Annotated in this window: 52 protein-coding genes and 2 tRNA genes (2 of these 54 cut by a window edge); 23 read left to right on the top strand and 31 right to left on the bottom strand. The window is 71.6% G+C overall.

The annotated features are described in order from the left end of the window. From ADK67_RS27355 to ADK67_RS27310, 11 genes are all read left to right on the top strand, one after another. Positions 1-1,410: the 3' portion of an MSCRAMM family protein gene (locus tag ADK67_RS27355; protein ID WP_053719376.1), read on the top strand. It extends 6 nt beyond the left edge of the window; only the last 1,410 of its 1,416 coding nucleotides appear in the window; its start codon lies beyond the left edge, outside the window; it ends in the stop codon at positions 1,408-1,410. After that, the gene (locus tag ADK67_RS27350) at positions 1,407-2,108 is read left to right on the top strand and encodes a class F sortase (protein WP_053719375.1); all 702 of its coding nucleotides are present in this window, start codon (positions 1,407-1,409) and stop codon (positions 2,106-2,108) included. Before ADK67_RS27355 ends, ADK67_RS27350 begins: the two co-directional genes overlap by 4 nt. Before the next feature lie 67 nt (positions 2,109-2,175). Then, on the top strand, positions 2,176-3,339 hold the full coding sequence (locus ADK67_RS27345; protein WP_053719374.1) for a polysaccharide deacetylase: 1,164 nt from the start codon (positions 2,176-2,178) through the stop codon (positions 3,337-3,339). A 78-nt stretch (positions 3,340-3,417) separates the two neighbouring features. Beyond that, positions 3,418-3,522 (top strand): pyrroloquinoline quinone precursor peptide PqqA, encoded by a 105-nt coding sequence (gene pqqA / locus ADK67_RS49390; protein WP_082403863.1) that lies wholly within the window; start codon positions 3,418-3,420, stop codon positions 3,520-3,522. Positions 3,523-3,594: 72 nt separating this feature from the next. After that, a complete protein-coding gene (pqqC, locus tag ADK67_RS27340; RefSeq protein ID WP_082403885.1) occupies positions 3,595-4,299 on the top strand; it encodes a pyrroloquinoline-quinone synthase PqqC in 705 nt (234 codons plus the stop codon). Continuing rightward, positions 4,296-4,565, top strand: a complete 270-nt coding sequence (gene pqqD / locus ADK67_RS27335) for a pyrroloquinoline quinone biosynthesis peptide chaperone PqqD (RefSeq protein WP_053719373.1) — start codon at positions 4,296-4,298, stop codon at positions 4,563-4,565. Before pqqC ends, pqqD begins: the two co-directional genes overlap by 4 nt. Then, entirely contained in the window at positions 4,558-5,643 is a 1,086-nt protein-coding gene (gene pqqE / locus ADK67_RS27330; RefSeq protein WP_053719372.1) for a pyrroloquinoline quinone biosynthesis protein PqqE, read from the top strand. Before pqqD ends, pqqE begins: the two co-directional genes overlap by 8 nt. Then, entirely contained in the window at positions 5,640-6,515 is an 876-nt protein-coding gene (gene pqqB / locus ADK67_RS27325) for a pyrroloquinoline quinone biosynthesis protein PqqB (protein WP_053719371.1), read from the top strand. The genes pqqE and pqqB overlap by 4 nt, the downstream gene beginning before the upstream one ends. Positions 6,516-6,573: 58 nt before the next feature. After that, positions 6,574-7,851, top strand: coding sequence for a sensor histidine kinase (locus ADK67_RS27320; RefSeq protein WP_053719370.1), 1,278 nt, complete (start codon positions 6,574-6,576; stop codon positions 7,849-7,851). Next, complete coding sequence (locus tag ADK67_RS27315; RefSeq protein ID WP_053719369.1) at positions 7,803-8,450, top strand: LuxR C-terminal-related transcriptional regulator; 648 nt, start codon at positions 7,803-7,805, stop codon at positions 8,448-8,450. Before ADK67_RS27320 ends, ADK67_RS27315 begins: the two co-directional genes overlap by 49 nt. A gap of 53 nt (positions 8,451-8,503) precedes the next feature. Continuing rightward, entirely contained in the window at positions 8,504-10,132 is a 1,629-nt protein-coding gene (locus ADK67_RS27310; RefSeq protein ID WP_053719368.1) for a DUF885 domain-containing protein, read from the top strand. Between the two features lie 170 nt (positions 10,133-10,302). On the opposite strand, the gene ADK67_RS27305 is transcribed toward ADK67_RS27310, so the two are convergent. The 10 genes from ADK67_RS27305 to ADK67_RS27265 form a co-directional block, all read right to left on the bottom strand. Further along, positions 10,303-10,376 (bottom strand) — tRNA-Leu (locus ADK67_RS27305). Positions 10,377-10,463: 87 nt separating this feature from the next. Continuing rightward, the gene (locus ADK67_RS27300) at positions 10,464-11,534 is read right to left on the bottom strand and encodes a SagB family peptide dehydrogenase (protein WP_053719367.1); all 1,071 of its coding nucleotides are present in this window, start codon (positions 11,532-11,534) and stop codon (positions 10,464-10,466) included. Next, entirely contained in the window at positions 11,515-12,633 is a 1,119-nt protein-coding gene (locus tag ADK67_RS27295; protein WP_053719366.1) for an ATP-grasp domain-containing protein, read from the bottom strand. The genes ADK67_RS27300 and ADK67_RS27295 overlap by 20 nt, the downstream gene beginning before the upstream one ends. A 3-nt stretch (positions 12,634-12,636) precedes the next feature. Further along, entirely contained in the window at positions 12,637-12,759 is a 123-nt protein-coding gene (locus ADK67_RS54775; RefSeq protein ID WP_267935188.1) for a hypothetical protein, read from the bottom strand. A 195-nt stretch (positions 12,760-12,954) separates the two neighbouring features. Beyond that, positions 12,955-14,280, bottom strand: a complete 1,326-nt coding sequence (locus ADK67_RS27290) for an NAD(P)/FAD-dependent oxidoreductase (RefSeq protein ID WP_053719365.1) — start codon at positions 14,278-14,280, stop codon at positions 12,955-12,957. A gap of 170 nt (positions 14,281-14,450) precedes the next feature. Further along, positions 14,451-14,957 carry a hypothetical protein gene (locus tag ADK67_RS27285; RefSeq protein ID WP_053719364.1) on the bottom strand — a complete coding sequence of 169 codons (507 nt, stop codon included), beginning with the start codon at positions 14,955-14,957 and terminating at the stop codon, positions 14,451-14,453. Positions 14,958-15,116: 159 nt separating this feature from the next. After that, entirely contained in the window at positions 15,117-16,517 is a 1,401-nt protein-coding gene (locus tag ADK67_RS27280) for a DUF58 domain-containing protein (protein WP_053719363.1), read from the bottom strand. Continuing rightward, positions 16,514-17,485: an AAA family ATPase gene (locus ADK67_RS27275; protein ID WP_053719362.1), complete on the bottom strand. Its 972-nt coding sequence runs from the start codon at positions 17,483-17,485 to the stop codon at positions 16,514-16,516. The genes ADK67_RS27280 and ADK67_RS27275 overlap by 4 nt, the downstream gene beginning before the upstream one ends. Beyond that, positions 17,482-17,949: a hypothetical protein gene (locus tag ADK67_RS27270; protein WP_053719361.1), complete on the bottom strand. Its 468-nt coding sequence runs from the start codon at positions 17,947-17,949 to the stop codon at positions 17,482-17,484. The genes ADK67_RS27275 and ADK67_RS27270 overlap by 4 nt, the downstream gene beginning before the upstream one ends. Then, complete coding sequence (locus ADK67_RS27265; RefSeq protein ID WP_053719360.1) at positions 17,946-18,608, bottom strand: DUF4129 domain-containing protein; 663 nt, start codon at positions 18,606-18,608, stop codon at positions 17,946-17,948. Before ADK67_RS27265 ends, ADK67_RS27270 begins: the two co-directional genes overlap by 4 nt. Positions 18,609-18,697: 89 nt before the next feature. Here ADK67_RS27265 and ADK67_RS27260 point away from each other — a divergent pair, with 89 nt between their 5' ends. Continuing rightward, positions 18,698-19,129: a hypothetical protein gene (locus ADK67_RS27260; protein ID WP_053719359.1), complete on the top strand. Its 432-nt coding sequence runs from the start codon at positions 18,698-18,700 to the stop codon at positions 19,127-19,129. A 102-nt stretch (positions 19,130-19,231) separates the two neighbouring features. On the opposite strand, the gene ADK67_RS27255 is transcribed toward ADK67_RS27260, so the two are convergent. The 3 genes from ADK67_RS27255 to ADK67_RS27245 are packed head-to-tail and all read right to left on the bottom strand — an operon-like array spanning position 19,232 to position 21,917. Then, positions 19,232-20,053: a GSU2403 family nucleotidyltransferase fold protein gene (locus ADK67_RS27255; RefSeq protein WP_053719358.1), complete on the bottom strand. Its 822-nt coding sequence runs from the start codon at positions 20,051-20,053 to the stop codon at positions 19,232-19,234. Then, on the bottom strand, positions 20,050-21,159 hold the full coding sequence (locus tag ADK67_RS27250; RefSeq protein ID WP_157620869.1) for a type IV toxin-antitoxin system AbiEi family antitoxin: 1,110 nt from the start codon (positions 21,157-21,159) through the stop codon (positions 20,050-20,052). The genes ADK67_RS27255 and ADK67_RS27250 overlap by 4 nt, the downstream gene beginning before the upstream one ends. Before the next feature lie 47 nt (positions 21,160-21,206). Then, positions 21,207-21,917, bottom strand: coding sequence for a uracil-DNA glycosylase (locus tag ADK67_RS27245; RefSeq protein WP_053719356.1), 711 nt, complete (start codon positions 21,915-21,917; stop codon positions 21,207-21,209). A 30-nt stretch (positions 21,918-21,947) separates the two neighbouring features. On the opposite strand from ADK67_RS27245, the gene ADK67_RS27240 reads away from it, so the two are divergent. After that, positions 21,948-23,432, top strand: coding sequence for a S10 family peptidase (locus ADK67_RS27240; protein WP_053719355.1), 1,485 nt, complete (start codon positions 21,948-21,950; stop codon positions 23,430-23,432). A gap of 54 nt (positions 23,433-23,486) precedes the next feature. Here the strand turns inward: ADK67_RS27240 and ADK67_RS27235 are convergent, their stop codons facing one another. From ADK67_RS27235 to eno, 11 genes are all read right to left on the bottom strand, one after another. Beyond that, positions 23,487-24,482 (bottom strand): ABC transporter ATP-binding protein, encoded by a 996-nt coding sequence (locus ADK67_RS27235; RefSeq protein ID WP_053719354.1) that lies wholly within the window; start codon positions 24,480-24,482, stop codon positions 23,487-23,489. After that, positions 24,475-25,449 (bottom strand): ABC transporter ATP-binding protein, encoded by a 975-nt coding sequence (locus tag ADK67_RS27230; protein WP_053719353.1) that lies wholly within the window; start codon positions 25,447-25,449, stop codon positions 24,475-24,477. Before ADK67_RS27230 ends, ADK67_RS27235 begins: the two co-directional genes overlap by 8 nt. A gap of 9 nt (positions 25,450-25,458) precedes the next feature. Continuing rightward, positions 25,459-26,364 carry an ABC transporter permease gene (locus ADK67_RS27225; protein ID WP_053719352.1) on the bottom strand — a complete coding sequence of 302 codons (906 nt, stop codon included), beginning with the start codon at positions 26,362-26,364 and terminating at the stop codon, positions 25,459-25,461. Next, positions 26,357-27,280 (bottom strand): ABC transporter permease, encoded by a 924-nt coding sequence (locus ADK67_RS27220; RefSeq protein ID WP_053719351.1) that lies wholly within the window; start codon positions 27,278-27,280, stop codon positions 26,357-26,359. The genes ADK67_RS27225 and ADK67_RS27220 overlap by 8 nt, the downstream gene beginning before the upstream one ends. Before the next feature lie 34 nt (positions 27,281-27,314). Then, on the bottom strand, positions 27,315-28,949 hold the full coding sequence (locus ADK67_RS27215; protein ID WP_053719350.1) for a peptide ABC transporter substrate-binding protein: 1,635 nt from the start codon (positions 28,947-28,949) through the stop codon (positions 27,315-27,317). Positions 28,950-29,128: 179 nt separating this feature from the next. Then, on the bottom strand, positions 29,129-30,079 hold the full coding sequence (locus ADK67_RS27210) for a Ppx/GppA phosphatase family protein (protein WP_053719349.1): 951 nt from the start codon (positions 30,077-30,079) through the stop codon (positions 29,129-29,131). Positions 30,080-30,768: 689 nt separating this feature from the next. Beyond that, positions 30,769-32,487 carry a cellulose-binding domain-containing protein gene (locus ADK67_RS27205; protein WP_231648370.1) on the bottom strand — a complete coding sequence of 573 codons (1,719 nt, stop codon included), beginning with the start codon at positions 32,485-32,487 and terminating at the stop codon, positions 30,769-30,771. A 402-nt stretch (positions 32,488-32,889) separates the two neighbouring features. Then, positions 32,890-34,221 (bottom strand): lytic transglycosylase domain-containing protein, encoded by a 1,332-nt coding sequence (locus ADK67_RS27195; protein ID WP_157620868.1) that lies wholly within the window; start codon positions 34,219-34,221, stop codon positions 32,890-32,892. Between the two features lie 166 nt (positions 34,222-34,387). After that, positions 34,388-34,879 (bottom strand): DUF501 domain-containing protein, encoded by a 492-nt coding sequence (locus tag ADK67_RS27190; RefSeq protein WP_053719428.1) that lies wholly within the window; start codon positions 34,877-34,879, stop codon positions 34,388-34,390. Beyond that, positions 34,876-35,493 carry an FtsB family cell division protein gene (locus ADK67_RS53910; RefSeq protein WP_231648369.1) on the bottom strand — a complete coding sequence of 206 codons (618 nt, stop codon included), beginning with the start codon at positions 35,491-35,493 and terminating at the stop codon, positions 34,876-34,878. The genes ADK67_RS27190 and ADK67_RS53910 overlap by 4 nt, the downstream gene beginning before the upstream one ends. Continuing rightward, positions 35,493-36,779, bottom strand: coding sequence for a phosphopyruvate hydratase (gene eno, locus ADK67_RS27180; protein ID WP_053719346.1), 1,287 nt, complete (start codon positions 36,777-36,779; stop codon positions 35,493-35,495). Before eno ends, ADK67_RS53910 begins: the two co-directional genes overlap by 1 nt. A 109-nt stretch (positions 36,780-36,888) precedes the next feature. On the opposite strand from eno, the gene ADK67_RS27175 reads away from it, so the two are divergent. The 3 genes from ADK67_RS27175 (at position 36,889) to ADK67_RS27165 (ending at position 38,392) form a co-directional block, all read left to right on the top strand. Beyond that, positions 36,889-37,602 (top strand): alpha/beta fold hydrolase, encoded by a 714-nt coding sequence (locus ADK67_RS27175; RefSeq protein ID WP_053719345.1) that lies wholly within the window; start codon positions 36,889-36,891, stop codon positions 37,600-37,602. Positions 37,603-37,670: 68 nt separating this feature from the next. Then, the gene (locus ADK67_RS27170; RefSeq protein WP_053719344.1) at positions 37,671-38,048 is read left to right on the top strand and encodes a tetratricopeptide repeat protein; all 378 of its coding nucleotides are present in this window, start codon (positions 37,671-37,673) and stop codon (positions 38,046-38,048) included. Beyond that, positions 38,045-38,392 (top strand): DUF6968 family protein, encoded by a 348-nt coding sequence (locus ADK67_RS27165; RefSeq protein WP_053719343.1) that lies wholly within the window; start codon positions 38,045-38,047, stop codon positions 38,390-38,392. Before ADK67_RS27170 ends, ADK67_RS27165 begins: the two co-directional genes overlap by 4 nt. A gap of 18 nt (positions 38,393-38,410) precedes the next feature. On the opposite strand, the gene ADK67_RS27160 is transcribed toward ADK67_RS27165, so the two are convergent. The 5 genes from ADK67_RS27160 to mfd all read right to left on the bottom strand — a co-directional run bounded on the left by ADK67_RS27160 (position 38,411) and on the right by mfd (position 48,650). Further along, positions 38,411-39,256, bottom strand: a complete 846-nt coding sequence (locus tag ADK67_RS27160) for a lytic transglycosylase domain-containing protein (protein WP_053719342.1) — start codon at positions 39,254-39,256, stop codon at positions 38,411-38,413. A gap of 322 nt (positions 39,257-39,578) precedes the next feature. Then, the gene (locus ADK67_RS27155) at positions 39,579-42,749 is read right to left on the bottom strand and encodes a S41 family peptidase (RefSeq protein ID WP_053719341.1); all 3,171 of its coding nucleotides are present in this window, start codon (positions 42,747-42,749) and stop codon (positions 39,579-39,581) included. A 429-nt stretch (positions 42,750-43,178) separates the two neighbouring features. Further along, positions 43,179-44,123 carry a MazG family protein gene (locus ADK67_RS27150; RefSeq protein WP_053719340.1) on the bottom strand — a complete coding sequence of 315 codons (945 nt, stop codon included), beginning with the start codon at positions 44,121-44,123 and terminating at the stop codon, positions 43,179-43,181. Next, entirely contained in the window at positions 44,120-45,058 is a 939-nt protein-coding gene (locus tag ADK67_RS27145) for a SurA N-terminal domain-containing protein (protein WP_053719339.1), read from the bottom strand. Before ADK67_RS27145 ends, ADK67_RS27150 begins: the two co-directional genes overlap by 4 nt. Before the next feature lie 13 nt (positions 45,059-45,071). After that, positions 45,072-48,650, bottom strand: coding sequence for a transcription-repair coupling factor (mfd, locus tag ADK67_RS27140; protein ID WP_053719338.1), 3,579 nt, complete (start codon positions 48,648-48,650; stop codon positions 45,072-45,074). A 153-nt stretch (positions 48,651-48,803) separates the two neighbouring features. Between mfd and ADK67_RS27135 the strand changes: the two genes are divergently transcribed. After that, complete coding sequence (locus ADK67_RS27135; protein ID WP_053719337.1) at positions 48,804-49,334, top strand: DUF4291 domain-containing protein; 531 nt, start codon at positions 48,804-48,806, stop codon at positions 49,332-49,334. A gap of 37 nt (positions 49,335-49,371) precedes the next feature. Further along, entirely contained in the window at positions 49,372-50,502 is a 1,131-nt protein-coding gene (locus ADK67_RS27130) for a PQQ-dependent sugar dehydrogenase (RefSeq protein WP_053719426.1), read from the top strand. A gap of 197 nt (positions 50,503-50,699) precedes the next feature. Here the strand turns inward: ADK67_RS27130 and ADK67_RS27125 are convergent, their stop codons facing one another. Both ADK67_RS27125 and ADK67_RS27120 read right to left on the bottom strand, forming a co-directional pair. Continuing rightward, positions 50,700-51,293 (bottom strand): TetR/AcrR family transcriptional regulator, encoded by a 594-nt coding sequence (locus ADK67_RS27125; RefSeq protein ID WP_053719425.1) that lies wholly within the window; start codon positions 51,291-51,293, stop codon positions 50,700-50,702. Positions 51,294-51,413: 120 nt separating this feature from the next. Beyond that, a complete protein-coding gene (locus tag ADK67_RS27120; protein WP_053719336.1) occupies positions 51,414-52,373 on the bottom strand; it encodes an acyl-CoA desaturase in 960 nt (319 codons plus the stop codon). Positions 52,374-52,528: 155 nt separating this feature from the next. On the opposite strand from ADK67_RS27120, the gene ADK67_RS27115 reads away from it, so the two are divergent. The 5 genes from ADK67_RS27115 to ADK67_RS27095 all read left to right on the top strand — a co-directional run. Next, positions 52,529-53,674 carry an alpha/beta hydrolase family protein gene (locus ADK67_RS27115; RefSeq protein ID WP_053719335.1) on the top strand — a complete coding sequence of 382 codons (1,146 nt, stop codon included), beginning with the start codon at positions 52,529-52,531 and terminating at the stop codon, positions 53,672-53,674. Between the two features lie 335 nt (positions 53,675-54,009). Further along, a tRNA-Gln gene (locus ADK67_RS27110) sits at positions 54,010-54,080 on the top strand. A 91-nt stretch (positions 54,081-54,171) separates the two neighbouring features. Next, complete coding sequence (locus ADK67_RS27105) at positions 54,172-55,818, top strand: GGDEF domain-containing protein (protein ID WP_053719334.1); 1,647 nt, start codon at positions 54,172-54,174, stop codon at positions 55,816-55,818. A gap of 67 nt (positions 55,819-55,885) precedes the next feature. Then, positions 55,886-57,364, top strand: coding sequence for a bifunctional UDP-N-acetylglucosamine diphosphorylase/glucosamine-1-phosphate N-acetyltransferase GlmU (gene glmU, locus ADK67_RS27100; protein WP_053719333.1), 1,479 nt, complete (start codon positions 55,886-55,888; stop codon positions 57,362-57,364). Between the two features lie 13 nt (positions 57,365-57,377). Then, a protein-coding gene (locus tag ADK67_RS27095) for a ribose-phosphate diphosphokinase (protein ID WP_082403879.1) crosses the window boundary here: on the top strand, positions 57,378-57,671 show its 5' portion. The gene runs 678 nt beyond the window's last position; 294 of the gene's 972 nt are visible here — the first part of the coding sequence; its start codon is at positions 57,378-57,380; its stop codon lies off the right edge, out of view.

The following is a 57,671-nucleotide window of genomic DNA, read 5'->3' as shown; positions in this document are numbered from 1 at the left end:
TGGAGACGACTCGCCGGCGCGGTGCTCGCGGCCGGTCTGACCCTGCTCGCGGTGCCCGTCACAGCCGGGGCACAGGCACAGGAGGGCATCGGCTACGAGACGGATCCGCAGGGGTACCGCGGCAAGCCGGCGGGCGGCGACTGGCTCGGCTCGTACCTGTGGCGGGGTCAGCAGGTGTGGTGCGTGCAGTACTCGCTGCTCGCCCCGGACAGCTCGGTGGAGTACAAGGAAGGTGACGAGCTGCTCTCCAAGGGCGGCGCACGGCTCCCCGACGACGTGGCGGGCAGCATCTCCTACCTCCTGTTGAGGTACGCGAACACCCAATCGGCTGACGAGGCCGCGGCGCTGGCCCACCTGCTGCACACGTGGACCGCGTTCGAGGACCCGGCCAAGGGGATCTCGCTCGACCCGAACAGCGACTTCCGGCACATCGCCTACAACGCCGACTTCCACTTCCAGCAGCTCGGGCGCTTCGGCCAGGCCCAGCAGGCGGTGGGCAGGCTGCAGGCCGAGGCGGCGGCCAACCGCGGCCCGTGGGCGGCCAGGGTGAGCGCTCCGGAGAAGGAGCAGGTCATCGGCACGCCCGACACGTGGGTGGTGGACATCACCAAGACCGACGGCGGGCAGGTGGCCGGCGCGCCGCTGAGCGTGGAGCTGACCGACGCGACGCTGGAGTCCGGCGCCGCGACCGGCGAGCTGATCACGTCCACCGACGGCAAGTCTCTCCCGGTGAAGGTCGTGCCGACCGGCCCGAACCCGTCGGTCACGGTGCGGCTGGACAGCCCGGCCGACCGGCCGAAGGTGCACATCCCGGCCGACGACAACATGCAGCGGATCGTCACCACGGGCGGCGAGAAGAAGCTGACCGCGAACGCGTCGACGACCGCGAAGACACCGCCGGGCGTGGTGAAGGTCGGCAAGACCGACGCCGAGACCGGCAAGGCGATCGCGGGCGTGACGCTGAAGGTGACCGCGGCCAACGGCACCGACCCCGCGAAGCGGCAGGACGACAGCGCGCTGACCGGGCCCGAGGGCACGCCGGTCGTGCTGCAGACCGCGTCCGACGGCACCGCGACCGTGCCGGACCTGCGCACGCCGCAGGAGGTCTGCCTGGTCGAGGTCGCACCGGCCAAGGGCTACGAGGAGTTCTTCGACCCCAACGCGCCGCCCAAGGTGTGCGGGACCGTCGAACCGGGCCAGACCCTGGCGCTCGCGCTGGCCAACAAACCGGACAAACCGGTCGTCCCGATCACGATCCCGGCGGGGTCCCAGGGCGCCGGCGTGGTCGCGAAGGCCGCGTACACCACCGAGGTGTCGACCGGCGCGTTGGCCGGGTTCGCCGGCGTGGTGCTGATCGGCGCGACGCTGGTCGGCTTCCTGGTGCGGCGACGGGCGACCTCGCGGTCGTGAAAGCTCTGCTGACGGGCGCGGCGGTGGCGGCTCTGCTCGCCTCCGCCGCGCTCGTCTCCACCCAGGCGCCGGACGTGGTGCTGACGGGCCGGCCGATCCCCGGTGACGCCGTCGTGCCGCACCCGTTGGGCGACAGCGCGCGCTCCGGGCGCGGCGTGGACCTGGCGGGCATGCCGGCCGGCGCGAACCCGCCCGCGTCACCTCCGGCGGCGACGACCACCACGACTCCCCCGCCGCCGGCCGCCGAACCGCCCAAGCAGCAGCCGGGCACGGTGCGGCTGCCCGCGGGCGGGTTGGCGACGCTGGTGCGCGCGGAGGTCACCGCGGACGGCGCGCTGCCGATCCCGGAAGGCGTCGGCGAGGCGACGTGGTGGGGCGTGGACCTCGGTGCGGCCGAGGGCGCGACCGTGCTGGCCGGGCACGTCGACTGGAAGGGCGTGACCGGGCCGTTCGACGAGCTGTGGCGCATGGCGGTCGGGCAGGAGGTGACCGTGGTCGACACGGCGGGCCGGACGTTCCGGTTCAAGGTCAGCGGGGTCGAGGCGGTCCGCAAGGAGGCCCTGCCGTCCCGGGCGGTCGAGCTGTTCGGTCCGCGCGGCGGGCACCGGCTGGTGCTCGTGACGTGCGGTGGTCGGTGGGTCGGCGGCGACACCGGCTACGAGGAGAACCAGGTCGTGACCGCCACGCCCGTGCCGTGACGCGGCCACGGTTGGTAGTCGCGTCACAAAGAGGCAACCTCCGGCTACTTCCCGTCGTCTTCTGGGTGTGAAGCGATGGGGCTGGCTGAGCACGGGCGTCGCGCTGGCACTCACCCTGGTGGTGCTGGCCGTCCTGGGAGCCCGTGAACCCAGACCGGGGCACGACGTCGGCGACCTGGCCGCGCCGCTGCCGATGGCGCCGCGCACGAGCAGCAGCACCAGCGCCGCCGCCGCGCCGACCGTGCCCGCCTCGGCCTCGCCGCCGTCGTGGATGCGGCGCATGCAGCCGGGCGAGAAGCCGCCGCAGTTCGTGCTGTTCTCGTTCGACGGCGCCGCGTCCAAACCGCACTGGGACCGGATCATGCCGATCGCCAAGCAGGCGAACGCGCACGTCACCGGCCTGCTGTCGGGCGTGTACCTGGTGCCGGACGACGACGCCGACGGCTACACCGGCCCCGGCCACCAGCCGGGCTACTCCTCCATCGGGTTCGGCGGCAGCCGCGCCGACGTCGAGCTGCGGATCAACTACCTCAACGCGGCCATCGACGCGGGCCACGAGATCGGCACGCACTACAACGGCCACTTCTGCGTCGGCGACGAGCCGAACGTCGGCACCTGGAGCACCGACCAGTGGAACCGGGAGCTGGACCAGTTCTTCGCGATCGTGGAGAAGGCCAGGCAGCAGGGGTTCAAGCTGGACCCGGCGGCCGTGCGCGGCGGGCGGACGCCGTGCCTGGAGGGCCAGTGGGGGCAGGCGTTCCCGGCGATGCGCGGGCACGGCCTGGCCTACGACACCAGCCACGTGAGCCTCGGCGTGGTGTGGCCCTTCGCGCACGAGGGCCTGTGGGAGTTCCCGATGCCGGAGGTCCGCGTGCCCGCGCTCGGCAAGCAGGTCGTGATGATGGACTTCAACCTCTGGTTCGCGCTCAACGGCGCCAAGGACGAGCCCGACCGGGCCGGTGACTACACCCGGATCGTGCTGGACACGTACCGGTCGGTGCACCAGGCGGCGATCAACGGCAACCGCGCGCCGATCGTGATCGGCAACCACTTCAACGAGTGGGCGGGCGGCGCGTTCACGAACGCGGTGGAGGGATTCCTCGGCGAGGTCTGCGTCAAGCCCGAAACGGTGTGCGCCACGTACACCGAGGTGATCCAGTGGATGCAGCTGCAGGATCCGATCGTGCTGGAGCAGTTGAGGCGCATGCCCGCCGCGCGGAACTGGAACTAGCGCGTCCACCGCCGCAAGCTCTACGGTGGGTTACCGCCGCCCCACGGAGAATAACCACGCGTCCGAGGAGTAGAGCGCATGACCACCGAGCCCACCGAGCCAGTGAAGCGTCCCTGGGTCAAGCCCGATTTCCGGGACGTCGACACCCCGATGGAAGTCACGGCTTACGCCGCTCGCAGTTGAGCCCGCCGTCGCGCCACGCCGGCCGCGCGTCGGCGTGGCGTGGCGCCCGCGTACCGAGAGGTGCCCGCCGCCGTGCCCACCCCCGAGTCGTCCGGCTCGCCGACGTTGACGCCGGACGAGTTCACCGCGCGCCTGCGCGCCCTGTCTCCCCGCTACTGGGACCGCCACCCGTTCCACCTCCGGCTGCACGAGGGCCGGTTGAGCAAGGACGAGCTGCAGCTGTGGGCGGCCAACCGCTGGTACTACCAGCAGGCCATCCCCCGCAAGGACGCCGCGATCCTGGCCAACTGCCCGGACGTCGAGGTCCGGCGGGTGTGGCGGGAGCGGATCGTCTGGCACGACGGCGGCGGACCCGGCGAGGGCGGTGCGGAGAACTGGCTGCGCCTGGCCGAGGCCGTCGGGCTGACCCGCGAGGAGGTGCTGGACGAGCGGCACGTGCTGCCGGGCGTGCGGTTCGCCGTGGACGCCTACGTGACGTTCGCCCGCACCCGCCCGTGGGTGGAGGCGGTGGCGTCCGGGCTGACCGAGATGTTCTCCCGCGGTCTGATGGCGCGCCGGCTGGTGGACATGCGCGAGCACTACCCGTGGATCGCCGAGGAGGGCTTCACCTACTTCACCACCCGGCTCAAGGTGATCGCCGACGAAGGGAAGTCCACTGTGGACATCGTGGTGCGCAACTGCCGCACGCGCGAGCAGCAGGAGGCGGCGGTGGCGGCGCTGGCGTTCAAGTGCGACGTGCTGCGGGCGGTGCTGGACGCCGTGGACTACTACTCATGACGGGCTTGGACGCGGTGCCGCGCCTGCGGCGGGGCGTGAAGACGGCGTACGACGAGACCCGGGCCAGCCACGTGGTGCTGTTCCCGGAAGGCGTGCTGGTGCTCAACGACACGGCGGCGGCGGTGGTCGGGCTGTGCGACGGGCGCACATCCGTCGAGGGCATCGCGCGCAGGCTGGCCGAGGAGTTCGACGGGGTGGAGGCGGACGACGTGGCGGAACTCGTCGCACGGCTGGTGGCGCGCCGGGTGGTGGACGTCGATGGGTGACGCGCCGGTGGCGGACGCGCCGTTCGGGCTGCTCGCCGAGCTGACCCACCGGTGCCCGCTGCGCTGCGGGTACTGCTCCAACCCGGTCGACCTGGTCGGGCGCGGCGACGAGCTGGACACCGCGGCGTGGCGCTCGGTGTTCGACCAGGCGCGTGCGCTGGGCGTGCTGCAGATCCACCTGTCCGGCGGCGAACCGTTGGCGCGCAAGGACTTGCCGGAGCTGGTCGAGCACGCGGCCGGGCTCGGCTGCTACGTGAACCTGGTGACGAGCGGGCTCGGGCTGACCCGCGAGCGGCTCGCGGGGCTGCGCGGCGTCGACCACGTGCAGCTGTCCGTGCAGGACGCGAACGAGGCGGGCGCGAACCGGATCGCCGGGGTGAAGGCGTTCGAGCCGAAGCTGCGCGCCGCCGAGGCGATCCGGGACGCCGGGCTGCCGCTGACCGTGAACGTGGTGCTGCACCGGCTCAACCTCGACCACGTCGGCGAGATCGTGGCGCTCGCCGAGCGGATGGGCGCGGACCGGTTGGAGCTGGCCAACACCCAGTACTACGGCTGGGCGCTGCGCAACCGGGCCGCGCTGCTGCCGACGAAGGAGCAGTTGGCGCGGGCCGGCGAGGTGGTGGCCGCCGCGCAGGCGACGTCGGCGATGGAGATCGTGTACGTGATCGCCGACTACCACGAGGCGCACCCGAAGCCGTGCATGCACGGGTGGGGCGCGCGGCAGCTGACCGTGGCGCCGGACGGGGCCGTGCTGCCGTGCCCGGCGGCGGGCGTGATCGACGGGCTGGGCGTGGAGAACGTGCGCGACCGGTCGTTGGCCGACATCTGGCACACGTCGCCCGCGTTCACCGCTTTCCGGGGCTTCGACTGGATGCGCGACCCGTGCCGTTCGTGCGCGCGCCGCGAGCTGGACTTCGGTGGGTGCCGCTGCCAGGCGTTCCAGCTGACCGGGGACGCGGCGGCGACCGACCCGGTGTGCACGCTGTCGCCGCACCGGGGCGTGGTCGACCTGATCCTGGCGGGCGCCGCGGCCGAGGTGGAACCCGCGCCGGTCGAGCACCGGACGGTCGTGCGGTGAAGGCCGTTGTGCTCGGCACGGCCGCCGGTGGCGGTGTGCCGCAGTGGAACTGCGCGTGCGGGCCGTGCGAGGCGGTGCGGGCCGGTGAGTTGCCGGCGCGCACGCAGGACGCGTTGGCGGTGAGCGCGGACGGCGCGAACTGGTGGCTCGTCAACGCCTCCCCCGACATCGGCGCGCAGCTCGCCGCCACACCCGAGCTGGCACCTGGCCCGGGACCGCGGGACACGCCGGTCCGCGGCGTGCTGCTCACCGACGCCGAGCTGGACCACACGCTGGGCTTGACGGTGCTGCGCGGCGCGCCGGGGCTGCGGGTCCACGCGCCCGCGACCGTGCTGAACGCCCTCGAGCCGACGCGCGCCGTGCTGGCCACGTACGGCGAGTGGTCGTGGCGGCAGGTGGAGCCCGAGCGGACCGTCGTGCTCGCGGGCGGGCTGGAGGTGACCGCGTTCCCGGTCAGCGGCAAGCGGCCCCGCTACGCCGCCGAGTCGCCGGTGGCGGGCCACTGGGTGGTGGCCTACCGGTTCCGCGACCCGGCCACCGGCGGGGTGCTGCTGTACGCGCCGTGCCTGGCGTCCTGGCCGGCCGGGTTCGACGCGCTGGTGGCGGAGGCCGACGTGGTGCTGCTGGACGGCACGTTCTACGCGCCGTCGGAGATGGGCGCGGCCACCGGCAGGCCGAGCGGGCAGGCCGCGATGGGGCACCTGCCGATCGCGCACAGCCTGCCGGAGCTGCGCGGGCACCCGGCGACCAGGCGGATCTACACCCACCTCAACAACACCAACCCGGTGCTGGACCCGGCGTCGCCGGAGCGCGCGAAGATCACCGAGGCGGGGGTGGAGGTCGTCGCGGACGGCACCGTGATCGACCTCTGATCGCATTGGGGGGTTAAACCCACCGATTTGCCTGTGGTCAGCCGGAAGAATCACCGCCATGACGGACCACGACCTGGTGCGCGCCGCCCGGAGCCGGCTGACGCAGGCCGGCCTGGGCCTGGCCCGGACGCCGCTGTGCGTGGCGGGGATCCTGCTCATCCCGCTCCAGCTGTACGCCTACCCGCTCATCCTGGTGACCATCGGCGTGCCGCTGCTGCTGGTGTTCACGGCGCTGGCCCGCCGCTACACCGCCTTCTTCCGCTGGTGGGCCGCGCGGGTGCTGGAGGTCGAGATCCCGCCGCCGTACCGGGTGCCGGCGAACCGGGGCCCGATGACCAGGGTCCGGACCATCGCCACCGACCCGGCGACGTGGCGGGACCTGGCGTTCCTGCCGGTCAACGCGATCGTCGGCATCTTCAGCGGCTTGCTGCCGGTCGCGTTCTGGATCAACGGCCTGCTCGGGTTCGTGATGCCGCTGATCTGGCTGGACCGCGGGAAGGCCGAGTACGTCGTGCTCGACCGCGACACCCCGGGCAACTTCGTGCTCGCGCCGCTGATGGGGATCGCCTTCCTGGCGCTGGCCTGGTGGGCCACGCCCCGCGCCGCCCGGCTGCACGCGACCGTCGTCAAGTGGCTGCTCGCGCCCAGCGCCACCGCCGCCCTCACCGACCGGGTGCGGGTGCTGGCCGACTCACGGGCCGACACGGTGGACGCCCAGGCCGCCGAGCTGCGCCGGATCGAACGGGACCTGCACGACGGCGCGCAGGCCAGGCTGGTCGCGCTCGGGCTGAGCCTGGGCATGGCCGAGGAGCTGCTGGCCCGTGACCCGCGGGCGGCGCAGGAGCTGCTGGCCGAGGCGCGCCAGTCGTCCACCCAGGCGTTGGCCGAGCTGCGGGACCTGGTGCGCGGCATCCACCCGCCGGTGCTGGCCGACCGGGGGCTGGACGGGGCGCTGCGCGCGTTGGCGCTGGCCCACCCGCTGCCGGTGGAGGTGGACCTGGAGCTGGCCGGGCGGCCGGAGGCGCCGGTCGAGTCGGCCGCGTACTTCGCGGTGGCCGAGACGTTGACGAACGTGGCCAAGCACAGCGGCGCGACGGACGCGTGGGTGCGGGTGCGGCACGAGGACGGCCGGTTGTCGTTGATGATCGGCGACAACGGGCGCGGCGGCGCGGAGCCCGCCGAGAACGGTGGGTTGCGCGGGATCGAGCGCCGGCTGGCCGCGTTCGACGGCACACTCGGGATCGCGAGCCCGGTGGGCGGGCCGACCATCGTGACCATGGAGCTGCCGTGCGAGTTGTCCTCGGTGAAGACCTCGTCCTCCTCAGGGACGGGCTGATCCGGCTCCTGGAGGCCTACGACTTCGACGTGGTGGAGGCGGTCGACTCCGGTCCCGCCCTGCTCAAGGCCCTCGTCGACCACCGCCCGGACGTGGCGGTGGTCGACGTGCGCCTGCCGCCGACGTTCACCGACGAGGGTTTGCGGGCCGCGATCGAGGCCCGCAAGCGGGTGCCGGGACTGCCGGTCCTGGTGCTCTCGCAGTACGTGGAGCAGTTGTACGCGCGGGAACTGCTGTCCGACCGCGGCGGCGCGGTCGGCTACCTGCTCAAGGACCGGGTGTCGGACGTGAAGCAGTTCGTGGACGCCATTCGCCGGGTCGCCGGCGGCGGAACCGCGATGGACCCCGAGGTCATCGACCAACTGCTCGCGCGGGGCGCGCGCGACCAGCCGCTGACGACGTTGACGCCGCGTGAGCGGGAAGTGCTGTCGTTGATGGCGGAGGGCCGTTCGAACGGCGCGATCGCCGGTCGGCTGTTCGTCACCGAGAAAGCGGTCGGCAAACACATCGCGAACATCTTCGGCAAGTTGGACCTGCCGATGTCGGAGGACGACAACCGACGGGTGCTCGCGGTGCTGGCCTATTTGGACCGGGTGTAAATCGTTTCTTAGGCTAAGTACCATCTTGGTTTCACGACGACCAGGGGGTGCGCATGGGCACGACGGCGGAGTTGGCCGGCGAACTGCTCGACCTGATGTTCTCGCAGGGCCCGTTGGGCGCGACCGCCTGGGGCGTGCCGGGATACGACCACCTGCTCGCCGACCACCGGGTGGAGACCGAGGAATCCGCGCGGGCACGGGCGCTGGACATCGCGGCGCGGGCGCGTGCCCTGCCCGCGGACGACGACCCGGTGACGCGTGCGGTGGTCGTCCAGCAGGCCGAGGCGGTCGTGGACCAGCTCGACGCGCTCGGCGTCGAGTACACGATCACCGACTCGTTCTTCGCCCCCACGGGCGAGTTGCTGTCGGTCATGCCGACGACCGTGCTGTCCGGGCCGGAGTCCGAGCGCGCCTACCTGGAGCGGCTCGCCGCGGTGCCCGACTTCCTGCGCCGGATCGCCGACCGGCAGCTCGCGGGCGCGGCGGCGGGCCGCACGCCCGTCCGGCACCTCGTGGACGCGGCCGTGGCGCACCTGGACCGCTACCTGGCCGCCGACGCCGACCCGTTGGCCCGGCCGGCCGGCGGTGAGGCGTTCGAGGCCGAGCGGGCACGCCTGCTGGCCGACGTGGTGCGGCCCGCGTTCGCCGCCTACCGGGACGTGATCGCGGGCATCGAGGGCCGCCCGGACGACCAGGCGGGCCTGCGCTGGCTGCCCGGCGGCGAGGCGATGTACGCGGCGCTGGCGCGGGTCCAGACGACGACCGACCGCACGCCCGAGGAGCTGCACCGGACCGGCCTGGACGTGATGGCGAGCCTCGCCGACGAGTACGCCGAGCTGGGCGAACGGGTCTTCGGCACGTCCGACGTGGCCGAGGTGCTGACGCGGATGCGCACCGACCCGGCCCTGCGCTGGACCACCGAGGACGAGCTGATCACCGCCGCGCGCGAGGCCGTGACCAGGGCGGAGCAGGCCGCGCCGCGCTGGTTCGGGCGGGTGCCCGAGCAGCGCTGCCAGGTCGAGCCGGTGCCCGCGGCCGACGCGCCGGGCGCGCCGATCGCCTACTACTCGGCGCCCACGCCGGACGGGCTGCGGCCCGGCACGTACTACGCGAACACCCACCGGGTCGAGGAGCGGTTCCGCTACCAGGCCGAGGCGATCGCGTTCCACGAGGCCGTGCCGGGGCACCACTTCCAGATCACGCTGGCGCAGCAGCTCACCGACCTGCCGGTGCTGCGCCGGGTCGCGCCCGTCACCGCGTACCTGGAGGGCTGGGGCCTCTACACCGAGCGCCTGGCCGACGAGATGGGCCTGTACTCCGGCGACGTGGCCCGGCTCGGGATGCTGGCGATGGACTCGATGCGCGCCGGCCGGCTCGTGGTGGACACCGGTCTGCACGCGCACGGGTGGAGCCGCGCGCGTGCCGTCGAGTACCTGCGGGAGAACACGCCGCTGGCGCTGGTCGAGATCGAGAACGAGGTCGACCGCTACATCGCCGCGCCCGGTCAGGCGCTGGCGTACATGGTCGGCCGGCTGGAGATCCTGCGGATCCGGGCGGCGGCCGAGGAAGCGCTCGGCGAGCGCTTCGACATCCGCGCGTTCCACGACGTGCTGCTCGGCGGCGGACCGCTGCCACTGGCGGTGTTGGCCGAGGTCGTCGCGGAATGGGCCCGCGACTACTGAACTTCGGCGGGTCATCCGATCGGACACCGCGACTAGTCCGATGCGGTATGCCTGTTCACGGGCGACCGCACGGCGTTCGCGGGTCCGATCGGGTGACTCGTTGCTGACCGGCACGACGCACCGTTGTGGGTTCACCCGACAGATGGGTGAAGTCTCTGTGGCGCCGAACGTGCCCCCGACGGGATTCGAACCCGTACTGTGACTCTTTTAAGGAGCCTGCCTCTACCGGTTGGGCTACGGGGGCAGCGGGGAGCCTAAGCGGTTACCGAGCGTTCGTGGGGCTACTTCAGAAGAAGTCGCCCGCACGGCTCAATGCGAACCGCTATTGCGCTCATTCGGGTAATGGGCCCAACGCGCTCAGGCCGAGTACGACTTCGTGATAAGCGTCACAGCCAAGTGCTTGTTCGACCAGCTCATCCCGCAATGCTGCGGTGAAGCCGATACCAAAACCCATTGCCGTAGCAACCAGATAAGCCGTTTGGGACAGGTGTCCTACGTCCATTTGCACAACACGGTAAGCACGTGACGTGTCGTAACGCCACCTAGTCCGTTCGAGCACCCCGGTGTACGCGAGGACCAACGGCGCCTGCCCGACCCAGTCCTGGTCGCCCGCCGCCGCGGCCATCTCCGCCGGACCCCACGTCACCCCGATCGGCTCCAGCGCGTGCGCGAGCCCGTCGTAGTGGTACCAGCCCGGCTCCAGCGCCTCGACGCCCCGCACGTGCGCGTACAGCTCGACCGGGTGCCGTCCGCCGCCCGACGGGCTGGTCTTGAACACCGTGCCGGACCGCCCGATCCGCGGCCGCACGGGCGACGGACCGGCCAGCACCGCCAGCAGCTCCGCGACCCGCGTCAACGACAGGGGCCCCGGTCCGAACTCGCGGGTCGTGCGACGGGCCAGCAGCACGTCCAGCAGGCCGGCCGACGCCCACTTCGACGTGCCGTCCAGGCGTGGCAGCAGCACGGCGGTGCGGCCGAGGCTGCGGAACGGCGCGGGCGCCGGTTCGGCGGTGAGCTTGGCGTCCAGCACGGCGTCGTGCTCCTCCGTGCCCTGGTACGGCGCGTCGGCGAGCGTGCGGCTGGCGAAGTGGAAGTGCCGGGCCGACGCGCCCCAGTCGCGCCACGCGGCGAGCAGCCGGCGTTCCTCCTCGTGCTCGGGCGAGCCCTCCACGATCAGCACGCCGGCTTCGACCAGCTCCTCCAGCACCTTGCGCAACGCCACCCGGTCGCCCTCGGCCAACGGCGCGAGCAGCTCGTCCACGTCGGTGAACTCGGTGAACTTGCGGCACAGCAGCTCGGCGGTCTCGCTGATGGCGAATTGGCGGTGGTGGAGGTAGTCGTCCCACACCACGGCGCCGTCGGAGTAGAACAGCGTCGCGTGCTCAGCGACCTTTGCCCGCACCCAGTAGCTCCTTGAAGCGCGCCGCCACCCACTCGTGCACGGCGTCGGACACCCGAGAGTCCTGCGCCCGGTGCTCGAACCACCGCCAGTCGCAGTTGACGTTGACCTCCAGGAACACGTGGTCCCCGCCCGAGACCAGCAGGTCGAACGCGGCCACCTGGAGCCGCCAGTGCCTGGCCAGCGCGAGCAGCCGGTCCGTCAGCCCGCTCGGCACGTCGACCGGCGTGACGCGGACCGCCTCGGGGTCGACCCACAGCTGCGCCGGGTCGAGCTTGTCGACCTGGAACGCCAGGCACCGCTCGCCGACCACGAACACGCGCAGCTCGGTGTCGGACGGCACGTACTCCTGCACGATCACCGGCGCGGACTCGGGCACGTCACCGGACCGGCTGGTCTCCAGCGGGCGCGGGAACAGGCCGTGCTGCATGCCGGGGCGCGGTTCCAGCAGGTGCCGGCCGGACGTCTTGACGATGCACCGCCCGCCGCCCGGCCTCGTGCGGCCGGGTCGGGTGGTGACCGTGGTGCGCGGCACCTTCAGGCCGAACGTCGCGGCGTCCGCGAGCTGCGTGAGCCGGTTGAGGTGCGAGGTGTTGCGGCTGGGGTTGACGTGCGCCCAGTCGCCGCGGCTGGACAGCCAGTCGGCGACCGCGCCCCACTGGTCGACGGCGTAGGCGCCGGCCAGCGTGCCGGGTTCGAGGGGCAGCGCGGTCAGCTCGAAGTGCCTGCGCCACACCAGCAGCGGGCGCAGCAGCCAGCGGTCGAGCTCCAGCAGCGGCTGGTCGGTGTAGACGGTCAGCGGCAGGTCGACGGAGCGGTCGGCGTCGATGCGGGCCATCCGGATGCCGCGTTCGGCGAGCGCGATGGAGAGCTCGTTCATCTCCATGTCGGCGGCCCGGGCGAGGACCAGCACGCAGGGCACGGGGCTGCCGTCGCCCTCGTCCACCATGCCGAGGCGGTGCACCTGCTCCTGGAAGTCCAGGCACTTGGGTTGCGACCGGAAGAGGTAGTCCTGGCCTTGGAGCAACAGCGGGGTGGGTTTCAGCGGTCTGGCGGCCTCGGGTGGGGGAACAGTCTCGTTCCCCCACCCGGAGACGGTCATGACTCAGTCGTCTTTCTTGCTGCAAAAACGCTTTTCGGCGGTGGCGTACTCCGCGGAGTACTCCGCCAGCGCACGATCCTCGATCTCACCGCGGCGAAGCTGTGCGGCCAGCTCCTCGAGAGACATCGCGGTCACCTCTCTCCCCACTGATGCATCACACATTCAGGCGATACACCAGCTGTATTCTCGGGTTCACGTTACGCAATGTCAAGGCGACGCGCAGCGCGTTAGCCCGTCTGGGGGCTCAAGTGAGAAGGCTGGGCCAGACGGCCCCACGCCTGCCGCCGCCGATCGGCGCAGCGTGCGCGGGGCCGTTCGCGCTCAGCTCTTGGTGGCCCGGTCGAACTCGGCCTTCGGCTCGTGGATCTGGCCGAGGGCGACGACCTCGCGGCCCGAGAACAGCGCCTGCGTCCAGTCCACGAACACCCGGAACTTGCGGTTGACCGTCGGCATGAACATCACGTGGTAGCTGCGGTGCATGAACCAGGCGACGACGCCCTTGAACCGCAGGCCGAACACGTCGGCCACGCCCTTGTAGAGGCCGAGGCCCGCGACCGAGCCCAGGTACTTGTGCTCGTACTCCTTGGGCTGCTTGCCGCGGAGGCTGGCCACGATGTTCTTGGCCAGGAGCTTGGACTGGCGGATGGCGTGCTGCGCGTTGGGCACGCACGTCGCCGTCGGGTCCTCCTCGGTGCGCGACAGGTCCGGCACGGCCGAGCAGTCGCCCGCGGCCCAGACGCCCGGCAGGCCCACGACCTGCATCGCCGCCGTGCACCGGACGCGGCCGCGCTCGTCGAGCGGCAGGTCGGTGTTGCGCAGCATCGGGTTGGCCTTCATGCCCGCGGTCCAGATGATGGTGTCCGAGTCGAACTCGGTGCCGTCGTCCAGGACGACGTGGCCGCCCTCCATGCTCTTGACGCGCGTGTCGAGGTAGCACTTGATGCCGCGCTTCTCGAGCTGCTCGACGGTGTAGACGCCGAGCCGCGCGCTCACCTCGGGCATGATCCGGCCGGTGGCCTCGACCAGCACCCAGTGCATGTCTTCCTGCTTGAGGCCCTCGTAGTACCGCAGCGCGTAGCGGGCCATGTCCTCCAGCTCCGCCAGCGTCTCGATGCCCGCGAAGCCGCCGCCGATGACGACGAAGCTCAGCAAGCGCTTGCGGAGGTCCGGGTCGTTCGTGCTGGCGGCCTGGTCGAGCCGCGACAGCACGTGGTTGCGCAGGTAGATGGCCTCGCCGATGGTCTTCATGCCGATGCCGACCTCGGGCAGGCCCGGGATGGGCAGCGTGCGCGAGATCGCGCCCAGCGCCGAGACCAGCACGTCGTACTCGAACTCCTCGACGTGGCCGTCGGCGAGCTCGACCGTGACGGCCTTGCGCTCGTGCTCGATGCGGGTCGCGCGGCCGGTGACGACGTGGCAGCGCTTGAGGACCTTGCGCAGCGGCACGACGACGTGGCGCGGCTCGATGGAACCGGCCGCCGCCTCGGGGAGGAACGGCTGGTAGGTCATGTGCGGCTGGGGGTCGATCACCGTGACGGACGCCTCGCCGGAACGCAGCTTCTTCTGCAATCCCAGCGCGGTGTACATGCCGACGTACCCACCGCCGACAATCACGATCCGTGTGGGTTGCGACTTCACAGCAGCCATACACACATGGTCGCACCGGGCGGGGCTTTCCGGCGCATCGAGCGGGCCCGTTGTGACCACAGTCGCCGGGTGATTGCCGACACGCAGCCGCTGACCTGCGCGGCTCGGTGAACGTGCTGAGAGGAACGATCCAGACGGTCAGCTTGCGCTGAGTCCGTCACGCGTGTTCCTCAGCCTTTCCGGCGCATCAGGAGCACCGCGCCGACGACCAGTCCGACGGCGCAGACGAGGCCGACCACCTCGACCACCGCGTCCGTTCGGCCGACCGGCAGGAGGAGGACCACGACCGCGAAGGCGAGCACGGAGAGTTGCACGACGGCGAACCTCTTCGCCGGCGCCTTTAGTGCATCCAGGTGAACGCGCGACCCGCCGGGGAGGACCGCCGCGTAGGCGGACAGCACGTGCAGCAGGTGCAGGAGCACGACCAGCGCGAACACGCCGGGCCAGGACGGCTCGTCGGTCGTGACCACCATCGCCGCCGCCGGGAACCCGATGATCAGCGCAACCGCGGCGGACGCCGGTATCGCCGCCGCCGCGACGACCAGCGCCCCGTACAGGGCGAGCGCGGGCCACTCGACCCCGTTGACCGCGAGCACCCACGCCACTCCGGCCGCGACCACCCCGATGGCCGCCCGCAACACCCACGCCGGCAGCCCGGCGCCCAGCTCAGCCCGCACCGCTCCCCCGTCCTGAACGTTGAACTCGGGGTACGCGAACGTAGGACACGGTCGTTCCGAACGTAGGACACGCGCGGCGTGAACGTAGGACTCTCGCGCGTGTCCTACGTTCGGAACGCGCGTGTCCTACGTTCAGAACACCCGAGTTGAACGTTCGCGTCATCGGGACACCCGCCGGGCCGTGCGGGCGGCACGCAGCACGCCCGCGATCGGCGCGCCCCACGGCAGCACCGCCACGCCGTGCTGCCGCATCGCCTCCAGCCGCACGTCGTGCTCCAGCCGGATCACCTTCAACGCGGTCTCGCCCCACGGCGTCTCCGGGTCGGCCCGCAACGGCGACGGCAGCACGTCCACCGCAAGCACGAGGTTGCCCCGCCGCGCGGCGTGCACGGCCAGCTCCACCACCTCGGCGTCCAGGAACGGCGACAGCACCACCACCAGCGCGCCGTGCGGCACCTGCTCCGGCCGCAGCACGGGCCGCTGCGCCCACCCGGCCGACCGCGCGCACACCACGAGCTGGTTGCGCAGCCGCAGCAGCTGCCGCCGTCCCGCGCCCGCCCGTGCCCCGAGTTGCGGCCGGCCGAGGTCGACCAGGCCCACCCGGTCGCCCTGCCGCAGGTACCCCGCCGCCAACGACGCCGCCGCCCGCACGGCCAGGTCCAGGCTGCCGCCGGGCCGGACCGTCGTGCCGCGCGCCGTCAACGACCACTCGCCGAGCGACCGCCCGAAGACCAGGCCCGACGTGGCCCGCACCGGCGACGACCAGTCACCCAGCTCCGCGCCGACGTCGTGCCGCGTGTCCAACGCCAACACCACGTCCGCGTCCGCCTCCGCGTGGTGCTCGCGGACGTGCAGGTTCGTGCCCTCGGCCGACCCGGCCATGCCGCTGGCGCGCAACGACACCCGCCAGTCGATCCGCCGCAGCCGGTCGCCCGGCTGGAACGCCCGGATGTCGCGCAGCTCCACCGAGTCGCCCGGCCGCCGCGCCCGGTGCGCACCGACCAGGCCCACGGCCCGCGCGGGCAGCAGACCGGCGGGCAGCGCCTCGACGGGCGGCAGGATCACCCGGCCGCGCTCGGCCGCCGTGACCGGACCGTGCACGAACAACGCGTCCGGCCCCGCCACCAGGTGGTCCGGCCGCAGGTCGACGCCCTCGCCCCACGCGTCACGCCGCAGCACGACCTCGATCTCCCGCACCGACGCGGACACCAGGTGCACCGGGCCGATGCCCTCGCCGACGCCGGGCAGCCGGATCGCCATCACCTCGGCGCCCAGGCCCGGGTCGACCTCCACCACCGACTTGGCCGCGCCGATCTCGCCCGTGCGCGGCAGCCCGCGCACCCGCACCTGCGGCGTGCCCACGACGGGCGTGACCAGCGCCAACAGCGTCGAGAGCAGCAACGGCGCGCCGAACAGGACCAGCTCGACCTCGTGCAGCAGGCCGCCGAGCACCACCATCCCGATGCCCAGCGCGAGACCCCGCACCAACGCGTCGGTGGGGTGCCAGTGCGCGCCGCGCCCGCTGGTGAACGCCTCGCGCAGCCGTTCCGCGCGGTTCACGAGCGGGTGCTCGCGGGGCCCGGCACCCGGCCCAGCAGCTCGGTCACGACCTCCACCCCGGTGACGCCGGACGTCCACGTCTCCGGGCGCAGCGTGAGCCGGTGCGCGAGGGCGGGCACGGCGCACTCCTTGACGTCCTCCGGCAGCACGAAATCCCGCCCGTCCAGCACCGCTAGCGCGCGTCCGACCAGCACCAACGCCTGCGCGCCACGCGGTGACGCGCCGACCTCGACCGCGCCGTGCGCCCGGGTCGCGGCCGCCAGGTCCACGCAGTACCGCAGCACGTCGTCGTCCACGGACACCTGCTCGACGCCGTGCTGGAGCCGGCGCAGCCGTTCCGCGTTCAGCACGGGCTCGACCTCGGTCTCCTCGCGCTGCCGGGTCAGCCTGCGGCGCAGCACCTCGACCTCCTCGGCGGGCGGCGGGTAACCGATGTCCAGCCTCAGCAGGAACCGGTCCAGCTGCGCCTCCGGCAGCGGGTAGGTGCCCTCGTACTCGACCGGGTTCGCGGTCGCCAGCACGTGGAACGGGCGGGGCAGGCCGAACGTGCGGCCCTCGACCGTGACCTGCCGCTCCTGCATGGCCTCCAGCAGCGCGGACTGCGTCTTCGGCGGCGTGCGGTTGATCTCGTCGGCCAGCAGCAGGCCGGTGAACAGCGGGCCTTCGCGGAACGTGAACTCGCGGTCGCCCGGGTTGTAGAGGAACGAGCCGGTGACGTCGGCGGGCAGCAGGTCGGGCGTGCACTGGAGGCGCTTGAAGTCCAGCTTCAACGCCTGCGCCAGCGACCGCGCCATCAGCGTCTTGCCCAGGCCGGGCACGTCCTCCAGCAGCACGTGCCCGCCCGCGAGGATCGCCGCCAGCGCCAGCCGCAGCGACCGCTCCCGGCCGACCACGACGGTGCCGACGGCGGCCAGCACCGCCTTCGCCTCGGCCGCGATCGTCTCGACGCCCACTTCGTCGGTGGTCACAGGTTCTCCAGGAGGTCGGCGAGCTTCGACGGCTCGGGCAGCGGCGCTTTCGGGTCGGTGAGCAGGCGGTGCAGGTCGGCGCCGAGCACCTCGCGGGCCTTCGGGTCGTGGAGGTCGTGCACGCCGTGCTCCTGCCGCAGCCGTGCTTCCGCGAGCCTGCGCAGCCGGGGCTGGACGCGGTTGACGAACCGGTCCTGGTCGACGGCGGCCTCGGCGAGCCGGCTCGCGAGCGTGCTGGCCTGCACGGACGTGGCGGTGGACAGGGTCGCGGGCTGCTGCGACCAGACGATGTCCGTCGCGCGCGGCAGGCGTGCGACGAGGAGCGCCAGCCCGCCGACGGGCAGCGCGAGCACCACCGCCCACAGCCACGGCGCACCCACCCGGACCAGCACGAACGCGGTGCCGGCCGCGACCGCGACGGCCAGCGCGACCGCGCGTCCCAGGCCGTCAACGAGGGCGTTCACCGCAGGTCCCGCACGATGTGCGCCAACGCGTCGGCGGCGGTGCGGGCGTCGGCCGCGGTGACCTCGGCCGTGCCGAACCTGGCCCGCTGGTAGACGCGGCGCAGCGTGCCGGTCGCCTGCTCGTCCACGCGGTAGCGGCGCAGCAGGTCGCCGGTGAACTCGGTGGCCGTCTGGTGGTCCTGGCGCGGCACGCCGCTGTCCTGCGCGGCCCGTTCGAGGGTGAGCCAGGCGGCGATCACCGCGTCGCCGGGCGGTCCGGTCGCGTGGTCGCGCAGCTCTTCGAGGGCTTCGGCGGCCCGTCGGACGAGGATCGGCGGCGGGGTCGCGTGCTCGTCGGGCAGGTCGGGCGCGTCGACGGCGGCACCGGCGCCACGACGCTTCCGGCCGCGCCGGAACACGCCGAGCGAGATCAGCAGCCAGACGACGCCGACGACCGCCACCACGATGAGGACGATCAGGAAGACGAGCAGCGACCCGGCGGCCGTGGAGCCCTCCATGTCGGCGTCCAGCGGCGGCTGCGACTCCGATGGCGGCGTGGGTGCCTCTTCGTCGCCCACGGGGCGGTCCTGGTAGCGCACCGGTGACGTGCCGCGTGCCGCGAGGGCGATGAGGACGAGCGCCGACCCGATCGCGAGGACGAGCGCGAGCCGCGGCTTCATGGACCAAGGATGCCTGTCGCCCTGGTGCGGTGTGGCTCGTTTGCCCGGAACGCGGCCAACCGGGCCAACCGCGTGGCTAGGGTGCGGCGGTGACCTTGACCACGGATGCCGACCTGCGCCAGGCGACGCGGTACGAGTGCGGGTGCTGCCGCGAGCCGATCGAGCGGTCGTGGAACTTCGTGGACCGCGCCGGCGACCGCCACGCGGCCTACTTCGCGAACTGCTACCACCACCGGGACCAGCCGCACGACGTGTGGATCGACGTCATCCTGGGCACCTGGGACACCGCGTCGGCCGAGGACCACGTGACGTTCGGCTGCCGCGTCGGCCCGGTCGAGGGCAGCGACCAGCCGGCGGCGACGCTGGTGCGGGCGTGCATGGACGGGTCGGGCGGCGAGGTGCACGGCCTGCTGCTGTCCCGCGAGGCCGGCCTGGCCCACCCGCGGCTGCCGGAGTTCTGGCAGGTGGTCGACTTCGTGCTGGTCAACGACCCGGGCGTGCACGCCCACCTGTACGGCTAGCAGCCCTGGGCTACAGGACGCCCGCCGCGGTGCCGGCCGCACGCAGCACGTCCTGCAGCATGGGCTGGGTCAGCTTGCCCGTGAACGTGTTCTGCTGGCTGATCACCCAGTGTTCACACCGTCGAGTTCGCGCAGCAGGTCGTCGACCAGGGCCACCATCGACATCTTGATCTCATCGAGATCGGCGAAGCCCATCTCGGCAGCGGCGGCGAGAACGGGAAGCAAGTCCTCCGGTCCGGCCGCGAGTTCGCGGAGGTTTTCGACTGCCTGCTTCACCACCGTGCTTGAGAGAGCATCCGACATGACACCTCGGAGGCTGCGGGCGAGCGGCGCGGTGTCGACGGCGCGAAGCAACCGAAGCACGTCGAGTCCATCCTTCGGCTTGAGTCGGTGAGGCTGCTCCCGCCGTTCCGCGATCTTGATGACCTTCGACACGACGAGCGCGGCCGGCCCTGCCACCTTGATCTCGAACGATCGGGAATCCCCGCCGTCCAGAGCACTGATCACGTGAAGCTGGTTGTCAACCACCGCCGCCTCAAGTCCCAATGTCCGGCGTGCAGTGATCTTGTCGTCGTGCGGGGGCTGTAGGTGGGCGGATCGCCGGCCGCCCGGGCCGCACAGTGCCTCGGGGGCCATGAGGTCGACCATGATCTGACCGGAGCCCAACCAACTCCCCGGCTGGCTGCCCGGAACGAATCCGGCAGCACGCATCGCGTCCACGATCGAAGGCTCGTCCGCCAGCCGATCAGGTACCAATGCCAGGTCCGCATCCGTTGTGGTCGGCGCGGTCGCGAAGTCGGCATCGCCTGTATGCAGGTAGACCGCTTGCGCACCGACGAGCACAACCGCGTCGCGGTGCGGGCCCAATCCATCGAGGGCGTCCAGCAGCACAGCACGCGCCCTGACGTACTCCTGCGGAGTCATCGTTCCCAACCTTGTCCACTCGCTTCGAGCACCGCCATCAACTGCTCGGCCTCTTCACCCGACCGACCAGACCCGGTCAACAGATCCGCCACGACCTGCGAGGGTGCGGCATAGTCGATTCCTCCGACACGTTGTGCCTTGGTGTGGACGACACCGTCGTACGGTCGCATGACCAGCACGTTCGCCCCGCGCTCAACGGCTCTCAACCCCAGTTGGCCCATCAGACCGGTGGGGTCCTCGGCGTACAGGCTCAACGAGACCAGTGGCGACACAGGTGTCATGTCGTCCGGCAGGTACGCACGCACCGCTGCCGAGCCGGTCACGGCAAAGCGGGTTTCCACAGAGGACAGCGCTTTCAACGCGTGGTTCAACCCGCGTGGGTCCAGCGTCGCCACGACCTCGTTCGACGTCATGACCTTGTAGTCCTGAGCCCAGCGACCGATCAGCGACCGCTTGCGAACAGCGTTGACGACCCCGTCTCCACCCCTGGTGACGACCGCTTCCCGATCGAGCAAGTCCAGGACCCTCGCGCTCGTCGCCGCGCTGACTTGCGCTCGTGCGGCGAGGTCCCGGACACCGACCGGCAAGGAGGTCTCGCACAGTGCGAGCACGATCTTCGCGGCAGCACGTCCACGGAGGGACTTGAGCGGACGGTCGGCCGAGTCGCGTGACCCACCTCGATCAGCCCCCACGCGGTCGATGAACACCGCCGGCTTGTCCAGCCTCAACCGCATGTTCCCAGTGGGGTCGAACCACCCCAGCCCGAGTTCGCTGAGGTGGGCACGAGTCATCGGGGATACAAATTCCGACACGAGCATCGCCCCCTCCGCCGGATAGGCGTAACGGCTGATCTGGGCGGCCACCTTGGCGACGTCTCTTGGTTCCACCTTCCGTTTGACCTCGATCACCACCTCGGCCCTGGCACCGTCGGGCGCGGTGATGGTGACAACAAGGTCGAGTTCGACGACGCCGCTCGGCGTTTCGACTCGCGTCGCCCGCCTGGCGTCGACCTGCCAATCCGAAGGCAAAGCCGACCGGAGGGCATGCTCAGTCAACTCCACCAGCTCTGAACTGGTCGTTCCATGTTGTGAGCTGTTCCGCGACACGTGGAACAGTATGATTTGCGGAACAGCTGGTGTCGACTACCGCTGCGTCACTCGATGGTGGTCAGTCCGGCCGCGGTGCCTGCCGCCCGCAGCACGTCCTGCAGCATGGGTTGGGTCAGCTTGCCCGTGAACGTGTTCTGCTGGCTCACGTGGTAGCAGCCGAACAGGTGCAGCGGCTCGCCGCCGTCCTGGGCAGGCAGGGTGGTGTGGGCGCCGTGGCCGAAGGCGGGACGCGGGCGCGGGACCTGCCAGACCGCGGCCAGCACCGGGAGGACGGCCTGCCAGCCGAACGCGCCCAGCACGAGCACCGCGCGCAACGTCGGCCGCAGCAGCTCCAGCTCCCGGATCAGCCACGGGCGGCAGTTGTCGCGTTCCTCCGGGGTCGGTTTGTTCTCCGGCGGCGCGCACTTCACCGGCGCGGTGATCCGGGTGCCGATCAGCTCCAGGCCGTCGCCGACGTGGGTGGCCGTCGGCTGGGTCGCCAGGCCGACCGCGTGCATCGCCGCGTACAGGAAGTCGCCCGAGCGGTCGCCGGTGAACATGCGGCCGGTGCGGTTGGCGCCGTGGGCGGCCGGGGCCAGGCCGATGATGGCCAGCGACGCGTCCGCGGGCCCGAACCCCGGCACCGGGCGGCCCCAGTACTCCTGGTCGCGGAACGCCGCCCGCTTGACCCGCGCCACCTCCTCGCGCCACGCCACCAGCCGGGGGCACGCGCGGCAGCGGGTGACCCGTTCGTCAAGAGCGGAAAGCGGGAGCACGGGCGGCGACTCCGATCGTAGAGTTCGACCATGACCGACAAGGACAACGGCGACGAGCAGGCCGCCAAGGACAACGGCGACGAGAAGGACCTCCCCGCCGACGACCTCGTCACCACCCAGCACAGCATCACCGTCAAGCGGCGCAAGCTGAACTACACCACGACCACCGGTCGGGTGGTGCTGCGCCAGGAGGTGCTGACCGAGGGCAAGTTCGACGGGCACCAGCCGAAGGCCGAGGTCTTCGTCACCGCGTACACGGTGGACGGCGCGGACCCGGCCAAGCGGCCGGTGACGTTCGCGTTCAACGGCGGCCCCGGCTCGTCCAGCGTGTGGCTGCACCTGGGCCTGCTCGGACCGCGCCGCGTCGTCTCCGGCGACGTCGGCGCCCTCACGCCGCCGCCGTACGACCTGGTCGACAACGCCGAGACGCTGCTCGCGCACAGCGACCTGGTGTTCATCGACCCGGTGTCGACCGGCTACTCGCGGGCGGTGAAGGGCGAGAAGCCCGGCGAGTACCACGGTTTCCAGGGCGACCTGGAGTCGGTCGGCGAGGTGATCCGGCTGTGGACCTCGCGCAACGGGCGGTGGATGTCGCCGAAGTTCCTGGCCGGCGAGTCGTACGGGACGACGCGCGCGGCGGGCCTGGCCGACTACCTCCAGTCGCGGTACGGCATGTACCTCAACGGGCTGATGCTGATCTCGTCCGTGCTGGACTTCACCACGCTGGACTTCAGCGAGGGCAACGACCTGCCGCACACGCTGTTCCTGCCGACGTACGCGGCGATCGCGCACTACCACGGGCTGCACGGCGACCGTTCGCTGGAGGACGTGCTGGCCGACGCGGAGGACTTCGCGTCCCGCGACTACCCGTGGGCGCTGGCGCGCGGCCACCGGCTGTCCACTGAGGAGCGCGCGGCGGCGGTAGCGCGGTTGGCCGGGTTGACCGGGCTCAGCGAGGACTACGTGGACCGGGTGGACCTGCGGGTCGAGCACGTGCGGTTCTTCACCGAGCTGCTCCGCTCCGAGCGCAAGGTCGTCGGCCGGTTGGACTCGCGGTTCACCGGCGCGGACGCCGACTACGGGCGCGAGCACTTCAGCGAGGACCCGTCGTACTCGGCGATCCTCGGCCCGTACACGGCGGCGCTGAACCACTACGTGCGGGCGGAGTTGGCGTACGAGAACGACCTGCCGTACGAGATCCTGACGATGAACGTGCGGCCCTGGTCGTTCAAGGAGTTCGAGGGCACGCACGTGACGGTGGCGAACAAGCTGTCGTCGGCGATGCGCGCCAACCCGCACTTGAAGGTGCACGTCGCGTACGGCTACCTGGACGGCGCCACGCCGTACTACGCGGCCGAGCACGTGGTGGCGCACCTGCAGATCCCCCGGGAACTGCACGACAACATCGAAGCCGCGTACTACCCCGCGGGCCACATGATGTACGTGCACGAGCCGTCGAGGGTGCAGCAGTCGAAGGACCTGGCCGACTTCGTCCAGTCCGCCTCGAACCGCTGATCCACCCGGGACGCGAGGGCCCTGGCGCGTGACGGCCGGGGCCCTCGCGGCGGATCAGGGCACCACGTGCCGTTCCTCGGCGAAGTGGCACGCGCTGGGGTGGGCGCCGACGCGCGTGATGAGCGCCGGCTCCTCCACCGCGCACACGTCCCGCGCCTTCCAGCACCTGGTGCGGAACCGGCAGCCGGACGGCGGGTCCACCGGTGACGGCACGTCGCCGGTCAGGCGGATCACGTCACGGCGGCCCCGCAGCGCCGGGTCCGCCACCGGCACGGCCGACAGCAGCGCCTGCGTGTACGGGTGCGTGGGGTGTTGGTAGATCTGCTCCTCCGTGCCGATCTCGACGATCTTCCCGAGGTACATCACGGCCACCCGGTCGGACAGGTGCCGCACCACCGACAGGTCGTGCGCGATGAAGACGTAGGCCAGCCCGAACTCGGCCTGCAGCTCGGCCAGCAGGTTCATCACCTGAGCCTGGATCGACACGTCCAACGCGGACACCGGCTCGTCGCACACGATCAGCTTGGGCCGCAGCGCCAACGCCCGCGCGATCCCGATCCGCTGCCGCTGCCCGCCGGAGAACTGGTGCGGGTACCGGTTGAGGTGCTCCGGGTTCAACCCGACGACGTCCAGCAGCTCGCGCACCCGCCCGGCCCGCGACCCGCGCGGCGCGACCTCCGGGTGGATCTCGAACGGCTCGCCGACGATGTCGCCCACGGTCATCCGCGGGTTCAGCGAGGTGTACGGGTCCTGCAGCACGATCTGCATGTCCCGCCGCCACCGCCGCAACGCCGAGCCCCGCAACGAGAACATCGGCTCGCCCTCGAACAGCGCCGTGCCCGACGTCGGCGGCTCCAGCCGCATCAGCACCTGCGCCAACGTCGACTTGCCGCACCCCGACTCGCCGACCACGCCGAGCGTCTCCCCCGCGCGCAACGAGAACGACACGCCGTCCACCGCGCGCACCCGGCCCACGGTCCGCCGGAACACCACCCCGCGCGTCACCGGGAAGTGCTTCACCAGGTCGTGCACCGCCAACAGCTCAGCCACCGAGGACCCCTTCCGCGAAGTGGCACGCACTGGTCCGCCCGGGCCCCAGCGGCACGTCCGGCGGCACGCGCGTCACGCACACGTTCTGCGCCCGCGGGCACCGGGGGTGGAACGGGCAGCCGGACGGGATCCGCAGCAGGCTGGGCGGCAGCCCGCGGATCGTCTCCAGCGCGGCGCCCTTCTGGTCCAGCCGCGGCAGCGACCGCATCAACGCCGCCGTGTACGGGTGGCCGGGCGCGCGGAACAGCGACACCGCGTCCGCCTGCTCCACGATCCGGCCCGCGTACATCACCACGATCCGGTCGGCCACCTCGGCGACCACGCCCAGGTCGTGCGTGATCAGGACCAGCCCCATCCGCCGTTCGCGCTGGATCTCCGCGAGCAGGTCCATGATCTGCGCCTGCACGGTCACGTCCAGCGCCGTCGTCGGCTCGTCCGCGATCAGCACCTCGGGGTCGAGCGCCAGCGCCATCGCGATCATCGCCCGCTGCCGCATCCCGCCGGAGAACTGGTGCGGGTACTCGCGGACCCGTTGCCGCGCCGCCGGTATCCGCACCAGGTCCAGCAGCTCGACCGCCCGCGCCCTGGCCTGCGCCCGGCTCAGCCCGCGCCGCAGCCGGAGCTGCTCCTCGATCTGGAACCCCACCGTGAACACGGGGTTCAGCGCCGACAACGCGTCCTGGAAGATCATCGCCACGCCCTCGGCGCGGACGGCGCGCCGTCGTTCGGCCGAGGCGGTCAGCAGCTCCTCGCCGTGGAACCGCACCGATCCCCGCGTCACGAACGCGGGCGGCGTGTCCAGGATGCCCATCACGGTCTGCGCGGTCACGCTCTTGCCCGACCCGGACTCGCCGAGCACGGCCAGCGTCTCGCCCGCCGACACGTGGTAGCTCACGCCGTTGAGCACGCGCGCCACCCCGTCCCGGGTGCGGAACTCCACGTGCAGGTCCTCGACCTCCAGCAGCATGATCGCCTCCTACCGCAGCTTCGGGTCGAGGGCTTCGCGCACCGCGTCGCCCAGCATCACGAACGCCAGCACGGTCGCGGTCAGGAAACCCGCCGGGAACAGCAGCGCGTGCGGCGCGACGCGCAGGTAGTCCTTCGCGCTGTTGATCATCACGCCCCACGAGACGACCGGCTGCCGCAGCCCGATCCCGAGGTAGGACAGGGTCGCCTCGGCGCCGATGAACGCGCCGAGCGCGATCGTCGAGTAGACGAGCACGGGCGCGACGGTGTTGGGCAGCAGGTGCTTGCCGATGATCCGCGCCGGCGACGCGCCGAGCGCCCGTGCCGCCTTCACGTAGTCCTGCTGCTTGGCCGCGATCGCGGTGGACCGCATGATCCGCATCGCCACCGGCCACGACAGCACCGAGATCGACAGCACCACCTGCGCCACGATCCGCACCGGCCCCGCGTCACCGCCCGCGTTCAACGTGGTCAGGATGACGATCGCGCCCAGCACGAACGGCACGCCGACGAACACGTCCGCGATCCGCGACACGATGGCGTCCAGCCACCCGCCGTAGAACCCGGCCAGCATCCCGATCGTGGCCCCGACGAGCACCACGCCCGCCGTGGCCAACAGGCCAACCACGATCGACGCCCGCGCGCCGTGCACGACGCGGGTGTAGATGTCGTAGCCCTGGTTGTCGTACCCGAACCAGGCGGCGGCCGAGGGCGCGCCGCGCGACCGGGACAGGTCCGCCGCGTTCGGGTCGCCGGACGCGAACAGACCGGGGAACGCCGCCATCAGCAGCACGAGCAGGATCAACGACACGGACACCCAGAACAGCGGGCGCCGCCGCAACGCGTGCCAGGCGTCGCCGAACAGGCCGCGCGGCCGTTCGGGCGCGGTGACGAGGGAAGCGACTTGGTCAGTCATAGCGGATCCTCGGGTCCAAGACCGCGTACAGCAGGTCCACCAGCAACGTCATCAGCAGGTACACCAGGACCAGCACGGTCACCACGCCGGTCACCATCGCGCCGTCCTTGGTCAGGATCGACCGGAACACCAGGCCGCCGACGCCGGGCACGTTGAAGATCCCCTCGGTGACGATCGCGCCGCCCAGGAACGCGCCGAGGTCCGTGCCGAGGAACGTGATCACCGGGATCAGCGAGTTCCGCAGCAGGTGCACGCCGACGATCCGGCGCGTCGGCAACCCCTTCGCCAACGCCGTGCGCACGTAGTCCGCGCGCCGGTTCTCGGCGATGCTCGCGCGGGACAGCCGGGCGACGTAGGCCATGGAGAGGCTGGCCAGCACGAAGCCGGGGACGATCAGGTTCCCGAACGTCGGCGTGGTGACCGTGGGCGCGATCCAGCCGAGCTGCAGCCCGAACACCAGCTGCACGACGTACCCGGTGACGAACACCGGGATGGAGATCAGGAACAGCGTCGACACCAGCACCAGGCTGTCCAGGAACCCTTGGCCGCGCAGCCCCGACACGACACCGGCGGTGATGCCGATGACGGCCTCGACCAGCAGCGCGACCAGGGCCAGCCGCAGCGTCACCGGGAACGTCGCCGCGATCCGGTCGATCACCTGCACGCCGGACGACGTGACGCCGAAGTCGCCCTGGACCAGGTTGACCAGGTACTTCCAGTACTGGAGCAGCAGCGGGTCGTCCAGGTTGAACCGCTCCCGCATCATCGACACGTACGAGGCCGGGCAGTCCCGCTCGCCGCACTTGCCCTCGAACGGGTCGCCCGGCACCGCCCACACCAGCGCGTAGATCAGGAACGTGGTGCCGACGAACACCGGCACCATCTGGAGCAGCCTGCGCAGCACGTACCGACCCAATTCCGCACTCCCCTCGACTGGATGGCGGGTGTGTTCAGGCCACTTCCACCGAGTAGAGGTCGAGCGTGCGGAACGGGTCGAGGTTGGCCACCTTGAGCCGGTCGGACCGGCCCGCGATGGTGTTCTGCGTCCACAGCGGGATGGACGGCAGGTCGTTGGCCAGCATCTTCTCGGCTTCGAGGTACAGCTCGATCGCCGCTTCCTCGCTGGACGCCCGGTCCGCCTCGGCGAGCTTCGCGTCGAACGCCGGGTTGGAGTACAGCCCGTCGTTGGACGACGCGCCCGTGCGGAACAGCGGCGTGAGCCAGTTCTCGATCGACGGGTAGTCGGCGATCCAGCCCGCCCGGTACATGCCGGTCATCTTGTGCGCGTTCACGTTCTGCCGGAACTCGCCGAAGCTCGTCGACGGCACGAACCGCGCTTCGACGCCGAGGGTGTTCTTGATGCTGTTGACCACCGCCTCGGCCCACTCCTGGTGGCCGCCGTCGGTGTTGGACAGCAGCACGATCTCCCCGGTGTGGCCGGATTTGGCGAGCGCTTCCTTGGCCTTGGCCGGGTTGAACGTGCAGTACTCGCCGCACTGGCCGGGCCGGTAGCCCTTCATCAGCGGGTGCACCCAGCCGTCCGCGGGCTTGCGGGTGCCCTCGAAGATCCGCTCGGTGATCTCCTCGCGGTTGATCGCCATGGAGATGGCGCGGCGCAGGTCCGCGTTGTCGTAGGGCTTGACGTAGAACGGGAACGCGATGGTCTGGTTGTTCAGCGTCTCCCGCTGCACCACCCGTTCGCCGAGGTCGGTCTCGTACTGCTTGCCCGCCAACGCGTTCGGCGGCAGCTCCTCCATGAAGTCCAGGTTGTTCGACACGAGGTCCGCGTAGGCCGACTCGCGGCTCTGGTAGACCTTCAGCGTCAGGTCCTTGAACTTCGGCTTGTCGTCGCCCTTGTAGTCGTCGTAGCGGGTCAGCTTGATGTCGGTGCCGACCGCGCGCGAGACGTACTTGAACGGGCCGTTGCCGATCGGGTTGGCCTCGAAGGCCTCGCGGTCCTTGAAGAACGCCTCGGGCAGCGGCGCGAACACCTCGTAGCCGATGGTCACCGGGAACACGGCGAACGGCTCGGACAGCGTGATGGTGAACGTGTGCTCGTCCACGACGTCGAGGCCGGACATCGTCTCGGACGTCGGCGCGGCGGGCTCCTGCGGGCCGTCCGCGCCGTCGGGGTCGGCCGGGTGGACGGCGTCGAAGCCCTCGATCTGGGAGAAGAAGCTGGCGCCCTGGGTGGCGTTGGGCCCGTAGGCGGTCCAGTTCCAGGCGTCCACGAAGCTCTTGGCGGTGACCGGGCTGCCGTCGTGGAACAGCCAGCCCTGCTTGAGCTTGACGGTGAAGACCTTCGAGTCGGTGGTGTCGATCGACTCGGCCATCGCGTTGACCGGCTGCGCGTCCTGCGCGCGGTACTCGACGAGGCCGGTGAACAGCGGGTCGAGGACGCGGCTGCCGCCGGTCTCGGTGGTGTTGCCCGGGACGAGCGGGTTCTCCGGCTCGGTGTTGAAGATCGTGATGCCGGCTTCGGTGTTCGAACCGACCGGGGTCTCCGCGGAACCGCAGGCCGTGGCCACCAAGGCGACCGATACGGCGGCGATCGCTGTTGAGGGGGTTAATCGTGCACGTGACATGGGTCCTCCCACCTGATCGGGGGTAACCGAGCAGAGTCGACCGCTTTCACAGCGTGAGAGTGAACCTAGGGCCCGCGTGACCAGGGCCACACGGGTGAGGGCGTCACGACCTGGTCACGATCAATCCCAGTTGACGGACAGGCGTGCTGACTGCCCGTTCAGGTGTCGCGGGGTGCGTTTCAGGCCAGGGCGAACGCGATGCCGTCGAGGATGTCGTGCTCGCTGGCGACGAGTTCGGTCACGCCCTGCGACTCCAGGTGGTCGGCGAGCGTGCGGACGACCAGCGCGCCGCCGCAGATCACGTCCACCCGGCCGGGGTGCATCGGGCCGAGGGCGGCGCGCTCGTCGTGACCCATCGTGAGCAGCTTGGCCGTGATCTCGCGGATCCGGTCGAGGCCGAGGCGGGCCAGGTGGATCTCCTGCGGGTCGTAGCGCGGCAGCTCCTTGGCCAGCGCGACGAGGGTCGTGACGGTGCCGGCCACACCGATCCAGGTCTTGGCCTTGGCCGTCGGCACGGCGGCGAACGCCTCGGCCAGGACGTCCCGCGTCACCCGGACCGCTTCCTCGACCTGCGCCTCGGTCGGCGGGTCGGCGCGCAGGCAGCGCTCGGTGAGGCGGACGCAGCCGATGTCGACCGACCGGGCGGCCTCGACGTCGCCGCGCACGCCGTCCCACGTGCCGAGGACCAGTTCGGTCGACCCTCCGCCGATGTCGGAGACGAGGAAGGGGCCTTCGTCCGCGTCCAGGTCGGACACCGCGCCGGTGAACGAGAGGCGGGCCTCCTCGTCCCCGGTGATGACCTCGGCCTCCACGCCGAGCACCTCTCGGGTCATGTCGAAGAAGGCCGCTTTGTTGGCGGCGTCACGGGTGGCGGACGTCGCGACCATGCGCACGCGCTCGGTTCCCTTGCGGCGCAGGGTGTTCGTGTAGTCGATCAGCGCGGCACGGGTGCGCGCGATGGCGTCGGGGTGCAGCTCGCCGGTCGCGTCGACGCCTTGGCCGAGCCGGACGACCCGCATCTCCCGGTGCACGTCCCGCAACCACCGTTCGCCAGTGTCCGATGTGGTCACATCGGCGACCAGGAGGCGGATCGAGTTGGTCCCGCAGTCGATCGCGGCCACGCGTGCCATACCCGAGATCCCTTCCTGGTGGTGTGTGCTGGTGAGTGGTGCTGCTCAGCAGCGTAACCACAAAAGATTAAAAGCTTAAAAGCATGTCCTCGCCGGACGGGCAGATCAGCAGGATGACCCCCACTGCCTGGTTCTGTGCCGGTCTCGTCGTTGGTCCGGGCTCCGTGCCATCCCACCGACCTCCACAAGGGCTACCACACGTATCAAGGGGGGCGCAGCCCACAGTCAACGCCGACAGGCATCGGTGAACAGGCGCCCCCCTTGACACGCGCGGTAGGGCTGCGCCAGGTCGGCGGGATGACACGGAACCCTCGCTCTGAGGAAAGACCCGTCAGTGGAGTGGTTCGGGGGTCGCGCGTCGGGCGCGGTGCCGGGCCCGACACGCGCGGTGCGGCCGCCGATGCCCTTCCCCACCAGAGGGAGGGCTTCGTGTCATCCCGCCGACCTGGCTTTGCCCTACCGCGCGTGTCAAGGGGGCTGATGGCTGCCCCCTTGATACGTGTGGTAGCCCGGAGGGAGGTCGGTGGGATGACACGAAACCCGCACCAACGACGGACCCGCCACAGAACCAGGGCAGTCGGGGGTCATCCTGCTGATCTGCCCGTCCGGCGAGGACATGCTTTTAACGCTTTTAAAGCTTTTGATCTGGACCGGGCGAGCGCCCGCAAGCACCCGCCCGGCCCCCTCGATCAGTTGGGCGCGTGGATCTGATCGGCGGAGTTCGCCGCGTAGTCCCTGGTCGCCCCACGCACGAACATGTTCTGCTCAGCGTGGTTGCCGGAGAAGTACTGCTTGATCGAGCCGTTGAACGGACTGGTGGACGCGTTGCGGCCGTACACATCCGTGTAAACCGAGGTCGGACCGGAGTTGCGCAGCTTGAAGCCGCCCGCCCGGAACTCCCGCAGCGTGCCCTTGAACGGCGAGCGCGGGTCGTCCCACGCCACCCGTTGGCCGGTCTGCTCGGTGATCCGACGGACCGTGTTGCAGTAGTCGCCGCGAATGCCCTCGTAGCAGAGGTCGACCTGGCGGGCCAGCTTGTTCGGCTTCGACGCGTCGTAGTAGCGCGCCGGGTTCAGCACGTAGAACAGCGGCTGGATGGTGAACGACAGCTGCGAAGTGCTGATCGTGACGTCCGAGAACCAGAACTCGTGCAGGTCGTTCGTGTCGAACGGCACCTCGGTTCCGGTGATGACCTCGAAGTGCGTCTTGCCCTCCCGGATCGCCTGGACGCAAGCGGCATCGGTGATGAGCCGGCCGAGCGAGCGGGTGTCGGACGGCGAGTCCGCCGGGATGGCCGGACCGACGTTGGTGAACTTGTTGTTGAACGGGCCGGGGCAGTCGGTCGCGCCGAAGCCGCCCGGACGGCCGTTCGGGATCAGCGCGGTGAACTTGGCCTCGGTCACCTGGTTGTTGTCCCGGTGCGTGCACTTGTTGTTGTAGATCAGCTCGTGCACGTTGTTGGTGAACGCGTCCGGCGAGTGCGTGCCCTGGTGGAACTTCAACAGGATGTCGCACGTGGCGATGGTGGTGCCCTGCGGCGGGAAGAAGCTCGTCCCGTTGTCGCCCTGGATGACGTTCGAGTTGTTGACCGCGAGGACCTTGTGGCCGACGTGGTCCTCGTGCCGGTGCGCGCCGCCGGGGTTCGACGCCATCATCACCTCGCTGGTGTAGCCGAAGTACGGCCACTTCGCGTCGGCGAACAGGTCCGAGGTGCGCGGGTCGTCACCGTGCTCGTGGCCGAACGCGCAGCCGCTCGCGTCGCGCGGCGGGTGCCACGTCGGGTAGACCTTGCCGTCCGGACCGTAAGTCCAGTACCGGGCGTGGATTTCGCGCGAGCACTCACCGGCCTTCGGTGTGTAGCCGCTGCCGCTCTCCGACACGACGATGTCGTAAGCCATGCTCGTCTGCGCGTCCGCCGGCGGCAGGGACCTACCCCACGCCGGGTTGTCGGTCGGCGGCACAGACGTGGGCGACGTGGGCGACGTGCTGGAGGACGACGTGGTCGACGTCGGCGAGGACGTCGTGGTGGTCACCGGCGCGCCGGTGCACGCGGTGCCGTTGAGGGTGAACGAGGTCGGCGCCGGGTTGCTGCCGCTCCACGAGCCGTTGAAGCCGAACGTCGCGGTGGCGCCGGTCGCCAGGTTGGCGTTGTGGCTGACGCCGCGCGCGGTCACCTGGGCGCCGCTCTGCGTCGCGGTGGCGTTCCACGCCTGGGTGACCTGCTGGCCGGAGGCGAAGCTCCAGGTCAGCGTCCAGGAGCTGATCGGGTCGCCGAGGTTCGTCACGGCTACGTTCGCGGTGAAGCCGTTGTTCCACTGCGACGGGACGGAATAGGTGACACCGCAGCCCGTGGCGGCGGCCTGTGCCACGAACACCGTGCTGCCCACGCCGACCGCGGCGACGGCCACGGCTGATAAGAATCGGAACCTGTTCCTGCGCATGGTTGTTGTGCCCTCCGTCAGGTGTGGCCGGTAATGCGGCGGCGGGTCAGGGCATCGCGGGTGAGGCGGCATCGAACTGCCCGAGGACAGCACTCGGCGAGCCTTGCGTGCTTCCGGTGGCGGGGATGGCGGCCTCCGCGCACCGGTGCCGTGCGCCGCGGGCGGGCTCGGTCGGTCGTCGTTCGGCCCGACGACCGGATCACCGAATCGCGGCGGGTGACCGGACCGGCGGCGGGAATCCGCCGGTGCGCGTAGTGTTCGACCGACTCCGCACCGCTGTCAACGATTAGCGCAATGTTGCGAAAACAGTCGTCTTAATCCGTTAAGCGAACTGCCGGAACGCCGTCGGGCGATTCAGGGCCGTTCGGCTCAGGTGGCCTTCATGGACGACGTGGTCGACAGCGACGACGACGAACCTGAACCGGTTGAGGAAGAGCTGCCCGACGTGCCCTGCGACGTGCTGCCGGACGTGCCACCGGGCGCCGTGTCGGCCGAGGTCGTCGCGACGGACGTCGTCGCGGGCTCCTCGGTCGTCGTGGACGTCGTCGTGGTGGTCGGCGTGGGGCAGCCGGGCGGGATCGACGGCGTCGTGGTGGGCGTCGTCGTGGGCGTGCTGGTCGTCGTCTCCGTCGGCGGCGTGGGGCACGTCGGCGTGGTCGTCGTCGGCGTCGTCGAAGTCGTCGGCACGGTCGGGGTGAACGTGATCGTCACGCCGGGCCGGGTCGTCGTGGTGGTCGACGTCGTCGTCGGGTTCGGCGTGCCGGAGGACGGCGGCGTCGTGCTGCCGGGCGGCGAGGCGTTGTTGTTGTCCGACGGGGTGTTCCCGTTGCCCGGCTGGGGCCCGAAGTCGTCGTCGGAGCCGATGATGTCCGGCAGCACCGGCACGCCGCTGGCGTACACGTCCGCCCAGTACAGCACCGTGGCCACGTACTCGTTGGACTGGTTGTAGCGGAACACCGATCGCGCGCGCTGCACCGGGTCGCTCACGTCCGCGTTGTTCGCGCACAGGTAGTTGCCCGCGCCGATGGTCGCGTCGTAGATGTTGTTCGGGTTCCGATCGCCGTCCTCGTTGCCGTCGGCCGCGTAACCGGCCCACGTGGACGGGATGAACTGCATCGGGCCCACGGCCCGGTCCCAGGTGCGGTCGCCGTCGAACCGGCCGCCGTCGGTGTCGCGGATCGCCGCCACGCCGGGCGAGCCGTCGAGCACCGGGCCCACGATCTTCTCGACCGTGGTGCCGCTCTCGGTGACCCGGCCGCCGCGCGCGTGCCCGGACTCGATGCGGCCGATGCTGGCCAGCAGCGGCCAGTCCAGGTGGCAGCCGGGCGTGGTGCGCCCCAGCCGGTCCGCCGCGCGCATGTACGCGTCGAGCATGACGCCGGGGATGCCGTGCTGGCCCTCGCGCAGGAAACCGCCCTCCAACGGGGGCAGGTCGTCCTCGAACTCGGACGGGTCGTCGGCGTCGGCCAGCAGCGCCGCGCTCAGCTCGTCGGTCTCGGGCAGCCGTCCGGTGGCGCCCAGCTTGCCCTGGGCGTCCAGCGCGAGCGTGCCCAGCACGTCGCCCGGACCGGGCGGCACGACTTCGACGTCGGAGCGGTCGGCGAGGCTGAACCAGTCCATCGGCGCGGCCGTGTGCAGCAGCGCCGGCACGAGCATCGCGGCGGTCGCCGTGGCGGCGAAGCCCCATTGCCGAGGCGTCATCGTGCCCGGATGGACCTTGGTCCGCTTCCGCCCCCGACGCTTCGACTTCGGCACAGCCACGAACTCCCCATCGACTCGTCACCCGGCCTGCCGACCAGCCTGCCTGATCCGAACGGCGGTGTCACGGGCACGCCTGAGCTTTGTGCCCGAAGAACTGCCCGGACGGTCAGTTTTTCACCGTTGACGCGCACTCGCCGCTCGGCCACCACTGCGCGAGCAGGTCAAGCGCCTCGTCGCCGAACGGGTTCACGCCCCGGCCGACGGCCAGCGAGTGCGCCACGTGGACGTGCAGGCACTTGACGCGGGTCGGCATGCCACCGGCGGTGACGGTCGTGCCGAGCGGTTCGATCGCGTCCCGCTCAGCCAAGTACATCTCGTGCGCCCGGAGGTAGCGTTCGGCCAACTGTTCATCCGTGGCCAACCGGTCGGTCATCTCCTTCATCAGCCCGGCCCCTTCGAGCCTGCTGACGTAGGAGTTCAACCGCGAGCAGGTCAGGTAGTACAGGGTCGGGAACGGCGTGCCGTCCTCCAACCGGGGACTGGTCTGCACGACCGCCGGGTGCCCGCTGGGGCAGCGCGCGGCCACCTCGCGCATCCCCCGCGGCGCGCGGCCCAGCTGCGCCTCGACCGCCGCCCGGTCCTCGTCGCTCACCGTCATCGTGCCGCCGCCGAATCCCACAACTGCTCGTACCACGCCTTGTCCTCGGCCGGTTTGGTCTCCGGTCGCTGTTGGTCCAGTTCACGTTCCGCGTCACCGGGGAGCTGCACGATGTAGGGCGTCTCGCCGGGCCGCACGTAGTGCAGCCTGCGCCGCGCCTCGGCCTCGACGTGCGCCGGGTCGGCCAGTTCGCGCTTGCGCTGCTCCAGCTGCCCCACCTCGGCGCGCAGCGTCTCCTGCGAGGCGTTGACCTCGCGCAGCTCCTCGCGTTGCGCCAGGTACGTGCGCAGCGGCACGGCGATGCTCAGCGCCAGCGCGCACACCACCATCGCCAGCAGCGCGGCCCGCCGCGTGCCGGTCATGCCGAACGCGCCGCCCGTGCCCGCGCCCGCCCTGGTCCGCGCCTTCGACTGGGGCTTGCGCGCCGCGGGCCTCGTGGTGCGCCCGTCGGCCCGGCCCGTGCGCGGCTCGCCCTTGCGCGGTTCCGGCTTGCGCGGCTCACCCTTGCGGGGCTCGCTCTTGCGGGTCTGACCGTCGCGGGCCTGTGCCCGCGCAGGGCGGGACCTCGGCGTGGCCTCGCGACCACGCCGTGGTTCCCGCTCCCGTCGTGCCATCAGCTCTCCGGCGTGTACCGCGGGAAGGCCAGGTCGCCGGCGTAACGCGCGGCGTCGCCCAGGGCCTCCTCGATGCGCAGGAGCTGGTTGTACTTCGCGGTGCGCTCACCGCGGGCCGGCGCGCCGGTCTTGATCTGGCCGGCGCCCACGGCCACCGCCAGGTCGGCGATCGTGGTGTCCTCGGTCTCGCCGGACCGGTGGGACATCATCGACTTGTAGCCGTAGGACGTGGCCAGCGCGACCGCGTCCAGCGTCTCGGACAGCGTGCCGATCTGGTTGACCTTCACCAGCAGCGCGTTGGCCGCGCGGCGGGAGATGCCCTCCTCCAGCCGCTCCGGGTTCGTCACGAACAGGTCGTCGCCGACGATCTGCACGCGCTCGCCCAGCTCGGCCGTCATCTGCACCCAGCCGTCCCAGTCGTCCTCGGACAGCGGGTCCTCGATCGACACCATCGGGTAGGCGTTGACCAGCTCGGTGTAGTAGCCGGTCATCTGCTCGGCGCTGCGCTTGGTCTTCTCGAACGTGTAAGCGCCGTCGGAGTAGAACTCCGTGGCGGCCACGTCGAGGGCCAGCGCGATGTCGCGGCCGGGCGTGAAGCCCGCCTTCTCGATCGCGACCAGGATCAGGTCCAGCGCGTCGCGGTTGCTCGACAGGGACGGCGCGAAACCGCCCTCGTCGCCCAGGCCGGTGGCCAGGCCCTTCGACTTCAGCACGGACTTCAGCGCGTGGTAGGTCTCCGCGCCCCAGCGCAGCGCCTCGCGGAAGCTCTCCGCGCCGATCGGCGCGATCATGAACTCCTGGATGTCCACGTCGGTGTCGGCGTGCGCGCCACCGTTGAGGATGTTCAGCATCGGCACCGGCAGCACGTGCGCGTTCGGGCCGCCGACGTACCGGAACAGCTCCAGGCCGCTGGACGCCGCCGCCGCCTTCGCCACCGCGAGCGACACGCCCAGGATGGCGTTCGCGCCCAGGCGGGACTTGTCGGGCGTGCCGTCCAGGTCGACCAGCTTCTGGTCGACCACCCGCTGCTCGACGGCCTCGATGCCGACCAGCTCGGGGCCGATCTCGTCGAGCACCGCCGTGACCGCGCGCTCGACGCCCTTGCCCAGGTAGCGCTTGGCGTCGCCGTCCCTCAGCTCGACCGCCTCGTGCTCACCGGTCGACGCGCCGGACGGAACCGCGGCACGCTCCAGCGTGCCGTCGTCCAACGCCACCTCTACCTCGACGGTCGGGTTGCCTCGCGAGTCCAGGATCTCGCGGGCGCCGACCTGCTCGATGACCGCCACGTGCGCTCCCTCGTCAGACCATCTGTGTATCGATGCCGAGCCTAGTTGGTGCAAGGTGTGGGACGGCCCCGGCTCGCCTGTTGGGGCACCGGTCGGAAGGGGTTCACGCGTGGTTCACGTGGCGCGGGGTGGGGACGGGCCGGCGCTGGTGCTGCTGCACGGGCTGGGCGCGACCGGGTCGGTGTGGCGCGGAGCAGCGGAAACGTGGCCCGGGGCGTGGCTGGCGGTCGACCTGCCCGGTCACGGTCGGTCGGCGCCGCTGACGAAGTACTCGTTCGGGTCGTTGGCCGCTTCGGTGGCCGCCGCGATCGGTTCGGGGCCGGTGGCGGTGCTGGGGCACTCGTTGGGCGGCGTGGTGGCGTTGACGCTGGCCAGCTCGTGGTTCGGGGTGGACGTGCGGGCGGTCGGCGCGATCGGGATCAAGCTGCGGTGGACGGCGGAGGAGCTGGCCAGGGCGGCCTCGCTGGCCGCGAAGCCCGCGCGGGTGTTCCCGACGCGCGAGGAGGCGTCGGCGTGGGCGTCGAAACTGGCCGGTGTGCCGTTGGACGACGGCGTGGTCGAGGTGGACGGCGGGTGGCGGGCGGCGCTGGACCCGGCGGCGTTCGGGGTGGGCGAGCCGGACGTGGCGGGGCTGCTGGCGGTGGCGAAGGCGCCGGTCGTGCTGGCGGCGGGCGAGGCCGACCCCATGTGCCCGCCGGAGCACCTGCTCGCGGCACGGGCGGACGGGATCGTGCTGCCCGGGGTGGGGCACAACGCCCACGTCGAGGCGCCGCCGTCGATCAAGCCGGTGCTCGACCGGCTGCACGGCGCTCTCGTCGCGTGACACACCGATCCCGTCATCCGGTCGGCTGTCGTGTGGCGGCCGGATGGCCGGGTAGCGTTGATCGAACGATGACGGACAGCACCTTCGAGGCGTTCCGCCGGGCCGAGGCGCTGCTCGCGGAACGCCGACCGCTGGAGGCGCTGCGCGAGCTGCGAGTCGTGCTCGAAGCGGCGCCGGAGCGGGCGAGCGTGCAACTGCTCGCGGGCCGGGCCTACCTGGGTTCGGCCCAGCTCCAGCGCGCCGAGGCGGCGTTCCGGAAGGTGCTGGACATCGACCCCAGTGATCACTACGCCCGGTTCGCGCTCGGTCGGACGTTGCAGCGGCAGAGCCGGTTGACCGAGGCGTTGACGCAGCTGCGGATGGCGGCGGCGATGAACCCGTCACCGGAGTACCAGGAGGCGTTGGGCGAGGTCAGCGCCCGTCTCGCGGTGGAACGCGACCGATGACGACCGACGTGCTCGGGCCGGTGGTGGCCGAACGGCGGGTGGAGTGCGTGGCCGGTGACGGCAGCCGCACCGACGTCGTGATCCGGATCGGGACGCCCCACCCGGACCCGCTGAGCGCGAACGGCGACTGGCGCTGCCCCCACCAGATCACCGGTCTGGGTGACGAGGCCGTCGGCGCGTCGTTCGGTGTCGACTCCTTGCAGGCGCTGCTGCTCAGCGTGTACCGGGTGCGCCTGGACCTGGCCGCGCGGGCGGCCGAGGCGTCGGTCGAGCTCGACTGGCTCGGCCAACCGGACCTGGGCCTGGCCGTCGACCCGGTCCTGACCCGGCCCGACGGCCGCTGACCGTCCGCTGGCCGGGGTTCAGCCGATGCTGGCGCGGGCGTAGGCGTCGGCGCCGCTGTAGACGTTCTGGCCGTACTCGGTCGAGTTGTTGTAGTCCAGCACGGCCGCCCACCAGCCCGCGCCCGTGCCCAGGTCACGTCCGCCCGAGCAGAGGTAGCGGGCGGCGGCCAGGGCGGCGTCGTCGATGTTCTGCGGGTCGGGGCTCAGGCCGTCGCCGTTCGCGCGCACCGCGTAGCGGGCCCACGTGGTCGGGATGAACTGCATCGGGCCGACCGCCCGGTCCCAGCGGGTGTCGCCGTCGAGCGTGCCGCCGTCGCTGTCCGCGATCGCCTTCACGCCCGGTGAGCCGTCCAGCGGGATGCCGATGATCGGGCGTGACGGCCGACCGTCCTCGCCGAGGCGCAGGCCGCCGATCGTGCCGTGGTGCGACTCGATGCGGCCGATGCCGGCCAGCGTCGCCCACGACACCCGGCACGCAGGGTTCTGCGTCCGCATCACCAGGTCGGCGACCGCGTACGCGCGCAGGGCACGGGCCGGGATGTCGGTCTTCTCCGACAACGCCGCCGCCCACGCGTTCAGCGGTTCGGCGTCGTCCGTGGCGGCCGACGCCCGCGGTTCGCCCGCGGGCACGTCACCGGCAGCGCCCGGCGCGGCGGCGCCCGGCTGGACCTCCAGGAACGGCACCGGGAACGGCGGGTCGGCGGCGGGCCGGGGCGCGGACCGGTTGAACGTGCTCAGGGCCCAGGCTCCCCCGGCCACGAACGCCAGCAGCAGCAACACCAGCGCCAGGCGTCCGGCGAGGTTGCCGGCACGGCCGCGCGACGGCGGGCGCGGCTCGGTCTTGGACGGCGGCGGGACGACCACCGCCCCAGGCTACGTGCTGAACGCGAGTGCTCGGGCGTGCTCGGGGCCATCCCGTCCCGAAACCGGTGGTCAGGGACCCGAACACGGGCAGGATTCCAGCCGGCGGGGCCGGTTCGCCGCGTTCTGAGCGTTGAATTCAGGCGTCCTGAACGTAGGACACGCGCGTTCCGAACGTAGGACTCTCGCGTTCTGGAGGTACGACACGCGCGTTCTGGAGGTAGGACACGCGGGGTGGCGGTGCTGGGAGCAGCGCCGCCACCCCGGCCGAGGCAGCAAACACGAGCGGACGTCAGGCGTCCGTGCGCGTGGCGGGTGAGCCCGGTCAGGTGAGGGGCGGCAGCTCCGGCGGAACGGCCGCCGGTCGCGTCTCCAACGCCTCCAGGGCCAGCCGCACCGCCGTGTCCAACTGCGGGTCGCGCCCGGCCACCCGGTCCTGCGGCGTCACCACCACCTCGACGTCCGGGTCGACGCCGTGGTTCTCCACGCCCCACCCCGGCCCGGCGAACCACGTCGCGTACCGCGGCTGCGTCACCAGCGTCCCGTCGACCAGGTGGTACTGCATGTCGATGCCGATCACCCCACCCCACGTGCGGGTGCCGACGACCGGCCCGATCCCCATCTCCTTGATCGCCACGTTCACGATGTCGCCGTCGGACCCGGCGAACTCGTCCGCGATCGCGATCACCGGCCCGCGCGGCGCGTCGCCCGGGTAGCTGTCCGCCGTGGTGTAGCCGCGCGCCACCGACCAGCCGATGATCTTGCGCCCCAGCTTCTCCACCACCAGCTCGGACGTGTGCCCGCCGCCGTTCTCCCGCACGTCCAGCACCACGGCCTCACGCGCCAGCTCCACCCGCAGGTCGCGGTGCAGCTGCGCCCAGCCCGCGCCCATCATGTCCGGCACGTGCAGGTACCCCACCCGGCCGTCGGTCAGCGAGTGCACGCGCGCCCGCCGGTCGGCCACCCACGCGTGGTAGCGCAACGGCTCGTCGTCCTCCAGCGGCACGATCACGACCCGTCGCGGCTCGCCACCGCCGCCGGGCCGCACGGTCAGCTCCACCGGCTTGCCCGCCGTGCCCACGAGCAGCGGCGCGGGCCCGGTCAACGGGTCCACCTGCCGCCCGTCGACGGCCACGATCGCGTCACCGGCCCGCACCGCGACACCGGGAGCCGCCAACGGCGACCGCGCCGCCGGGTCCGACGTCTCGCCCGGGATCACCCGCACGACCCGCCACGCGCCCGCCTCGTCCCGCTCCAGGTCGGCGCCGAGCAACCCCACGGCACGCCCGCGCGACCCGTGCGCCGGGATGACGTAGGCGTGCGACGTGCCCAGCTCGCCCTGCACCTCCCACAGCAGGTCCACCAGGTCGCTGTAGCTGCCGAGCCGGTCCACCAGCGGCCGGTAGCGCTCCAGCACGCCCGCCCAGTCCACGCCGCCCATGTCGGTGCGCCAGAAGTGGTCCCGCATCAGCCGCCCGGCCTCCGCGTACGCCTGCCGCCACTCGGCCGCCCGGTCCACCACCACCCGCACCCGCGACAGGTCGACGTCCACCGCGTCGTTGTCGTCGGAGTCGACCTTCCGGTCCGTCGGCACGACGTGCAGGTCACCGCCGTCCTGCACGACCATCCGCTGCCCGTCGCCGGTCACGTCGAACGTGTCCACGCCGTCCACCAGCGTCTCGGTGCGCGACTTCGCCAGGTCGAACCGCTCCAGCACGGCCCGCGGCGGCCGGGACGACGGGCTGGCCAGGTTGTCGCCCAGCACCCCGCGCAACGGCGACCGCAGCCACAGCAGCCCGCCCTTGGCGGCGGTCAGGCCGGAGTAGCGGGCGGCGGCGACCGGCACCGTCACCACCCGGTCGGCCAGCCCGTCCAGGTCGACGACCGTGATCGGGTTCTCGTCGTCCTTCTCCTTGTCCTTCTCCGCCGAGTCGTCGCCGACCGGCCGGCCGAGCCGCAGCGGGTCGAACGGCGACGGCGTGGTCGCGGCCAGCGGCAGCAGGTAGGGCCGGCAGCCGGTCGGGAACGACAGGTCGAACACGTGCGCGTCGTACACCGGGTCGAAGCTGCGCACCGACAGGAACGCCAGGTAGCGGCCGTCCTCGGTGAACGTCGGCGAGAAGTCGGAGAACCGCAGCGGCGTCACGTCCACCACGGACAGGTCGGTGGTGTTGGTCATCCGGATGTGCTGCAGCGGGCGCGGGCCGGGGTGCGACCAGGCGAGCCAGTTGGAGTCCGGGGAGAACGCCAGGTCGCTGACGTGCGGGTTCGCGCCTTTCAGCACTTCGCGCACCTCGCCGGACTCGACGTCGACCAGCAGCAGCCGCCCGTCGTGCGTGGCCACGGCGAGCCTGCGCCCGTCCGGGGAGACCGCCAGCTCCAGCACCCGCCCGAGCTTGCCGACCGCGACCCGGCGCGGCTCGTTGCCGGGCTCGACGCCGCCGACCGGCGCGAACTCCAGGCCCTCCTCGCCGTCCGCGTCGGTCACCCACACGACGTTGTCGCCGACGACGCGCGGCAGCCTGGCCCGGACGCCGGGCTCCTCGGCCAACGCGCGCACCGGCCCGTCCCGGTGCGTCACCCAGTGCACGGTGCCGCGCACCTCGACGACGCTCCCGCGACCGGTCTTGTCGGGGTGGAAGTCGTCCGGCCGTGACGACACCGGTCGCGGCCTGCGCGCCGTGCGCGGTCCCCCGAGCGCGATCTCCAACCGCCGCGGCTCGGCGTCCAGGCCGTCCAGGAGCCACAACTCGCCCGCGTGCTGCCAGACGATCCGCTCGCCGTCGCTCGACGCGACCCGGGCGTAGAACTCCTGCTCGGTGTGCCGCCGCAGGTCCGACCCGTCCGGGGTGACCGAGTACAGGCTGCCGACGCCGTCGTGGTCGGACAGGAACGCGATCCGGTCCCCGATCCACATCGGCGAGGTCAGCGGGGACGTCAGCTCGGGCAGGATGCGGACGAACTCCCCGTCACCGTTCGCGTCGACCCACAACTTCGCCGCCGCACCGCCCCGGTAGCGCTTCCACCAGGCCGGGTCGCGGCCGTACACGGAGGTGACCACCACCTGCCCGGACGGCCCGAACGCCACGTCGTCCACCCAGCCGTACGGCAGCCTGCGCGGCGGGCCGCCGTCGGTCGGGACGGCGTGCGCCCACTGCCGGTTCGTGGTCGCCTGGCCGGTGGACGTGACGGCGACGACCTCGCCGTCGGACGTCCAGCCGCGCACACCGGTGGAGTAGTCACCCCAGTAGGTGAGCCGCGTGGCCTCGCCACCGTCCACCGGGGCCAGGTGGACCTCGGGCGCGCCGTCACGGCGACTGGTCCACGCCAACCGGCTTCCGGTCGGGTCGAAGCGCGGGAAGGAGACGGGCACCTGGTCGGCGGTCACCCGCCAAGCCCGGCCGCCGTCGAGGGGTGCGAGCCACACGTCGTCCTCGGCCACGAAGGTCACGAGGTTGCCGTGCAAGTGCGGGAAGCGGAGGTAGGCCTCGGTCACCTCTTCGACGTTAGCGCGCCGATCATCCTCATCAGACCCGCCCCGGCGAGGTCGCTGCGGCATCGAGATCAACGCTCCGCACCGGGCCGACCCGGATCACTCGGACGGGCGAATCGTGCAACCCAGGACAACCCCAATCGCATTTCTCACGTTAGCCGGGAAAAACGGCGGCCACGGCGGCGGGGAGGCTCAGGCAACGCGGCAGGCGGGTCGGGCAAGGCGGTTGTGGAGGCTCAGGCAAGCCAAGCGTCAGGCAGGCTCAGGGCAAGCCAGCGGGAGGGCAGGCGAGCAGGCGGTAGGCCGAGTCGGGTCGGCCAGCGGGGCTGGCTCGGGCAAGCGAGCGGGCGGCTCGGGCAAGCGAGCGGGGAGCTCAGTCAGGCCGGCAGGCGGAGGCGGGCCAGCGGGAGGGCGGGTCGGCAGGCGGAGGGCTCAGGTGGGCCAGTGGGCGCGCCAGTCGTCCGCGCTCAACGCCGTCACCCCAGCCGCACGAGCCGACCGCTCAGCCGCGCGCACGTTCGCCTCGAACGTCCGCGCCACCGCCCGCAGCTCCGTCTCCGGGTCCTCACCGGCCAGCTTCGCCAACGCCGCCACCGCGAACAACCGCGTGCCCGCGTCATCCCCAGCGCTAGGGCCAGGGCCGTCACCCGCGCCCGGCAGCAGGTCCGCCGGGAACCCGGCCCGCGCCACCCGCTGCGCCAGCTTCCCCGCCAACGCCACCGCGGGCTGCCCGGTCGCCACGCCGTCCACACTCGACTCGCGCTGCTTCTCGACCTGCTTGAGCTCTTCCCACCGGTGCTGCTGGGACGTCGCGTCGTGCACCGCCGGGTCGTGGCCCTCGAACACGTGCGGGTGCCGTCCGACCAGTTTGGCCACCAGGTCGCCCGCGACCTCGTCGATCCCGAACGGCTCCTCGGCGTCCTCCGCCGCGATCCGCGCGTGGAACAGCACCTGCAGCAGCACGTCGCCCAGTTCCTCGCGCAACGCCGCCCGGTCGCCGTCCTCGATGGCCTCCAGCAGCTCGTAGGTCTCCTCGACGAGGTACTGGCGGAGCGACTTGTGGTCCTGCTCGGCGTCCCACGGGCAGCCGCCGGGTGAGCGCAGGCGGTCCATCACGGCGGCGGCGTCCAGCAGCGCCAGGCCCGGCGTCCGGATGACCTCGGCGCCCAGCCCCACCATCGCCACGGCCGTGGGCTCGGCCGGGTTGGTGGTCACCAGCACCACCGGTTCACCGGTGTGCGCCCACTCGGCGACGGGTCGGGCGCCGAGCAGCTCGGCGTCCACGCCCTCCCCCGCGTACACCGCCGCCGCGCCCCGGAGTGCGGGTAGCGCGGCGGCGGGCAGGACGGGGGTGGCGCCTACGACGACAACGGTCACGGCGACTTCTGCCGGACCGTCGCCTGGAAGCCGCTCATCTCACCTTCGCTCGGCGCGAGCGAGATGGCGGTGCCGTCCCACAGGCCGTAGCGCGGGTTGACCTCGATCTCCGGGTCGCCGGCCAGCGTCTGCACGAGCCGCAGGCCGATCTGCTCCAGCACCTGGGGCGTCAACTGCTCGGTGGACGACTCGCCGGACGACGCGCGCACGTCGGTCTTGCGGTCGGTCACGTAGGCCACGATCCACTGCGCGCTGCTCGGGTCGGGCGCGAACGCCACCACGGTGCCCGCCGGCACGCCGAACAACGGCGACTGGGCGGCCTGCGGCGACTCGGCCGACCGCACCCGCTGGCCTTCCTTGGACAGTGCCTGGCCCTGGGTGCCCTCGGGCGCGTCGGCCACGAACTCGGCCATCTTCGCCGGGTCGGCCGCGACCTGCTTGGCCTTCTCGATCGCGTCGGCGTTGTCCTTGGTGAAGAAGTAGTCGAACGTGACTTCCATCCGGTCCACGTACTTGCGCGCCAGCTCGACCAGCAGCAGCTGGTCCTTGGCCCGCTCGCGGAACGTCGCCGCGTCGTACACGGTGTTCTGGGAGGCCAGTTCCGCGCCGCCGGCCTGCTCGACCGACTCGGTCACGTCCTCCTCGGACACGGACACGCCCTCGCGCCGGGCCGCCTGCTCGATCAGCTCGTGCTGCACGCCCAGGGTCACCAGCTGCCGGGCGACCTGGTCGAGTTTGCGCTGGTCGTGCAGCTTCTGGGCCTCGGGCTCCTTCTTGAGCACGATGTCCAGCCGCTGCTGCACCTGCTCCAGCGGCAGCACGGTGTCGCCGACGATCGCGGCCGAGCCGACGTGGCCGGGCCCCGTGCCGCAGCCCGCGACCAGGAGTGCCACCGCCGCGCCGATCAGGGTGAAGCGCCTCTGCACAGTCCTCACGACCAGTACCTTCTCACGTCCTCGTGACGCCGCTCACGGGAGTCCCCGCCAAAGACTCCAGGAACTGCGCGCACCAATCCAGCAAGTCCTGATCACGCAACTGGGGTGCGCCCATCCGGCCGCCGGCCGCGCCCTCCGTCGGCCGCGGCACGCTGACGGTGTGCGCGGTCTGCTTGTAGACCGCCTTCGGGAACAGCCGGCGCAGCCGCACGAGCTGGCTGTCCATCAGCTCCAGCGGCGCGAAGCGGATCGTGGCGCCCTGGGTGGCGACCTCGGTGACGCCGTGCGCGCGGCACGTCTGCCGGAACCGGGCGACCGCGAGCAGCCGTTCGACGGGCAGCGGCGGCGTGCCGTAGCGGTCCTTCAGCTCGTCCCAGACCGACTGCAGCGACTCGGCGTCGCTCGCGGCGGCGATCTTGCGGTAGGCCTCCAGCCGGAGCCGCTCGCCGGGCACGTAGTCGTGCGGGATGTGCGCGTCGACGGGCAGGTCGACGCGGACCTCGGCCAGTTCCTCCTCGACCTCGCCGTCGGCGCCCGCGTGCTTTCGGAACGCCTCGACGGCCTCGCCGACGAGCCGCACGTACAGGTCGAAGCCGACGCCCGCGATGTGCCCGGACTGCTCGGCGCCGAGGATGTTGCCCGCGCCGCGGATCTCCAGGTCCTTCATGGCGACGGCCATGCCCGCGCCCAGCTCGGTGTTCTGCGCGATCGTGGCGAGCCGGTCGTGCGCGGTCTCGGTGAGCGGCGCCTCGGGCGGGTAGAGGAAGTAGGCGTAGCCGCGTTCCCGGCCGCGGCCGACGCGCCCGCGCAGCTGGTGCAGCTGGGCGAGGCCGAGGAGGTCGCCGCGTTCCACGATGAGGGTGTTGGCGTTGGAGATGTCCAGGCCGGTCTCGACGATCGTGGTGCAGACGAGCACGTCGTACTCGTTCTCCCAGAAGCCCTGGATGATCTTCTCCAGCTTGTCCTCGTTCATCTGGCCGTGCGCGGTGATCACGCGGGCCTCGGGGACCAGTTCGCGGATGTGCCGGGCGGCGCGCTCGATCGAGGAAACGCGGTTGTGCACGAAGAAGACCTGGCCGTCGCGCAGCAGCTCGCGGCGGATGGCGGCGGCGACCTGCTTGTCGTCGTAGGAGCCGACGTAGGTCAGGATGGGGTGCCGTTCCTCGGGCGGGGTGAGGATGGTGGACATCTCGCGGATGCCGGCCAGCGACATCTCCAGGGTGCGCGGGATCGGCGTGGCGGACATCGTGAGCACGTCGACGTGCGTGCGCAGCGCTTTGATGTGCTCCTTGTGCTCGACGCCGAACCGCTGCTCCTCGTCCACGATCACGAGGCCGAGGTCCTTGTAGCGCAGGCTCTTCTGCAGCAGCCGGTGCGTGCCGATGACGATGTCCACGTCGCCCTCGGCGAGTCCGGTGATCGTCTGCTCGGCCTCTTGGGCGTCGGTGAACCGGGACAGGCCCTTGATGTTCACCGGGAACGCGCGCATCCGCTCGGTGAACGTGTTCAGGTGCTGCTGGGCGAGCAGCGTGGTGGGCACGAGCACCACGACCTGCTTGCCGTCCTGCACCGCCTTGAACGCCGCGCGCACCGCGATCTCGGTCTTGCCGTAGCCGACGTCGCCGCAGATCACCCGGTCCATCGGGACGGTGCGCTGCATGTCGGCCTTGACCTCGTCGATCGCGGCCATCTGGTCGAGGGTCTCGGTGAACGGGAAGGCGTCCTCCAGCTCGCGCTGCCACGGCGTGTCGGGCGCGAACGCGTGGCCGGGCGCGGCCTGGCGGGCGGCGTAGAGCTGGACCAGCTCGGCGGCGATCTGCTTGACCGCCTTCTTCGCCTTGGCCTTGGTGTTCTTCCAGTCGCTGCCGCCGAGCTTGTTCAGGGTGGGCAGCTCGCCGCCGACGTAGCGGGAGATCTCGTCGAGCTGGTCGGTCGGCACGAACAGCCGGTCGCCGGGCTGGCCGCGCTTGCTGGAGCCGTACTCCAGGACCAGGTACTCGCGGGTCGCGGTGTTGCCGGCGGTGTCCTTGGTGGTGCGCTGCACCATCTCGACGTACTTGCCGATGCCGTGCTGCTCGTGCACCACGTAGTCGCCGGGCCGCAGTGCCAGCGGGTCGACCGCGTTGCGGCGGCGGCTGGGCATGCGGCGCATGTCCTTGGTGGACGTGCCGTGCCGCCCGCCGGTGAGGTCGGTCTCGGTGAGCACGACCAGGGCCAGCTCGGGCAGCGAGAAGCCGTCCTCCAGCGCGCCGCGCACGACGGTGACCGCGCCCTTCTTCGGCGCGGTGTCGAGGACGTCGCGGAGGACGACGTTGACGTCGGCCTCGCGCAGCTGCTCGGTGGCGCGCTGGGCCGTGCCCGCGCCGGGGACGACGAGGACCGCCGTGCCGCCGGAGACGGTGTGCGCGCGGAGGTCGGCGAACGCCCGGTCGATGTCGCCCTGGTAGGCCTCGACCTGCTTGAGCTCCAGCCGGACGACGTCCTCGCCCTCGGTGGTGAGCCGGCTGAGCGTCCACCACGGCCGGTTGCGGGCCCGCGCGGACTGCGCCACGTCGGCGAGGCTGTGGTAGGCGCTGGAGTCCAGGTCGATGGGGCTCTGCCCGCCGCCCGCCGCGGCCATCCAGGAGGCCTCCAGGAACTCCTGGCCGGTGCGCACGAGGTCGGCGGCGCGGGCCCGGATCTTCTCCGGGTCGTTGAGCACGACGTGGGTGCCCTCGGGCACGACGTCGGTGAGCAGTTGCAGCTCGCCTTCGCACAGGGCCGGGATGAGGGCTTCCATGCCTTCCGACGGGATGCCCTCGGCGATCTTGGCCAGCAGCTCGTGCAGGTGCGCGTCGGCCGTGTGCTCCTCGGCGAGCGCGGCGGCCTTGGCCCTGACCTGCGGCGTCAGCAGCAGCTCGCGGCACGGCGGCGCGATGAACTCGTCGACCTCCTCCGGCAGCGACCGCTGGTCGGCGACCGAGAAGGGGCGGATCTCGCTGACCTCGTCGCCCCAGAACTCGACCCGCAGCGGGTGCACGGCGGTCGGCGGGAAGATGTCGAGGATGCCGCCGCGGACCGCGAACTCGCCGCGCTTCTCGACCATGTCGACGCGGGTGTAGGCGATCTCGGCGAGGTTGACCAGCAGTGATTCGAAGTCGTGCTCGGAGCCGACGGCCAGGCGCACCGGCACCAGGTCGCCGAGGCCGGGCGCCATCGGCTGGATCAGGCTGCGGACCGTGGTGATGACGACCTTGAGCGGGTGGTCGCCGGGGTGGGCGAGGCGGCGCAGCACCTCCAGCCGGGCGCCGACCGTGTCGGCCCGCGGCGACAGCCGTTCGTGCGGCAGGGTCTCCCAGGACGGGAACAGCGCGACCTGCTCGGGCCCGATGAGGTCGCACAGCACGGCCTTGAGGTCGTCCGCCTCACGGCCGGTGGCGGTGACCGCGAGCACGGGCGCGCTGTTGGCCAGGGCCGCCGCGACCAGCGGGCGGGCCGCCGGCGGGCCTTCCAGTTCGAGGTCGGGCACGCCGACCGAGTCGGCGAGGGCGCGCAGCGCCTTGTCGGGCAGGACAGCGGTCAGCAGGCCGGACAGCGGGCCGGGCTGGGGCATTGCGGTGGCTCCCCGGGGGATCAAACGCGGACAGACCCCTGCCCGGGACTGAGGGTCCACACGTCCACCGGAGGGGTTCTCGAACGCCAGCCTACGGCCCTCCCGGGCGGGGTGCGCCGTGATTTCGGTTGACCGCGGGGTGACGCTGGGTACGTGGAGCAGCGAGAGATCAGGGCCGACTACGACGATCGGCACATCACCGTGTACCAGGCGTACTCGCCCGCGATCGCCCTTCCGGCACTGGCGGCGGGCCGGTTCGTGCCGCCGTTCAAGGCCGGGCGGATGACGTGGGTCAAGCCGTCGTTCCTCTGGATGATGTACCGCTCCGGGTGGGGGACGAAGCCGGACCAGGAGCACGTGCTGGCCGTGCGAATCACCCGATCGGGGTTCGATGGGGCGGTGCGGGAGGCCGTGCCGAGCAGTGCGACCGGGGTGCTCAAGCCGGACGTGCGGGTGCAGTGGGACCCGGAACGGGACCTGCACCTGCGCCCGCTGCCGCACCGGTCGTTGCAGCTGGGGCTGGCCGGTGAGGCGTCGCGGCGGTACGTGGAGGAGTGGGTCGTGGGGCTGACCGACGTGACGCCGCTGGCCCACGAGGCGCACGCGCTGGTGCGTGCCGGCGACCTGGACGGCGCGCGTGCCCTGCTGCCGGTGGAACGGCCCTATCCGCTGCCGTCCGGGTGAACGTCGAGCACACATGGGGGTCGTCATGCTGGGTGCCATGCGCCGTTTCGCCGGGTTCGCCGCTGTCGGGTTGCTGGCCGCCGTGTCCGCGTGCTCGGCGGAGGGTTCCGGGGGCACCGCGCCCTCCACGACCACGCCCGAGGGGCTGAAGGTCGAGGTGGTGGTCGCCGGGCTGAGCCACCCGTGGGACGTGGGGTTCCTGCCCGACGGGCGGCTGCTCGTGCCGCAGCGGCCGGGGCGGATCGCGCTGGTCGCGGACGGTCGGGCGACCGACGTCGAGGCCGATCTCGGTGACGTGGAGGCGCGGGGCGAGGGCGGGCTGATGAGCCTGGTCGTGCACCCGGACTTCGCGACCAGCCGCCGGTTCACCACGTGCTTCAACACGTCGTCGGACGTGCGGCTGGTGACGTGGGAGCTGGACGGCACGAAGGCGACGAGGGTGAAGGACCCGTTGCTGGCGGGCCTGCCGACGGCGTCGAGCGGACGTCACTCGGGGTGCCGGATGGCGCTGGACCGGGACGGCAACCTGCTCGTCGGCACCGGTGACACCGCTCGGGGCACCGTCGCGCAGGACAGGTCCAGCCTCGGCGGCAAGGTGCTGCGGATCGACCTGGCGACGGGCGAGGGCGTGGCCGGCAACCCGTTCGGCGACCGGATCTACACGTACGGGCACCGGAACGTGCAGGGCGTCGCCGTGCGGCAGGACGGGATGGTGTTCACCGCCGAGCACGGGCCCGCGGTGGACGACGAGGTGAACGTGCTCAAGGCGGGCGGGAACTACGGCTGGGACCCGTCGCAGGGCGGCACGGTCGGCGGGTACGACGAGGACGTGCCGATGACGGACCTCACCCGCTTCCCCGACGCCGTGTCGGCCGTGTGGTCGTCCGGGCGTCCGACGGAGGCGATCTGCGACGCCGCGTTCCTGGTGGGCGAGCAGTGGGGTTCCCTCAACGGCGTCCTGGCCGTCACCGCCCTCAAAGGCGCCAAGGTCCTCTTCTTCACCGTGACCCAAGAAGGCGGCGTGCACTCGGTCGCGATCCCCGCCGAACTGGACGGCACCCACGGCCGCCTCCGCGGCGCCGAGTCCGCCCCCGACGGCTCCCTCTACGTCACCACCTCGAACGGCACCGACGACAAAATCCTCCGCATCACCAACCCCACCCCCTAAACCCCCGCGCGTGTCCTACGTTCAGAACGCGCGTGTCCTACGTTCAGAACAGCCGTGTCCTACGTTCCGGTACCCCGAGTTCAACACTCAGGTGCGCCTGGCCTGTTCTGAACGTTCAACTCGGGTGTTCTGAACGTAGGACACGCGCGACGCGAAGGTAGGACACGCGCGTTCTAGACGTAGGACACGCGGGGGGGTCAGCGGGTGCGGAGGCGGGGTTTGTGGTCCATGTGGGACAGGCCCTTCCAGGCCAGGTTGACCAGGTGGGCGGCCACTTCGTCCTTCTTCGGCTTGCGGACTTCCAGCCACCACTGGCCGGTCAGCGCGACCATGCCCACCAACGCCTGCGAGTACAGCGCGGCCAGTTTGCGGTCGTAGCCCTGGCGCGAGAAGTGCAGGCCCAGGATCGACTCCACCTGGGACGCGATGTCGTTCAGCAACGACGAGAACGTGCCGGTGGACGACGCCACGGGCGAGTCGCGCACGAGGATCCGGAAGCCGTCCGTCGAGCCCTCGATGTAGTCCAGCAGCGCGCACGCCGCCTGTTCCAGCAGCTCACGCGGGTGCCCGCCGGACAGCGCGTTGACGATGTGGTCCATCAGGTACTGCATCTCGCGGTCCACCACGACCGCGTAGATGCCTTCCTTGCCACCGAAGTGCTCGTACACCACGGGCTTGGACACGCCCGCCCGGTGCGCGATCTCCTCGATGGAGGTGACCTCGAAGCCCTTCTCGGCGAACAACGCGCGGGCCACGTCGAGCAGTTGCTCGCGCCGCTCCTTGCCCGTCATCCGCACGCGCGGCACCGGTGTCTCGTCGCCGCGCCGTCTCCCCGCCACCCGAACCACCCTAAACACCTGCCCCCCGCGTGAGCCGCGAGGGGCAGGTGGGTCGACCGTGACTACCCGGAACTACTTCTTGGCGCTGATGCGGGCCAAGCGCTGCTGGTTCGGCCAGCGCACGTTGGTCGCCCAGCCGAACTTCTCGAACAGCCAGATCATCCGCGCGGACGTGTCGATCTGACCGCGCTTGACGCCGTGCCGCGCGCACGTCGGGTCGGCGTGGTGCAGGTTGTGCCACGACTCGCCGAAGCTCAGGATCGCCAGCGCCCACACGTTCGCGGAACGGTCACGCGCGGCGAACGGGCGGTCGCCCACCATGTGGCAGATCGAGTTGACCGACCACGTCACGTGGTGCAGGAACGCCACCCGGACGAGACCGGCCCAGAAGAACGCCGACAGCGCGCCGGCCCACGACATGGTCACCAGGCCGCCGATCACGGCGGGCGCGAGCAGGCTGATCGCGGTCCACAGCGGGAACAGCCGGTCGATCCGGACGAGGTCCTCGTCGGCCAGCAGGTCGGGCGCGAAGCGCTCCGCGTTGGTCTTGTCGCGGTCGAACAGCCAGCCCATGTGGGCGTGCCAGAAGCCCTTGGCCAGCGCGACCGGGCCGCGGCCGAACAGCCACGGCGAGTGCGGGTCGCCCTCGCGGTCGGAGAACGCGTGGTGGCGGCGGTGGTCGGCGACCCAGACGATCACCGGGCCCTGCAGCGCCATCATGCCCGCGATCGCCAGGCCGATCTTGAGCGCGCGGTTGGCCTTGAACGAGCCGTGCGTGAAGTACCGGTGGAAACCGATCGTCACGCCGAGGCCGGCCAGGTAGTAGAACGCGACGAACAGCGCGACGTCGACCCAGCCCAGCCCCCAGCCCCAGGCGAGCGGAACGGCCGCGAGCAGAGCCAGGAACGGCACGATGACGAACACGTACACGCCGAACTGCTCGACGTGCCCGCGCCGCCCTTCGATCATCGGCTTGGGTCCGCGATCCTCAGGACCCTGCGGCGTGGACCTGCTCTCAAGGGTGCTGGTCATACATGTACCTCGTTGTGTGTTCGGGGCTACCTACGGGGCCGTAACTTACGGAAGCGTAAGTTAGGTCAGCCTTGTCCCGCCATAGGCGGGGCCAAAGTCATGGCGTGTTCTCAGGAAGTCGGGCGTGTCGATCAACGCCGGGGCATCATGCGGTGATGAGGTCGCCGAACGTCCGCGGTCATCGCCGCCTGCGCATCGCGCTGATCACCTTCGCCGTGGTGTTCCTGCTGGTCACCGGCGGCCTGCTGGGGTTCGGCTGGTACTACAGCGGCCAGCTGCTCGAACCGGAGAACGCCCGTCCCGGCTACCGCGACACGGTCACCTCGTCGGCTTCGGGGACCGTCGCGCTGGCGGAGTCCAGGGTCACAGTGCTCCCGGGCACGTGGGGTCTCGTTTGGCCCGGCGGGGGCGCGAAGGTGGGCCCGGTGACCCAGCGGTCCGAGGGCACGGTGGTGCGCGAGTTGCAGGGCGTCGCCCCCGCGGACGGCACGCGCGTGCGGCTGGAGACGTCGGTCTGGAGCACGGACCCGGCCACCGCGCACGACCTGGAGTACACGGAAGTGCGGATTCCCACCGAGTTGGGTGACGCGCCGGCATGGCTGGTCCCCGCGACGTCGGCCACGTGGGTCGTCGCGGTGCACGGTCGGGGTGGCACGAGGGCCGAGGCGCTGCGGGTGATGCCTGCCTTGCACCACCTCGGGCTACCCGTTCTCGCCGTGACCTACCGCAACGACGACGGCGCGCCGCGCTCGCCGGACGGCCTGTACCACCTCGGCGACACGGAGTGGCGCGACGTGGAGGCCGCCGTCCGGTACGCCCGCGAGCACGGCGCGCGCAACGTCGTGCTGTACGGGTGGTCGATGGGCGGCGCGATCGTCGGCCAGTTCCTCGGCCGCTCGGCGGAGGCGGGCGACGTGGCCGCCGTCGTGCTCGACGCGCCCGTGGTGAGCTGGACGAAGACGCTGGAGCTGCAGTCGCGCAACCGGGGCGTGCCCGAGCAGCTGGCGCCGATCGCGGAGCTGGTCTCGGACTGGCGGGTCGACCTGGAGTTCAGCCGGTTCGACCTGCTCGACCACCCGCCCGCGCGCCGGCCGCCGACGCTGCTGTTCCACGGCGGCGCGGACGGCACCGTGCCGGTGCAGGCGTCACGCGACCTGGCCGCGGCGGCGGACCGGCTCGACTGGCCGCTGCGGTACGTCGAGGTGCCCGCGGCCGAGCACACGGCGGCGTGGAACGTCGACCCGGAGGCCTACGACCGGGCGCTGACCGAGTTCCTCGACTCGGTGGACGGCATCCGGTGAACACGCCATCAGCGAGCACGACCGGTAGCACGATGGGGCAGCCTCGCGTGCCCGATTGACTACGCCAAGTAGTTAAGCGGGTGATTGTTTCGCACGAAATCGTGCCGAACAGAAGCCGCGAGACCCCGCCGGAGGGACCCTGAGCGTCGACCCGCGGCGGCGAGGAGTTCACCCAGCCGTGATGTAGGCCACGTCAAGCACGACCCTGACCTGCGCAAACACGCACTGTCATGATCGGGTTACGGTGGGGTTGCCGCCACTTGAGTGGTGGTGCTGACCTTCGAGGGGGACTCGTGACAACATGTGTTCGCGCGGTCGGGGCGAGCCTCGACCGTTCCGCCATGGTGTAAAGGCAGCACCTCGGATTTTGGTTCCGATGGTCCAGGTTCGAATCCTGGTGGCGGAGCGAGGGGCCGGGCCACGAAGGCCCCGGCCGCCCTGCGTCTGCATGGGGGTGTGAGTCGCTGCACGAGGAAGCGGTCGACGAGCAGGACAACGTGGCGCCGGCGCTCCACGAGATGTCCGACGCGTGGCTGGTCGGCCGCGCGAGTGAGCTCGTGGCCGTGGCCCAGAGCAGCCACCTGTCCGACCAGCTCGACGCGGCGCACGAGGTCGACGAGATCCTGGCCGAGGCGCAGGGCCGCGGCGAGCCGCGGATCGTCGGCCAGCTGCTGCGCGCGGCCGCGGTGGTCCGGATCGTCACCCCCGGCCTGGTCGACCTCTCCGACTCGGTGCTGGACGAGCTGGTGGCGCACTGCCGCCGGCACGGCCTGCTGGTGCTGGAGGCCGAGGCGCACGCCCTGCGCGGGCGCCGCTACCTGCTCGGCGGGTTCGAGGACAAGGCGTTGACCGAGGTCGCCGGCGGCCTGGCGATGCTGGAGGAGGACCTCGCGCCCGACCCGATGATCGACAAGCGCACGTGGGACCGGCTGCTGGCCTCCGCGTTGCAGTCGACCGGGCTCGTGCTGATCCAGCTCGGCGTGTACGAGATGGCGGACAACGTGCTGGCGCGGGCGCACAACGCGATCCGGGACAGCGCCAACCCGCACCAGATCTACGTGCACCTGCTCAACCGGGCCCGGCTGCTGATCGGCTGGGGCCTGCGGCTGGAGCGGGTGGGCAGCCTCGAGGAGGCCACCGAGCGGTTCAGCACCGCGTCGGCCATCGCGACCGCCGTCGAGGGCCCGTTCCGCGAGTCGCTGCACCCCGGCAGGCGCGACCGCACCGCCGCCGAGCAGGTGCCGGTGATCGGCGCGGCGCACGCGCTGTGCAAGCCGGGCGCGGAGCACATCGCGCGGCTGTGGAGCCTGCGCGAGCTGGCCATGTACGCCCGCGAGCTGATCATCGTGTCGATCGCGCTGGCCCGCTGCCTGGAGATGGAGGAACTGCCGCAGCAGGCGTTGCAGGTGCTGCACGACGCGCAGGACCGGCTGGAGCACGACACCTCCGAGCCGACCCTGATGCTGTGCCTGACCCGGGAGTACGCCCGGATGTCCGGCCCGCACGGCGAGCGCACCATCTCCGCGTTGCAGACCTACGCCAACGCGCTGGAGGTGGAGCTGTGGCAGATGCAGGAGGCGCGCACCGCCACCCTGCTCACCCGGCGCGACCACGAACGGCTCACCCGCGCGCACGGCGCGATCGCGCAGCAGGCGCTGCAGGACCCGCTGACCGGGCTGCCGAACCGCCGCGCGCTCGACGACCGGCTGGCGGCGCTGATCAACGCCCAGACCCACCCGATGGCCATCGCGCTGGTCGACCTCGACGGGTTCAAGGTCGTCAACGACAAGCACTCGCACGCCGAGGGTGACGATGTCCTCCGCGTGATTGCGAGCACACTGCGGCAGGCGTTGCGCGGTGACGACCTGGTGGCCCGCTACGGCGGCGACGAGTTCGTCGTGCTGCTGCCCGGCGCGCCCCTGCACGCCGCCGAAGCGGCCCTCAGCCGGGCCGTGGATGCGGTCGCCGGCCTGCCTTCCGACCTGTCCAGGGGTGTCACGCTGTCCGTCGGCGTGATCTCGGTGCGACCGCGTGAGGCGGCCCACGCGGCGCTGGCCCGTGCCGACTCGGCGATGTACGCGGCGAAGCGGCGAGGTGGCTGCCAGGTTGCGGCCGTGGAAGGCGAGCCCTCCTCGGAGGCTTAGTATCGGCACCTGGCGGGAAGCCAGGCCCCTCCCGCTGAAGGCACGCACTCAGCTAGGGAGAGCGCTGATGCTCGAGGGTGTCCCCACCCCAGTCAGCACGATCGTCCTCGCAGCGGGTGAAGGCACCCGCATGCGCTCAGCCACACCGAAGGTCTTGCACCGCATCGCCGGTCGTTCCCTGGTGGAGCACGCCGTGCGCGCCGCCGCCGGCACCGACCCCGACCACCTCGCCGTCGTGGTCGGCCACGGCCGCGCCGCGGTCGCCGACCACCTCGACAGCCTGTCCACCGCGCTGGACCGCAAGGTCACCGTGGCGGTGCAGGAGGAGCAGAAGGGCACCGGGCACGCCGTCGGCTGCGGGCTGGCCGAGCTGCCCGACGACCTCGGCGGCACGGTCGTGGTGACCTACGGCGACGTGCCCCTGCTGGACGCCGACACGTTGCGCGGGCTGCTCGCCGAGCACGGCGCGCGCGGCAACGCCGTCACCGTGCTGACCGCCGTGGTCGCCGACCCCACCGGGTACGGGCGGATCGTGCGGTCCGCGGACGGCTCGGTCGAGGGCATCGTGGAGCAGAAGGACGCCACACCCGAGCAGCGGGCGATCACCGAGATCAACTCCGGCGTGTACGCGTTCGACGCGGCCGTGCTGCGCGACGGGCTCTCCCGGCTGTCCACCGACAACGCGCAGGGCGAGCTGTACCTGACCGACGTGCTGACCATCGCGCGCGGCGACGGCAGGCGCGTGGGCGCGCTGGTGACGTCGGACGCCTGGCTCGTCGAGGGCGTGAACGACCGCGTGCAGCTGGCCAGGCTGGGCGCCGAGCTGAACCGCAGGCTCGTGGAGGCCGCGATGCGCTCGGGCGTGACCGTGGTCGACCCGGCCACCACGTGGCTGGACGCCGACGTGCGGCTGGAGCGGGACGTGCTGGTCGAGCCGAACGTGCAGCTGCGGGCGGGCACCACCGTCGGCGAGGGCGCGGTCGTCGGTCCGGACACCACGCTCTCGGCGTGCGTGATCGGGGCGGGCGCGACCGTGGTGCGCACGCACGGCTCCGGCGCGGAGATCGGCGCGGGCGCGTCCGTCGGCCCGTTCGCCTACCTGCGGCCGGGCACCCGGCTCGGCGAGCGCGGCAAGATCGGCACCTTCGTGGAGACGAAGAACTCCGACATCGGCGCCGGCAGCAAGGTGCCGCACCTGAGCTACATCGGCGACGCCACCATCGGCGAGCACTCCAACATCGGCGCGGCCAGCGTCACGGTGAACTACGACGGCGTGAACAAGCACCGGACCACGATCGGGTCCTACTGCCGCACCGGTTCGGACAACATGTTCGTCGCGCCGGTCACCGTCGGCGACGGCGCGTACACCGGCGCGGGGACCGTCGTGCGGCGGAACGTGCCGCCCGGCGCGCTGGCCGTGTCCGGCGGTCCCCAGCGCAACCTGGACGGATGGGTGGTGTCCCGCCGTGCGGGCACGCCTTCGGCCGAAGCGGCGGAGCGCGCTCTGACGCCCGAGAATGCAGGCACAACCGATGAAGGGCGCTGACGTGAACCCCACGATGGCCGGGACACCCAAAAAGAACCTGATGCTCTTCGGCGGGCGGGCCTACCCGGAGCTGACCGAGCAGGTGGCCAAGCACCTGAACGTGTCGGTGACCCCGCAGTCGGCGTACGACTTCGCCAACGGCGAGATCTTCGTGCGGTTCGAGGAGAGCGTGCGCGGCTGCGACGCGTTCGTCATCCAGTCGCACTGCGCGCCCATCAACCAGTGGCTGATGGAACAGCTGATCATGGTGGACGCGCTCAAGCGGGCGTCCGCGAAGCGCATCACCGTGATCATGCCGTTCTACCCG

The organism is Saccharothrix sp. NRRL B-16348 (assembly GCF_001280085.1).
GTDB lineage: Bacteria > Actinomycetota > Actinomycetes > Mycobacteriales > Pseudonocardiaceae > Actinosynnema.
Note: the sequence above shows the minus strand (reverse complement) of the source record. Positions and strands in the feature narration are given on the sequence as shown.

Coding starts and splice junctions, on each gene's coding strand:
- pqqA (WP_082403863.1), top strand. CDS start 3,418: ATGACCACCGAGCCCACCGAGCCAGTGAAGCGTCCCTGGGTCAAGCCC.
- pqqD (WP_053719373.1), top strand. CDS start 4,296: ATGACGGGCTTGGACGCGGTGCCGCGCCTGCGGCGGGGCGTGAAGACG.
- pqqE (WP_053719372.1), top strand. CDS start 4,558: ATGGGTGACGCGCCGGTGGCGGACGCGCCGTTCGGGCTGCTCGCCGAG.
- ADK67_RS27320 (WP_053719370.1), top strand. CDS start 6,574: ATGACGGACCACGACCTGGTGCGCGCCGCCCGGAGCCGGCTGACGCAG.
- ADK67_RS27310 (WP_053719368.1), top strand. CDS start 8,504: ATGGGCACGACGGCGGAGTTGGCCGGCGAACTGCTCGACCTGATGTTC.
- ADK67_RS27295 (WP_053719366.1), bottom strand. CDS start 12,633: ATGACCGTCTCCGGGTGGGGGAACGAGACTGTTCCCCCACCCGAGGCC.
- ADK67_RS54775 (WP_267935188.1), bottom strand. CDS start 12,759: ATGTCTCTCGAGGAGCTGGCCGCACAGCTTCGCCGCGGTGAGATCGAG.
- ADK67_RS27290 (WP_053719365.1), bottom strand. CDS start 14,280: ATGGCTGCTGTGAAGTCGCAACCCACACGGATCGTGATTGTCGGCGGT.
- ADK67_RS27265 (WP_053719360.1), bottom strand. CDS start 18,608: ATGAAGCCGCGGCTCGCGCTCGTCCTCGCGATCGGGTCGGCGCTCGTC.
- ADK67_RS27255 (WP_053719358.1), bottom strand. CDS start 20,053: ATGACTCCGCAGGAGTACGTCAGGGCGCGTGCTGTGCTGCTGGACGCC.
- ADK67_RS27240 (WP_053719355.1), top strand. CDS start 21,948: ATGACCGACAAGGACAACGGCGACGAGCAGGCCGCCAAGGACAACGGC.
- ADK67_RS27230 (WP_053719353.1), bottom strand. CDS start 25,449: ATGCTGCTGGAGGTCGAGGACCTGCACGTGGAGTTCCGCACCCGGGAC.
- ADK67_RS27225 (WP_053719352.1), bottom strand. CDS start 26,364: ATGACTGACCAAGTCGCTTCCCTCGTCACCGCGCCCGAACGGCCGCGC.
- ADK67_RS27215 (WP_053719350.1), bottom strand. CDS start 28,949: ATGTCACGTGCACGATTAACCCCCTCAACAGCGATCGCCGCCGTATCG.
- ADK67_RS27210 (WP_053719349.1), bottom strand. CDS start 30,079: ATGGCACGCGTGGCCGCGATCGACTGCGGGACCAACTCGATCCGCCTC.
- ADK67_RS27195 (WP_157620868.1), bottom strand. CDS start 34,221: ATGACGCCTCGGCAATGGGGCTTCGCCGCCACGGCGACCGCCGCGATG.
- ADK67_RS27190 (WP_053719428.1), bottom strand. CDS start 34,879: ATGACGGTGAGCGACGAGGACCGGGCGGCGGTCGAGGCGCAGCTGGGC.
- ADK67_RS53910 (WP_231648369.1), bottom strand. CDS start 35,493: ATGGCACGACGGGAGCGGGAACCACGGCGTGGTCGCGAGGCCACGCCG.
- ADK67_RS27170 (WP_053719344.1), top strand. CDS start 37,671: ATGACGGACAGCACCTTCGAGGCGTTCCGCCGGGCCGAGGCGCTGCTC.
- ADK67_RS27165 (WP_053719343.1), top strand. CDS start 38,045: ATGACGACCGACGTGCTCGGGCCGGTGGTGGCCGAACGGCGGGTGGAG.
- mfd (WP_053719338.1), bottom strand. CDS start 48,650: ATGCCCCAGCCCGGCCCGCTGTCCGGCCTGCTGACCGCTGTCCTGCCC.
- ADK67_RS27130 (WP_053719426.1), top strand. CDS start 49,372: ATGCGCCGTTTCGCCGGGTTCGCCGCTGTCGGGTTGCTGGCCGCCGTG.
- ADK67_RS27125 (WP_053719425.1), bottom strand. CDS start 51,293: ATGACGGGCAAGGAGCGGCGCGAGCAACTGCTCGACGTGGCCCGCGCG.
- ADK67_RS27120 (WP_053719336.1), bottom strand. CDS start 52,373: ATGACCAGCACCCTTGAGAGCAGGTCCACGCCGCAGGGTCCTGAGGAT.
- ADK67_RS27115 (WP_053719335.1), top strand. CDS start 52,529: ATGAGGTCGCCGAACGTCCGCGGTCATCGCCGCCTGCGCATCGCGCTG.
- glmU (WP_053719333.1), top strand. CDS start 55,886: ATGCTCGAGGGTGTCCCCACCCCAGTCAGCACGATCGTCCTCGCAGCG.